Consider the following 55042-nt stretch of genomic DNA (forward strand, 5'->3'; position numbering starts at 1 on the left):
TGACCTGCGACAAATGGTGCCCCCAAGGGAATTCGAATCGGCGCACCTGCTCGCAGGGTGTTTCGGGGCGGTTCATACCGATGCCGAATCACCGCAGGTCAGAGGCTGTTTCCGTGCCGACGCGTACCAGCCGCGAGGTGCCGTTTCGAGCTGTTTCGCGGACGGATGGCGAGTGAATGGCGAGTCTGGCGGGGCCCGATCTTGGCGCCTCAGCCGCCAATTCCCTGGTCCCCGATTGCAGCCAGCAACTCGGCACACAGCGCGGCGCACGACGACGCGATCACGTCGGGCGGCTCTGGTGCCGCTGCCTCGGCCGCGAGCTGACTGCCCGGGGAGCTGACGTTGCCGAAGAGGCCAGACACGCTGCCGAGTGCCTCTGCGGTGACTGGCCCGGCAATCCCGTCCTTCAGCAGTCCCGCGAAGCCCTCGGCCAGCCGCGCGCTCGGGATCGCCTGGAGCAGGCGGAGCACGTCAAGCGCGTCTTTGGGCTTCACCCTGTCGCGACGGCCCCGCTCGAGTGCGCCGGCAGCGACTCTCTCGGACAGTTTGATCGTCTTGGAGATCAGCAGCGCCGTGGGACCGGCCACCTTCATCGTGAAGTTCCGGACATCCGTCGCCTCGAGCGCACCGATGCGCATGACGCTGTTGTCCACCAGTGCCGCCTCCAGCCCGTGGACTTTGAGCATCGAACCCTTCTCGTGCTGCGGCACCCGGGCAGCGCGCCGGCCAGCGCCTCCCAGAGCGTCGGGCACGAGCAGATCGACGGTCACCTTGGCGGGCACGCCGGCGATCTCGCGCATGGATGCCCAGACACCCACGAGCTCCCTGCCGTCGCGCATATCGAGGAAGAACTTGGCCTTGCGCATCGCCGAAGCGATCTCGGGCTCGGCCGAGAGGTGGCGTGGGTCGATCGCGACATCACCATCGGTCGTGAATTCGGCGACGGCGAACTGGGCCGCACCGGTGTGGAGGTAGATCGCCTGCGCGCCGACAAGCACCAGCGCATCGCGGTGACCCTCGAGTGCCTCGAGCGCGTCGAGCAGTGCCCTGCGGGCGACGATGTACTCCTCGCTATGCACGCCACTCCTCCTCGTTGGCGAGCATCCACTCGATGAGCGCTTCCGCCTCTTCCGGCCCGCGGCCGGAAGACGTGAGCAGGTCGGCAGCGGCCTGCGAGGGCGCCACGTACCGCAGGCCGTCATCGAGAACCGTGCGCTCGAATACGACGCCATCGAACGGCTCGACGAGAAGCACGTTCGCCCCCGTCTCGGCGGGAAGCAGGCCGAGCATCTGTGCGGCCTCGTCCAAGCGCTCGACGTAGACGACCGCGAGACGCGCCGGAGCGATCGGAGCCCGCCGCGTAGCGGCGAGCGAACCTGAGATCGCGTAGGTCACACCAGCCTCGCCCTCCTGCCCACGCAAAGCGTCGAGCAAGGCCGGAAGACCGCGAGGCTGCAGGTAGGCTGTGGCGAGGTTGGAGGAACCGAGGGAGTAGTCCTTCGTCCACGCGCGCAGGAGATTGGGCCAATCTGCGCTGGTGACCGGGCCGCGAGGTTCACGTCCGATGAGGTCGTCTCGCTCAAGCATCGCGAGCAGCCGCGATACGTAGCCGGGGTCGATCTCCGCGAGCTTCGCGATCTCTCGTGTTCCGAGCGGCGGAGTGAAGTCAACGAGAGTCCTTACGAGCCGACCGGCCTTGGCCCCTTTGAGGGAGCGTGCAGGACGCTGCGCCGGCTCGGGATCCTTGTCGGCGCCGACCCGCTCGATCGCCACGGCCGGATCGTTCAGCCGCAAGTACATGTTGCCGGTCAGATCGATGTAGCCGGCCTCACGCGCGCGCAGACTCTCGCGGGTCCGCTCGCTGAGGTAGCGAGCCACCACGACCGGGGTCGCCTCACGGTTCTGCCACAGACGCATCGCGAATCGAGACACGAGCGGCTCGACGTCCTTCGGGTCGAGCCGACTCCTCACCTCTATCAACAGGAATGACGCCCTGTCATCCGGCCCCACGACCCGCACCACCGCATCCGGTCCGGGGACATACGCCCGCCGATCGATGACCTCCACCCGCCACGTCCGGGGAAGGCGTGAGCGAAGTTCGTCGAGCGCTCGGGCAAAGATGGTGTTGTTTGATATGTCCGTGTTGCGCATCATGCACAACATAGTACTTCTAGACAACACATGCCGCAAGTGGCCGCTGCTGAGCAGTCTGGACGAAACCCCACTTAACGCTCTGAGCTGCTGTTTCGTTCTCCCAGAACCACCTGGAGTGAGAAGGGGACGCCGAAGATCACGCCCCGACATTCCACCACGCAATCGGGCAACAAATCGGGCAACAACTCGCCCGAACGCGATTCTGGACAAAAGGGACTGCTAATTGGCCGCATCAAGGCATCTACACACCCTCTGACCTGCGCTTTTAGCCTCCAACCGCTTTCGGCCCGAAGACAATTGTGGCCCGATTTCACGCTCGAAATCGGGCCACTCAGGCACTCTGACCTGCGGTTTTATGGTGCCCCCAAGGGAATTCGAATCCCTGTTGCCGCCTTGAAAGGGCGGAGTCCTTGGCCGCTAGACGATGGGGGCCTGTATGCGTTTGGTGGGCCGTGCTGGTCTCGAACCAGCGACCTTGGGATTAAAAGTCCCCTGCTCTGCCAGCTGAGCTAACGGCCCGTGACCTGCATGTTCCGTGCCGGGTCCGCACGACCCGGCCGCAAGCGCAAGGGGTAGTTTAGCACGCACGGGAGGTTGGTCAACGACGCGCCCGGCGGCGAGCCCCCGCGCGCCCCGCCGTCGCCCGCGAGGTAACCGTATAATCAGCCAGAACAGCGTCCGCACGAAAGGCACACCGTGACGATCCTCGGCCTCGAGATATCCCAAGTCGTGCTCACTCGCTGGCTTACCATTGCCGCGATCGTCGTGATTACCCTCGTGGCGACGCGCGTCGTCGGAAAGCTCGTGCGACGCTGGATGGGCGCAACAGCGGCCGTCCCCACCACGAGCATCTTCGTGAACATCGCGCGCGCGGCGGTGTGGGTTCTCGGGACCGGCTTCGTGCTCAACGTTCTCGGCATCTCGATCACGCCGGTGATCACCGCGCTCGGCGTGGGCGGCCTGGCTGTGGCGCTTGCGCTGCAGGACACGCTCGGCAACCTGTTCGCCGGGCTGCAACTCGTGGCATCCAAGCAGATTCGCCCTGGCGATTACCTCCTGCTCGACACCGGGCAGGAGGGCACGGTCACCGACACCGCGTGGCGCACGACCACGCTCCGCACACAGTCGGACAACCTCGTGATCGTGCCGAACAGCGTGCTCGCGCAGGCCATCGTCACCAACTACCGTCTGCCTGCCGAGGCGGTGGCGACCACCGTCGAGTTCGGCGTGGGCTACAACACCGACCTCGACCACGTCCAGCGCATCGTGACCGAGGTGGCCGCGCAGGTGATGGACGAAGCCGGCCATGACGTGGGCGAGCGCGACCCGATCGTGCGGTTCCGCGCGTTCCAGGACTCCCAGATCCTCTGCGCAGCAATCCTCTACGTGCCCGGCTACGGCGACCAGTTCCCCCTGCGCAGCGCGTTCATCAAGGCGCTCCACGCGCGCTTCGCCGAAGAGGGGATCAGCTTCCCCTTCCCGCAGCGCACGGTGCACATGCCACAGGAGTAGCGACTAGAGGTTCTGGATGGTGCTGGCAAGAGCCCGGTCAAGCGTGAAGATCATGTCACCGTCGGCCGCATGGGCGGCCAGCAGAGCATCAACGGCACTCAGCCTCTCGTTTGCGCCCATGATGCCCAGTGCGCGCCGGGAGAGTGCCGCATCCCATGAGACAAGGTGCTCGCTCTGGAGCGCATCCCCGATCATCAGCGCCACGTCGCCGCGCCGTATCGAATACACCGATTCCAGCACCCAGCACACCTCCACGAACACGCACTCACTCACCACGAACGGCCCAAACGTCTCGGCCTGCTCCACGATACGCGACGCCTCGGATCTGCGAGGTGGCATCAGCAGCGAGAGGACGACGTTCGTATCCGCCCGGATCATTCCGATTGCCCCCCGCGGAGCCGCTTGGGCTGAGCGAGAATCGGCTCCTCGGCCAGGTCATCCGGTTCGAGATCCCGGAAGTAGGCGGCTAGGGCCTCATCCTTGGTTGCATACCGCGGCTCCTTGCCTTCGAACAGATAGGCGTACTTCTCCGCTATGTCGGTGATGCTCGGCCGCTTGCGCACCACCGCGTACTCGGCCTGCACCTCAAAGACGAGCATGTCGCCCTGCTTGAGCCCGAGCGCTTCCCGCACCTCGGCGGGTATGGTGACCTGACCTTTGGACGTGATCTTGGCCTGTGGCATGCGCACCTCCGCTGCGGCTCCGCGATTCCTTACCATACGCGGATGCCTTACTTCGGAGCGTACTCCTTACCTCTGACCCCCCGCAAGCGCGCCAGCGCGAAGGGCCGCGCACTGCGCGGCCCTTCGGCACATCGTATGACCGGCGCCCTAGTGGCGGAAGTGGCGGTGCCCGGTGAAGACCATCGACACGCCGAGGCGGTTGGCCGCGGCGATCACGTCATCGTCGCGAATCGAGCCGCCCGGCTGGATGAACGCCGTGACGCCGGCCTCGGCACACACCTCGAGCGTGTCCGGGAACGGCATGAACGCGTCCGACGCGCACACCGCATCGCGCGCCTGATCGCCCGCGGCCTCGACCGCGATGCGCGCCGAGTTCACGCGGTTCATCTGCCCGGCGCCCACGCCGATGGTGGCGAAGTCCTTGGTGAGCACGATGGCGTTGCTCTTCACGCTCTTGGCGACCTTCCAGGCGAAGAGCAGCTGCTCCATCTCGGCGTCGGTCGGCTTGGCGATCGTGGCCACACGGAAGCGCGACGGGTCCTCGTTCACCGCGTCCGAGGTCTGCACGAGCATGCCGCCCTCGACCGCACGCGACTCGTAGTGGCCGCCGGTGAGGCGCACGCCGCCGGTCTTGAGCACGCGCAGGTTCCGCTTCTCGTCGAGAAGCTCGAGCGCCGCGGGCTCGTAGTCGGGCGCGATCATGACCTCCACGAAGTGCTTGTTCTCGTACATGGCCTCGATGACGTCCGCCGTGACGATCTGGTTGAACGCCATCACGCCGCCGTATGCCGAGACGGGATCGGCCTGGTACGCGCGCTGGTAGGCCAGGGCGAGACCGGGCGCGATGGCCAGACCGCACGGGTTGGTGTGCTTCACGATCACGCAGCACGGCTCGGAGAACTCGCGGACCGCCGTCCAGCACGAGTCCGTGTCGAGGATGTTGTTGTACGAGAGCTCCTTGCCCTGCACCTGCACGGCGCGAGCGAGCGTGTGCTCCTTGGCGTCGATGAAGCGGTAGAACGCCGCGTCCTGGTGCGGGTTCTCGCCGTAGCGCAGGTCCTGCACCTTCTCGAGACGGAAGCGGACCTCCTCGGGGAAGCGCTCCTTGCCGTACTCGGAGAGGTACATCCAGATGGCGCTGTCGTAGGCGCTCGTGAGGCGGAAGACGTCGGTGGCGAGTCGCTTGCGGGTCTCGCGGGTGGTAGCGCCACCGGTCGAACGCAGCTCCTCAAGTACGACCTCGTACTCGGCGGGGTCGGTCACGACGGCCACGGACTCGAAGTTCTTGGCCGCCGAGCGCAGCATGCTGGGGCCGCCGATGTCGATGTTCTCGACCGCGTCTTCGAGGGTCACGCCCTCGCGCGCGACGGTGGCCTCGAAGGCGTAGAGGTTCACGATCACCATGTCGATCATGCTGATGCCGTGCGCCTCGGCGGCTGCCATGTGCTCTGCCGAGTCACGCCGCGCGAGCAGGCCGCCGTGGACCTTCGGGTGAAGCGTCTTCACGCGCCCGTCCATCATCTCGGGGAAGCCAGTGAGGTCGTCGATGGGCCGCACCGGCACGCCTGCCTCGGCGAGCGCCGCTGCCGTGCCGCCCGTGGAGACGATCTCCACGCCGAACTCGTCGGAAAGCGCCTTGCAGAACTCGGCCACGCCGGTCTTGTCGGTGACCGAGACGAGCGCGCGCTTGATGGTGACGTTGTCCATGCCTGGTGTCCCTACCCCTCGCTGATGTGTACGATGCGGCCGGAGACGCTCACGCGCCCGTCGGCGATGAGGCCGATGGCCTCGGTAAGCAGCCGGTGCTCGACGGTGTGGATCTTGGCCTCGAGCATCTCGGCCGTGTCGGTGTCCTCGATGCGCACGGGCTCCTGGGCTATGATCGGCCCGCGGTCGAACTCCTCGTCGGCAAAGTGCACGGTCACGCCGGTGATCTTGACGCCCCAGTCGAACGCGTCGTGAATCGCCGAGGCGCCGGGGAATGCCGGCAGCAGCGCCGGATGCAGGTTCACGACCGCGCCGGGATAGGCGCGCAGGACCTCGTTGCCGAGCAGGCGCATGTAACCTGCCATCACCACGAGCTCCACACCGTGCGCCGTAAGCGCCTCGCGGATGGCGTGGTTGTACGCGCGGTAGTCCCCGTGCTTCGCCGGGTCGATGTGCACCGCGGGGATGCCCGCGTGGCGCGCACGCTCCAGACCGTACGCGGCCTCCTTGTTGGAGATCACCACGGTGATCCGCGCGTCGAGCGCACCGCTTGCGATGGCATCGATGAGCGCCTGCAGATTCGTGCCGCTGCCCGAGATGAGCACGCCGAGTGCGAGCGGGAGGTCCTCCTCGAGCTCGAGCGGCACTGCCACTGCGTCCCAGATCTGCGGGGCCTCAAGCTCAGACATACGTGACCACCCCCGTGCCCTCCACGACTTCGCCGATCTCGCTCACGCTCTCGCCGAGTTCGCGGAGCTTCGCGGCGGCAGCCGGTGCGTGCTTGCGGTCCACGATGAGCGCAAAGCCCACGCCCATGTTGAAGGTGCGGAACATGGCCGCGTCGTCGATGCCCGCCGCCGCCTGGACGAGGCCGAAGACCGGCGGCACCTTCCACGAGCCGCGCACCACGCGCGCGTCACACGTTGAGGGCAGCGCGCGGTCGAGGTTCTCGGTGATGCCGCCGCCGGTGATGTGCGCCATGCCCTTCACGGGCACCTCGGCGAGCGTGGCGAGGACGGACTTCACGTAGATGCGCGTAGGTGTGAGCAGCAGCTCGCCGAGCGTGATGCCGCCGAGGTCCACGCGCGGGAGCGGGAGGTCGGCCTCGCGGCCCTCTACGAGCACCTTGCGCACGAGCGAGAAGCCGTTGGAGTGCAGGCCGCTCGAGCCCAGGCCGAGGATCACGTCGCCAGGTGCGATGGTCTCGCCGGTGATCATCTTCGGCCGGTCCACCACGCCCACGCAGAATCCGCAGAGGTCGTAGTCGTCAGGCGCCATCGTGCCCGGGTGCTCGGCCATCTCGCCGCCCACGAGCGCGCAGCCGGCCTGCACGCAGCCTTCGGCCACGCCCGCGACGATGCGCTCCATGCGCGCCGAGTCGAGCTTGCCGACAGCAATGTAGTCGAGGAAGAAGAGCGGCTCGGCGCCCGCGACTAAGATGTCGTTCGCGCACATCGCCACGAGGTCGATGCCCACAGTGTCGTGGCGGTCCAGCAGCTTCGCGAGCTCGATCTTGGTGCCCACGCCGTCGGTGCCGGAGACCATCACCGGATCGGCCATGTCCTTGAACGCCGAGGCCGAGAACAGGCCGCCGAAGCCGCCAATGTCACCGATCACCTCGGGACGATACGTGCTGCGCACATGGCTGCGGATGCCCTCGACGGCGCGCGCGCCTTCAGCGGTGTCCACGCCGGCGGCGCGGTAGTCGACCGGGTGCTTTGGCTCCTCGGTTGCCATGGTCTCCCCTCGAGTGGTGCGCGGACGGTTGCGCACGCGTGCATTGTAGCGCACCTCCCTTGCCTGTTTGGGTATACTGCTCGCAGCACTACCATGTGGCACTACCACGGAGGACTACCATGGCGATGGCCAAGATCAACATCTCGATGCCCGACGGGCTCGTCGAGGACCTCGATGAGATTGCCGCATGGCTCAAGCGATCGCGGAGCGGCATCATCCAGGAGGCGTCTGCGATGTACGTCACGATGCTGCACGAGCAGCGCGCAGCCGAGGAGCGCCAGGCCGATATCGGAACGGCCCGGCGAGAGATGAAGAAGCTCGCGAAGGACCTTGGAGCGTTCGACGGCACCGCAGCGGTCCGCGCCGACCGAGACGGGCATGGCCGGAAGGCGGGTCAGCGGTGAGCACCGCGCCACTCGTCGTGGACACTTCGGTGGCGTTGAAGTGGCTCAAGCCCCAGGGTGAGCTGCGCGTCGAAGCGGCCTCGGAGCTCCTCGACCGGCACCAAGCAGGGGACGTCACGCTCCACGCACCCAGCCACCTGCTGCTCGAGGTGATGAATGCGCTCTGGTCGCACAGGGCGAGTGCAGCGCAGATCGCTCGTGCCCTGCGTCTGCTCCGGCAGCTCCACATCGTCTTCGTTGAGCCGGACGACGCACTTCTCGAGCGCGCCGCACGGCTCGCGGTCGAGCACAGGATCACCGCGTACGATGCCGCATTCGCCGCACTCGCCCGGGAGTTGGAGTGCGAACTTGTGACCGACGACAAGAAGCTGGCCGCCTCGGGCGCGTGCAAGATGCGAGCGCTCGGCTAGCCCCTACCCGAGCGCGCCGACCCCGGCCGAGACCGCGAGCGTGAGCGCGCTCGCGATCGCCGCGGCAGCGAGCCACCCGGTGCCGTGCGTCACGCGCTTGCCCACCATCGCCCCCACGATCGCGGGTACCGCATAGCCGAGCGCGAGCGACCCGAGCGCCCACGCGCCGAGCATCACCCAGCCCTGCCACACCGGAAGCCCCGCTGTCGTGTACGCCGCCGAGCTGTCGAAGTAGTCGCGCGCGCGAGCGAGGATGCGCAGTCCGTCGCCCACGAGCCACGCCGCCAGCAGCACGAGTGCGGCCCACTGCCGCCGGTCGCGCTTCGCCTTCGGAAAGCCCATGAGCGCGGCCGCAAGCCCGGCACCCAGCGCTGCCCACAGCGGGTTGTACTGCAGGGAGAAGAGCAGCCCATCGTGCAGGGCCGTCCAGGCGGATGGGAGCCAACTCACGCGTTGGGCTCCAGGGCGAGCTTGCCGCGCCGGACGCTCTCGGGCACCTCGATCGGGTACTCGCCGTCAAAGCACGCCCGGCAGAACTCCCCGGCTGGCCGCCCCGTGGAGGCCACGAGGTTCTCGAGCGGCAGGTAGGCGAGCGAATCGGCGCCGATGAAGGCACGCGTCTCCTCCACCGAGTGGCTCGAGGCGATGAGCTGCTCCTGCGTGTCGGTGTCGATGCCGTAGAAGCACGGCCACACCACCGGCGGTGAGGTCAGCCGAAGGTGGATCTCGGCCGCACCAGCGTCGCGCAGCAGCTGCACGAGCTGCTTTGAGGTGTTGCCGCGCACGATCGAATCGTCCACTACCACGAGTCGCTTGCCATCGATGATGTGGCGGAGCGGGTTGAGCTTGAGGCGGATGCCCTGCTGCCGAAGCGACTGCGTGGGCGAGATGAACGTGCGCCCCACATAGCGGTTCTTCACGAGTCCCTCGCCGTACGGCAGGCGGCTCGCCCGCGCGTAGCCGACGGCGCCGGGAATGCCCGAGTCGGGCACGCCGATGATGAGGTCGGCGTCTACGGGGAGCACCTTGGCGAGCGCCATCCCCTGGAGACGGCGCGACTCGTAGACCGAGCAGTCGGAGAGCACGCTGTCCGGGCGCGCGAAGTACACGAACTCGAACAGGCACATGCTCGGCGCACCGGGCGGCACCGCCTGCTCGCTCTCGAGCTCGCCATCCTTGATGCGGATGAGCTCGCCGGGCGCCACGTCGCGAAGGTACTCGGCACCTACGATGTCGAGCGCGCACGTCTCGGAAGCGATCACCCAGCCTCGTCGGCCCGCGTTCAGCTGGCCGAGCACGAGCGGCCGCACGCCGTGCGGGTCGCGGAAGGCGTAGAGCGCCTCCTCGGACATCATCACGACCGAGTAGGCACCGCGCATCATCTGCATCGCGTCGCGGATGCCACCACGGATGGAGTTGTGCACCTGCGTGAAGTGGTCCACGAGGCGGACCATCACTTCGGAGTCGGTGGTGGAGCGGAAGCGCACGCCGAGCGCGTGGAGTTCCTCACGGAGCGACGCGGTGTTGACCAGGTTGCCGTTGTGGCCGAGCGCGATGGTGTTGGGGCCGATCGAGCTGATCATCGGCTGCGCGTTCTCCCACTTCTTGCCCGAGCCGGTGGTGGAGTAGCGGGTGTGACCCACCGCGAGATGGCCCTGGAGCGAGTCGAGGTCGCCCTCGGTAAAGACCTGCGGCACGAGCCCGAGGTTCTTCACGACCATGAGCGTGTGACCGTCGGCCACCGCGATGCCGGCCGACTCCTGGCCGCGATGCTGAAGCGCGTGCAGGCCGAAGTACGTGAGCCGTGCGACGTCCTCGTTGCTCGCGTAGACGCCGAAGACGCCACAGGCCTCTTCGGGGTTCTCCGGCCGCTCCGAGAGGATCCAGCCGTCTGCGGGACACACGTCACCGCTGGAGAGCGAGGGGTCGGTCAAGCGCTGGTCACTCATGGAGACTGGGAGTCCTTGCGTGGGGACGGGCTGACGCGGCATAGGATAGCACGAGCGGTGCCGTGCCGGACTGATGGTAGGATTCTGGGGACGCCGACGAAGGGGGCACCATGGGGCACGTCGCCGCTGCGCCGAAGAATACCGTCCGTGGATGGGTGAAGGTCTTCCGCGACCCCCCGTTCTACCTTGTGGGTGTCTTGCCCTTCAGCCTCGGCACGCTGCTCGCCGTCCGTGACGGCAACGCGATGTCGTGGGCCATCTGGGGGCTCGCCAGCATCGCGGTCGCCCTCGTGATGGCGATGACGTTCCTCGTCAACGAGTACTTCGACTACGAGACCGACGTGGCGAACGTCGCCCACAACAAGTTCAGCGGCGGGTCCCGCTCTCTGCCTCTGGGGCTCGTGGAGCGGCGGAAAGTCCTCATCGCCGCCGGCTTGTGCGCAGCGCTCGCGCTCGTGCTCGGGCTGGTGATCCAGCTCGGCTTCGAGACCGGCCCGCTCACGCTCGTGCTCGGCGCCCTCTCGGCCCTCATCGGCTACGCGTACACCGGTGCACCGTTCCGTCTCATCTACCGCGGGCTCGGCGAGCTCATGATCGGCATCTCGGTCGGCTGGATCCCGGTCTTCATCGGCTACTACCTGACGGGCGGCGTGCCGAGCGGCAGTATGGTGCACCTCATGAGCCTGCCCGTCGCGCTCACCATCGTGATGGTCATCGTGGCCAACGAGTACCCGGACTACGAGTCCGACAAGGCGAGCGGCAAGCGCAACCTCGTGGCCCGCATAGGCCGGGAGCGGGCGGCGTGGGTGTACACGCTCCTCGGAGTGGCCACCATCGCCTCGCTCGCCTACCTCGGCTTCACCTACTTCGAGGGCTGGCGGCGCTACATCCTGGCACTCCCGGTACTGCTCAGCCTGGACGTCTCTACGGCGATCCAGGTGGGCGCCTGGAAAGAGGAGAAGCGACTCGAGAAGCTCTGCTTCGCGACGATCCTCTTGAACCTCGGCATCATCGTCCTTCTCCTGGTGGTGAACTGGTAGCGTGGCCGCCCGGAAGATCCAGCTGCGAGCGCCAGCCGGCACACTGCCCTCGCTGAGGGCAGCCGTGGACGCCGGCGCCGACGGCGTCTTCACAGGACTGCGTTCGCTCAGCAACATCCGCAACTTCCCCGGCATCAACTTCTCCGTCCAGGAGCTGCGCGAGGGACTCGAGTACGCGCACGAGCGCGACAAGGAGATCTACGTCGCGATCAACGCGTATCCGCAGGGCGACCTGGTGCAGGCGGTCTACCGCGACATCGAGACGACGGTCTCCCTCGGCGTGGACGCGCTCATCATCGCCGACCTCGCAGCGATGCGTTTCGTGCACGATCACTTCCCCGAGATGCCCGTGCAGGTGTCGGTCCAGGGCGGCGCCGCCACTGCGCGCTTCATCAACATGCTGAGAGACGAGTTCGGCATCAAGGGTGTGGTGCTTCCGCGCATCCTGTCGATGGAGGAGATCGCCGCGGTGCGGCGCGCGACCGATGTGGAGATCGAGACCTTCGCCTTCGGCCTGCTGTGCATCAACTATGAACCGAACTGCACGATGTCGTGCTACGTGACCGGCGTGCCGAACCAGACCTACGGTGCATGCTCGCCCGCCGAGCTCATCGAGTTCGACGAGTCGGCGGACACGTTGGAGATGCGTCTCGACGGGTACCTCATGAACTCGTTCACCGCCGAGGAGGTCCGCACGTACCCGACGCCCTGCAAGGGCCGGTACCGCGAGGAGCGCTCCGGACGTGTGACCTACCCGTTTCAGAGCCCCTCCTCGCTGCAGACCATGACGATGCTGCCTGCCTTTGTGGAGGCGGGCGTCGACGCCCTCAAGATCGAGGGACGCCAGCGCAGCAAGATGTACGTCCGTGAGGCGGTGAGCGTCTTCCGCGAGGCGATCGACGCGTACTACGCCGATCCCGCACGATTCACCGTCCGACCCGAATGGGAGGCCCGGCTCGCGGCGCTCTTCGAAGGCGGCGAGTTCACCACGACCGCGTACGGGGAGAAGACATGAAGCTCTCACTCGCGCCGCTCTCCGGCCGGTACCCGGCCAGCGCGATCGCGGAGTTCTACCGCGAGGCGTCCGCAAGCCCGGACATCGACCGGGTCTACATCGGCGAGCTCTTTTGCGCCAAGCGCCTGATACCGCTGCGCGCCTTCGAGGAGGCTGTGACGCTGCTCGAAGACGCCGGCAAGCAGGTGTTCTTCTCGACACTCGCCCTGCCCGCCGGAGAGGCCGACTACGAGGCGGCCGAACCGTACATCGAGCGCGTGCGGACCGTGGAGGTGAACAATCTCGGCTTCATCCCGTGGCTCAAGGAGCGCTTCGAGGAGATGACGGTCGTGGCCGGGCCGCTCACGAGCCTGTACAACAACGACGATCTCGAGATCGTCCGGGACTGGGGCTGCTCGGGCGTATCACTGCGTATCGACCTCATGCCCCAGACCATGACCGATCTCAGCGCCAACGGCCCGCTGCCGGTCGAGGTCTTCTGTCACGGCCGCCCGCCACTCGCTCACTCCTGGCGCTGCTATGCCACCCGGTTCGCCGGCCGGCCGCAGAACGCGTGCGGACACGTCTGCCGCGAACAGGACGGGCTCGTGCTCAAGAACCTGGAGGGTGCAGACGGGTTCGTGGCTGATGGCCCGGCCGTCCTGCCGGGACAGGTGATCGCTACCGTCGACGAGATCACCGGATACGCCGAGGCTGGCGCCGCGTTCGGCCGCCTGTGGCTCGGCCCCGGCGAGGTGGCTCCGGTCGCTTCGGCGTACGCCGCGCTGCTCCGCGGCGAGGCGTCGGCCGAGAACACCAGGCTCGCGCTCGAGGCAGCGATCGAAGGATCGCTGCGCTTTGGGCCGACGGCAAGGCGGCGGCTGTCATGATCTACGGGTTCCTCGCTCCCTTCGTCCTGCTCACGCTTCGCGTGCTTTCGGGGCGCGCCGAGGCGAGACGGCACCTGCCCGACTACGAAGGGCAGGCGATCGCACTGCGCGTGCGCGGGGTATCCCGACCTTTCGTGATCGCCGTACGCGACGCGCGCTTCGTCATGGCGCCGGAGGTCGAGCCGCTCGCCGAGATCGAAGGCGAGCTCGGGACGTTCATGGCCCTGCTGTTCGGGAAGCTCGACTACGATGCCGCGTTCTTCCGCAAGAGGATCTCGTTTCGAGGCTCGCTGCCCGCAGCGATGCGCTTCAAGGCGCTCTTCGACCACATGACGCCGTAGCGTCGCACGTACGCTACTCCTGCAGCTCCCACACGAACCGGCCGCTGCGGTCGATGTAGCCGACCGAAAGGCCGCTCGTGACCATGGCGAGGCCCCCGGTGAACTCCTCGGCGTACTCCCACGTGGGCTCGATCGCCCACTCGCCGCGCTCGTCGATGTAGCCGGTAAGGCCCTCATCCGCCACAGCGGCGAGGCCCTCGGGTGCGCTTGGGGGGTGCTACGGCCGGAGGGGCCGCGACCGGAAGCGGCGCGGTAAGCGCGGGAGCAGGTGCGGGCTCTGACGGAGCTGCGGGTGCTGGAGTGGGCGGTGCGACTGGCGCCGCCTCGGACACCGGCTTCATCGCAGAGAACTGCTCGCGCGCCTCGACGAGCGTTGCACCACAGCCATCGCAGAACGACGCGTCGTCGGCCACTCGCCGACCGCATGACGGACAGAACATCGTCATCACCCACCCCTCGCAGGAGCGTGTACCCCTTGCGGGCGCCGTACGCGGGATGGCGTGCGCGTGTTCTGCGCGGAGTCACTCCGCAGCCGGGGTAGGCGCCGAGGAGGCATGCCCTCCGAGGCGCCGCGGGCCCCCGGCGAGGACTACGCAGCGCGGGACACGCGCATGCCGTCCCGCGGTTCCGCTACTCCTCGGCCAGCTCCGCAAGCCGATCGATGAGCGCGAGCGCCTTCGCGCGCACCTCGGGGTTCTCGGAGAGCAGCGCCTGCGCCACCACGCTCATGACGGTGGCGTCGATGGCCGCAGACGCGCGCACGACCGCCGCGGCACGCACGTCGGAATCCTCCGAGCGGAGGTCGGCCTGCAGTTGGCGGAGGTCGTCGGCGTCGAGGGGCATGCGCGCCTAGTAATCCGCGACGATGCTGCCGGTCCTCTTCTTGCGCTGCCACAGCCGCCAGAACGTGTAGACGAGCCCTGCCGCGAAGAACGCGACGAGGATCGGCGCCACGATCGCGATGATCGACATCGCCACGGCCGCCATGTCCTCGGCAGCGCTCACGATCGGCGCGCCCATCCCGGCGGTGGTCACGTTCACAGCGGGCCGGGTGGTGGCCTTGGCCGCGTGCACGCCGCCCGCAAGGAGTACGCCCGCAAGCACGAGCAGCCACGGGCTGACGTCGGTGGTGCTACCGGCTGCGGCGACGGCCACGATGCCGCCTGCCGCCGGACGGATGAAGGTCTGGATGACGTCGTTCACGTGGTCGACGGCGGGCACCTTGTCGGCCACGATCTCGATCACGAGCAGGACCGCGATGATCGCGATCATCCACCACTCGCCCATCGCGTTGAACGGCTCCTTGAGTTCGAGCCATCCGAACTGCTGGGCGAGTGAGATCGCCAGCAGCGGTATGTAGGCGTTGAGACCCGCCGGGATCGACAGGCCGAGCGCGGTCAGCAGCTCCACGGCAACCCCCTAGCCTTCGGCAAGCTCCTCGGTCTGCAGCGTTTCGGCGCCGTGGACCAGCCGCTCGAGCGTGGGCTCGTAGGCCGATCGCAGGTCGTCGAGCGTCACATCCACGAGGTCTCCTACGCGTAGACTAGCACCGCCAACGGTGCCGAGCTTCACGCAGGCGGTCCCGTGCGTAGCCGCAAGCGCCTTGATCGCGCTGTAGCCGCCCGCCGGCACCGTGACGATCGCGCGCCCCTGGCTCTCGCTGAACAGTGCCGCCGCGCCCGGAAGCGTGCTCCCGGCGTCGACTGTCGCGCCGATGCCGCCGGCAAGGCAGCACTCGGCGAGCGCCACGGCGAGCCCGCCCTCCGAGCAGTCGTGTGCCGAGCGCACGAGCCCCGTGCCGATGGCCGTGAGGAGCAGCTCGTCGAGCAGCCGTTCCTCCACGAGGTCCACCTTCGGCGGACGGCCGGCCACCCGGCCGTGCACGACCTTGAGGTACTCGCTGCCGCCCAGCTCGGCCTTGGTGCGGCCGAGCAGCACGACCTCGTCGCCGCTGTGCTTGAAGCCCATCGTGCAGTGATCCTCGACGTCCTCGAGCAGGCCGACGAGACCGACGGTGGGCGTCGGGTAGATGGGCTGGCCGAAGCTCTCGTTGTAGAAGCTCACGTTGCCGCTGATGACCGGCACGCCGAAGGCGGTACAGGCGTCAGCGAGGCCGCGGATCGACTCGTAGAACGTCCAGAACACCTCGGGCTTCTCGGGATTGCCGAAGTTGAGGCAGTCGGTGATCGCCACGGCACGACCGCCCGAGCACGCCACGTTGCGCGCGGCCTCGGCGAACGCGATCTGCGCCCCCACGTACGGGTCGAGGTAACAGTAGCGGCCGTTGCAGTCGCTGCTGACGGCGATGCCGCGGTTCGAGACCTCGCCGCGCCCGGTGTCGCCCACGCGGAGCACGGCGGCGTCACTTCCGGGCAGCACGACCGTGTTCACCATCACCTGGTGGTCGTACTGCTCCCAGATCCAGTGCCGCGAGCAGATGTTGGGGCTCGCGAGCAACGCGAGGAGCGTGCCCGAGAGCGCTTCGCGCCCCTCGGGATGGGACAGCCCCATCGGGTCGAAGGCCTGCACCTCGTCGAGGTAGGCCGGGCGCTCCTTGGCCGGGTCGTAGATCGGCGCGTCGTGGGCGAGCGTGGCGGCGGGCATGTCGGCCACAACCGTGTCGCCCTCGCGGACCACGAAGCGACCCGTCCCGGTGACCTCGCCGATCACCGTCGAGCGCAGGCCCCACTTCTCGCACACCGCATGCGCGGCTTCGAGGTTCTCGGGAGTCACGATCGCCAGCATGCGCTCCTGGCTCTCGGAGACCATGAACTCGAACGGCTTCATCGCCTCTTCGCGCGCCGGGATCTTGGTCACGTCGATGTCGAGTCCCACGCCGCCGCGGCTCGCCATCTCGCTCGCGCTCGACGTGAGCCCGGCCGCGCCGAGGTCGCCGAGGCCCACGAGCAGCTTGCCGTCCAAGAGCTCGAGGCACGCCTCGATCAGCAGCTTCTCCTCGAACGGGTCGCCCACCTGCACGCTCGGACGCTTGTCCTCGGCCTTCTCGTCGAACTCTTGGCTCGCGAGCGTTGACGCGCCACCGATGCCGTCACGGCCGGTGGTCGAGCCGATGAGCAGCACGAGGTTGCCGGGGCCGGCTGCCACCGCACGGGTGAGGTTCTCCTCGCGCATGAGGCCGATCGCCATCGCGTTGATGAGGCAGTTGCCCTCGTACGCTTCCTCGAAGTAGACCTCGCCGCCCACGGTGGGCACGCCGAGGCAGTTGCCGTACCCGCCGATGCCCGCCACGGCGCCCTCGAACAGGTATCGCTGCCGCGGCTTGTCGAGCGTGCCGAAGCGCAGTGAGTCGAGGCTGGCTATCGGCCGCGCGCCCATCGTGAAGATGTCGCGGATGATGCCGCCCACGCCGGTGGCCGCGCCCTGGTACGGCTCGATCGCCGAGGGATGGTTGTGCGACTCCATCTTGAAGGCGACCGCCCAGCCGTCGCCCACGCGGATGACGCCCGCGTTCTCACCCGGGCCCTGGAGCACGTGCTCGCCTGCGGTCGGGAACATCCTGAGCGCCTTGCGCGAGTGCTTGTAGCTGCAGTGCTCGGACCACATGAGCGAGTACATGTAGAGCTCGGTCACGCTCGGCACCCTGCCGAGGATCTCGACGACCTTCTCGTACTCATCGAGCTTGAGGCCCAGTTCGATGGCGAGCTGCGGAGCGAGTTCGGGGGAGAGCGTCTCGAGCGTCATGACGCCACCTCCACGACACGCCGGGCTATCGCGGCGAAGAAGTGCTGCCCGTCGGTGCCACCGGACAGCGGATCCACCACCCGCTCGGGATGCGGCATGAGACCGAAGACGTTGCCACGCTCGTTACAGATGCCGGCGATGTCGTCGAGCGCGCCGTTGGGGGCGCTGCCGCCCTCGGCGCGAGAGCCGTCCGCCTCGCAGTAGCGCAGCACGATCTGCCCGCTGCCCTGCAGGCGCGCGAGCGTTTCGTCATCGCAGATGAAGTTGCCCTCGTTGTGGTTGATGGGTATCCGGAGCACCGTGCCGGCCGGCACGTCGAGCCACTGGCAGACGCTCTCCTCGGCGCGGAGGCTCACGGTCTTGCAGATGAACTTGAGACCGCGGTTGCGCAGCAACGCGCCGGGAAGCAGGTGCGCCTCGGCGAGGATCTGGAAGCCGTTGCAGATGCCGATGACCGGGCCGCCGGCCTCGGCGAAGCGCACCACTTCGGCCATCACGGGGCTGAAACGCGCCACCGCGCCGCAGCGGATGTAGTCGCCGTAGCTGAAGCCGCCGGGAAGGACGATCGCGTCGTAGCCGGTCAGGTCGGTGTCGCCATGCCAGATGTAGCCGGCGTCATGCCCCAGATGGCCGACGGCGTGAACGACGTCCTGTTCGCAGTTGGAGCCGGGGAAGATCACCACTCCGAAGCGCATGCCTAGGCCTCCCCGACGGTCTCGATGCGGTAGTCCTCGATAACGGGGTTGGCGAGCAGCTTGTCGCACATCTCGCGCACCTTCTCGACCGGCGTTCCGTCGTCAACCTCGAGCTGGATGTACTTGCCGATCTTGACCGAGGAGACCTCGGAATACCCCAGGTTCTGGAGCGCACGCTCGGCGGTGGCGCCGGGCGGGTCGAAGATCCCCTTCTTGTACGTCACGTAGATCTCGAAGCGTGCCACGGTAGCGGCTCCTCCCCTATGCGTCGCGCCCGTCGGGCGCGCTGTCCTCGTTCTCGTCTGTCCGGAGCTCCACGAACATCGCCTCGCGATTCTCCTTGAGCTTGGCGGTCACTGCGGCATCCACGCGCCTGCGGCTGTACCACATGATGCCGAGGCCAAGAACCCACGCCGCGATGGACGCGTACGCGAAGACCGGGACCTCCTCGTGAACGTCCACGGCCGCGGCCATGGCCGATCCCACTTTCCAGAAGCTCAGGAAGAAGCCGACCACGCCGAGCCCGGCGATGACCATGCCTGCCCAGAACAGGTAGAGGTGTGCCCGCACGTGCGGCGGCAGGATCTTGAGACTCACGACTCGCCCTTCGACGAGCGATCGCCCTTCTTGGCTGCGGCATCCTCCCGCGCCTCGGCCTCGTGCGCCGCCTGCTTGGGCGACGGCTTCTTGGCAGTCTTCGCAATGAGCTCGGTCCGCAGCTTGCGGATGACGAGGAAGTCGATTCCGACCGCGGCCATCGAGCAGACGAGCACGATCAGAGTCACGACTCTCAGCACCTGATCGTTGTAGCGCAGTTCCGGCACCAGATAGGTGATGCCAAGCGCGGCGAGGCCGCCCAGGAGCAGCACCCACCATATGGTCCGCCACTTCTTGATCTCGGGCGAGGTGGGCAGCCCGGACCAGTCCTTGTCGGGGCCGGAGGCGGCCTTCTTCGGCTTGGCCGAAGGCGTGGCGACTTCGCCCTGCTTGCGCACCGGCTTGGCGGCAGCCGCGCTCTTGCGGGTGGAACCGAGCTTGGCGCCCTTGCGGTTGCGATCGTTGCTGTAGCTGCGCTGGGACATGCTACTCGCCTTCCGGCATGAACGGCTCGTCGGTGAGGAGCTCGTATGCCTCGATGTACTTCTCGGCAGTGACCGCCAGGATGTCCTCGGGGAGAGACGGTGCCGGCGGCTTCTTGTCCCATCCGGTGGATTCGAGCCAGTCGCGCACGAACTGCTTGTCAAAGCTCGGCTGGCCGTGGCCCGGTTCGTACTCGTCGGCGGGCCAGAAGCGCGAGCTGTCCGGCGTCAGCGCCTCGTCGACAAGGGTGACTTCGCCGTCCACCAGGCCGAACTCGAACTTGGTGTCGGCGATGATGATGCCTCGCGTGGCGGCGTGATCGCGTGCGGCACAGTAGAGCGCGAGCGAGGCGGCGCGCAGACGCTCCGCATGCTCGGCGCCCACGATCTCCACCATCTGCTCGAAGCTGATGTTCTCGTCGTGCGCGCCGATGGCGGCCTTCGTGGAGGGCGTGAAGAGCGGCTCGGGCAGCTGCGCGCTCTCGGTGAGTCCCTCGGGCAGCTTCTGTCCGCAGACCGTGCCGTGCTCGCGGTACTCATTCCAGCCGCTCCCCGCGAGGTAGCCGCGCACGATGCACTCCACCGGGAAGACCTCGGCCTTCTTCACGATCATGAAGCGGCCACGAAGCGCGTCGGCATGCACCGCGAGCGCCTCCGGCAGGTCGCACTCCTCGGCGGTGAGCAGGTGGTTCGGCACGACATCGGCCAGGTGGTCGAACCAGAAGAGGGAGATCTTGGTGAGCACCTCACCTTTGTATGGCACCGGGTCCGGGAGGATCACGTCAAACGCGCTCAGGCGATCGGTGGCCACGATCAACAACGCACGGCCGAGGTCGTAGATGTCGCGAACCTTGCCCTGGGCGCTCGGCTTGAGGTCGATCGGCTGCACGGGGGCGTCCTTTCGGAGTGCGCTCTCGGGGCGGCCGGACATCCGTATCGCGCGGCGCCCCGGAAGCGCGCGGCGTATGCGTGCATTGTAGGCGATAGCGGGCCGCCGCGGTACGCGGATACGGGCCGTTTCAGGCCCCGGGAGCGGGTTCGGACGCCGCAGGCTCCGCAGCCGGACCGAGGTCGTACGCGATGCGCGCGTACTGCCCCCAGAGGCGGTTGGTCGCAAACGCGATCGGCACGGCCACCAGGCTGCCGAGGACGCCGACCAGCAGCTGGACCGGCGACATCACGAACGTCGCCATCCCGTACAGCTCCTCGGGCAGCACGACGAACGCGAGAAACGCTGCCCCGCCAAAGCCGAGAGCCATGAGCACGAGCATGACGGTCATCGAGAGCAGGCCGAGCGCGATGGCACGACGTGCCACGGTCCAGTACGTGATGCTGTGCGCTTTCGCGCGCCCGTAGATCTCTTTGAACTCGAAACCCGAGGAGATGGTGTCATGCAACTGCACGTGCACGTACACCGGCCACAACAGGATGCCGTACAGGACACTCATGAACATGATCAGCACGAACCAGATCACGCCCGCGAGGATGAACCACGCAAGCTCCTCGGTGGCCGCCACCCCCACCATCGCAGCCGACACGCCGACGACCGCCACGGCGCTCATCACCACGCTGAGCGGTACCGAGTAGACCAGACCCACGATCAACGCGTAGAGGCCCGTCTTGAACTGAGGCTCGAACTGATTCCACTCGGGCAGGCGTTCGCCCTCGCCGAGCGCCACCGCGCGCTGATAGTGCAGCCCGAAGCCGGTGAGCCAGATCATTCCCGCGTACGGGATCAGGTTGATGACCGCGCCGAGCGCGGACTTCTTGAGCCACTTTGGATCGCCGAAGACGCCCTTGAGCGACCGCCCTATCGTTTCGATCCGCTGGTCGGAGGCCATTCGCTACCTCGGCAGGGCGATGCGCTGGAGCGACTCGGCGTCGAAGTCGTTTGCCTCCGAGATGATGCCGAGCAGATCGTCGTACAGACCGGCGAACGGATCGACGTACTCGTAGCTCACGATGTACGGGTCGCCCTCGATTCCTCCGAGCTCAGCCGCGCGGTCGATCGCGTCATCGTAGTTTCCGAGGGAGTCGATGAGCCCCAGCTCGAGCGCCTCGCTCCCGACCCACGCCCAACCGGTGGCGAGTTCGCGCACCTCGTCCTCGTCCATGCCGCGGCCCTCGGCCACATCGGCGATGAACTGGTCACCGATCGTGGCGAGCTCCTCGTTGAGCATCGCGGTCTCGGTCTCCGTGAGGCTGCGGTACATGCTCCCGGCGTCCTTGTACTCGCCGTACGTAAGCGTGGTGAAGGACACGCCCACCTTGCTCAGCAGCTCCTCGATATTGGCGACTTCCATGATCACGCCGATGCTGCCGACCGTAGAACCGGGCGAGGCGATGATCTCGTCGGTCTGCGCGGCCACCATGTACGCGCCCGACGCGCAGATGTCGCCCACGCTCGTGACGATCGGCTTCTCCTCGGCCGCGCGACGCACGGCGAGCGTGATCTCCTGCGAGGCAGCGACCGTGCCGCCCGGCGAGTCGATCCGCAGCACGATCGCCTTCACGCTGTCGTCTTCGAGTGCCTGGTCGATCTGGTCGAGAACATACTCGGGGTCGCCGCTGCCGCCGCTGCTTCCCTGGATGACGTCGCTGATGTGGATGAGCGCGACGCTATCACCCACCCCGAAGGATCCCGTGTCCGAACCGAGCAACGCCACAGTGACCACGCACGAGAAGAGCGTGAGCACCACGAAGCCGATGCCCAGCCCGATCGCCCACTTGGCGCCTGCGGACATGCGCTTCTTCGGAGCCGCCTGCGGCGCGTACTGACTGCTCTGCGGCGGGTCGTAGGCGGGCGCAGCGGGCTGAAGCGGCGCGCTCTCCGGATGCTGGCTCGGCGTTTCCATGGTTCCTCCAGGGTGTCTGATGCGGCCAGGCCGCCCGTTGTCCGTGCTAGTTGATGCCGAGGAAGGCGAACGCCGCGAGCGCGTGGAAGACCGCGAGAGCCACCAGCGCGTACGCACCGTACTTGTGCACCTTCATGTGCAGCTTGCCTTGGAACTTGATCTTGCGTAGGCCCACAAGGACTTGAAACACCAGCAATAGGAAGATGGCCGCGCCCCCTGCGACGAGCATGGAGCCTGTGATCGTGATGCCCAGCAGCATGATGCCTCCCCGCTAACAGTGGTGTACCGAGAGTACGCGTGGCGCGCTAGTGCCGTCCAGGGGCACGCTGCCACTTCCATCACTGCTGCGCGACCCCTACGATGGTGCCAGGCGCGCACGGCGGGGGTGCGTCGGTGCACAAGCACAAGGGGAGCCGATGAGGCGCGCAGGCCTTCGGAGAGCACTGGCAGCGGCAGCGCTGCTGCTCGTTCTCGCGCTCCCCGCCGTCGCCTTCGGCCAGGACACCGCCGCAGCCTTCGCACAGCTCAAGGACGCGGCGGGACAGTTCAACGTGCCTCCGGGAACGTTCGATCCAGGCAGCCCGTCCCCGCAGGCGGTCGCTGACGCCATCGCGGCCGACCGAATCGCCAACGAGGGCTACCCCGAGAACTTCCAGGTGACCGAGGTCTACAGCATCACCAAGCCAGACAACCAGGGAGATTTCGAGGCCCTGTGGCTCGTCCGCTACCGCACCAATATCAACATGAACGGCTTCAAGAACCCGGTGTTCATTGATCTCGTAACATACGACCCCGCGAACAACGTCCCCCTGGGCGTCGGCGGGTTCTTCTCGATAGACCCGTGGTGGAGTCTCCAGGTCACTGCCGCTCAGCTCACCGGTGCCGGCATCACCGCGGACGACCTCGCGAACTGGATTCGCTCGCAGCCGATGCCGGCGGGTGTCACTACCTCGGCCGGTGCGATCGCCGCTGCACTCATCGGCCTGCTCGGAATGGCGAGCGGCATGGTGCCGAAGGTCGGCTCGGGTGTGAGCACGGTGCGGGCCGTACCCACGCAGCTCGGCGAGTACCACGGAGACATGTGGCACTGGGTCTACCGCAACGGTAAGTGGCAGTTGATCCAGGGACACAGCGTCGAAGACGAGGGCTGGTACGACGACGATGACGGCGTACGGCGGTTCTACAAACTGGGGCAGTTCCGGGCTTTCGGCAAGCCCATACCCGGCTCGGTCTTCACGCTCCCCGATCCTTCGCTCCTGGGCAATAAGGGCGCGATCTTCACCACGCCCACTACGGACGTGACGACGAACGCGAAAGCCGCCACAAAGGCGCTTGGCGACTTCCTCGACACCGGTGTGGGCAAGAGCCTCGATCCGGCCGTGTGGAAGACGCTCGACACACGGCAGCGCTCCATCGTGATCAAAGGCCTTGTGAGCCGGGGGGCTCGGGCAACCGGGCTCACCGACACGCGGATGAACATCGTTGTCGGCCACGACGCTGACACGGGTACCGGGGGGTCGTGGACCCCGGGCCAGCGCGAACTGTTCATCAACACGAACAGCAGCAAGTTCGACAACCCTGAGGAGGTCGTGCGCGTCATCTTCCACGAGCTGCGCCATGCGGCTCAGGGCGATCCCAAAGCGCAGATCGGCGACGCATCGTACAACACGCTCATGAAGTGGAACGACGCCTCGCAGAACTACCACAGCTCGGGCGACGACTACACCCGCTATTCCGGCCAACTCCAGGAACGCGATGCGGATGTGGCCGGCAAGGCGATCCGCGATGCGGTATTCGGCCATCTGAAGGCGAAGAAATGAAGATAGTAGCCATCCTCATGGGGTTCGTCATGACCGCGATGTTCATCTTCACCATCGTGCGGTTTCGCAAGCCGCGCCCGGTGGCCTGGTGGATGCTGCTGCTGTCGATCGCAATCGCGTCGTTCGTTCTGCCGCTGCAGGTAGTCATCGGCGGCGTGCCGTTCGGCTGGCCGGTGGCACTCGTGCTCTACGCGGTCGGAATCGTGCTGGGGCTGCTGTGGGGCTTCACCGTGAAGCTCAAGTGGGAGCAGGGGCGCCCGGTCGCCCGCAACTCGGTGTTGTGGCTGCTCTTCTTCTTCCTCTCCACGATGTTCACCTATAGCCTCATGCTCTTCGCGCCCGCGACGCTCGTAGGGCTCGGGGCGCTCACCTCGGCGTTCCCGTCGGGGATGGGCATCGGCACCAACGCGAACGTGCTCGTCCGCGTGGTCGCGAAGGCGGGTGCGTAACTGTGGACGCCGCGCTCCAGGCCAAGCTCGCGCCCATCGCAGCCGCACTCGGCGCGCTGGGCTACAGCGACGACATCGTGTGGGACGCCGCGCTGCGCATGAGCTGGGTCCCGGATCTCGCCAGCGACCTGCAGGCCTACGCCGCGGCGGGCGCTGCGGCTGGCCCAAACCATCCCTCGGCGATGCGACCACTCAACGAGGGTTACACCGTGAGCTACCTGATGACCGGCTACGGATTCTCGCCCACCGAGGCGTTTCTGATGGGCGCGGCGCTCATCACGCATACGAGCGAGGCGCTCACGATGCTGCAGGAGATCTACCATCACGGCCGGAGCATGCGCCGGGCGGACGGTTCGTACCGGATCGTCTACCCGCCCGCAGCCGTACAGGCGGCTCCCGCGCCCACCAGCGACCCGGCATTCCGCGACGAAGAAACGATCGAGCTACTCGACATCCCCGCCGAAGGAGCGCCTGTCTCCCCTGCGACCACCGCCTCCGTCGCATTCTGCACCGCATGCGGCAAGCCGCTCACGGCAGGTGCGGCGTTCTGCGAGAGCTGCGGGGCGAAGGCCGAGTAGCCGGCAACAACGCAGCGCGGTCCGGCGTCTTCACTACCCCGGACCGCGCTCGATGATTCTGGGCGAAGATCAGTCGCGCACTGCGGTGATGCGATACTCGGCTTCTGTGGCTTCAACCGTGACCGTGAAACCTGCATCCGAGAGAAGCGCGACAACGTTCGCCTTCGCGGTCCCACTGTCTGCCAGGACCAGCAACTCACGGCTGCCGTCCTCGAGCGCCTTCTTCGTGTGCATCAGCGGCATCGGGCAGGAGAGCCCGCGCACATCCAGTTCCTTCATCGTGCTCCCCTCTCGTTATGCCGTCTTGCGGGCGCCGAAGAGGGCGACCGCGACGAGGATCACTGCCATCACGCCCATCGCGAGCCATGCGTTGGGCGCAAGCCCCTTGGCCGACGAGGCCAGGCTTGCCCAGTGCATGAAGCCCGCACCCACGAGCATACCTGCGACCGCCATCGTCGAGTCCGAGTCACCCTCGGAACCCATGATCACCTGGCGGAACGGGCACCCGCCGAGCAGCATCGCGGCGAACGTCGCGACCGTCATGGCCGCGAAGCTGCCGAGCGCGTCGTTGTGCGCCACAGGCTGGTTCGCGAAGCCCAGGTTGTACTGCCCGAGCAGCAGGTTCACGATCGTCGATCCCACGAGCAGGCCGATCACACCAAAGAGCAGGTCGTAGCGCTTCACGAGGATCGCGTCGCGGATACCACCGATCGAGCAGAAGCGGCTGCGCTGGGCCACTACGCCGATCGCCAGACCAGCGATGAGCGACACCCACAGTACGGCGCGCTTACCGCCGGGCTGCGGCTTGGCGGCGGTAACCGACTCGGCCGAGGCGGCCACGCTGCCGTCTTCGGCCACGATCGAGCCGTCTTCGGCAAGCGAGCCACCCTCAGGCTTGAGCACCTGTGAGGGCGCACCGTCTGCCTTGAGGAAGACCGCCGGCGGCTTGTCGCCGGTCGCGAACGCGCCCTCCTTCGTCTGCGTGGCGAACTCCGGCTTGGTGCCGAAGGTGCTGACGAGCACGAGTGCGAGCAGCACGACCGCGAGCGCCGGCAGGATCCAGCCAAGCGGCTTGGCGATGGCCTTCGCGCGGCCGAGATTGAAGCCGCGCTTGAGCGCCACGATGCCGAGCAGCACGCCCGCCACGATGCCCAGCACGCCCCAAATGGCCGTGAGGTCGCCGCCGCCGAGGCGGAGCCACGCGCGCACGGTGCAGCCGAGGAAGATGAGCGCCCCGGCCATGAAGATGAATCCAAGTACGAACCGGATGATCGGCTGGCTGCCGCCGCGCGGACGGAACTCGCGCGTGACGAGCGCGGCACCCATCGCGCCCAGGATGATGCCGATGATCTCCGGCCTGAGGTAGGCAACGGCACCCTGATTGGTGACGCCGCCCACGAAGAAGCCCGTGATATCGCGCAGGAAGCACGCGATGCACAGGCCCATGTTGCCCGGGTTGCCCTGGCTCACCAACCACGCGGCAACCGCTCCAATGAACAGTCCGGCCCCTCCCAGGATCCACGCAGTGGGGCCCACCACCCTACGCTTGACCATGCCACTCCCCTCGGACGCACTATAAGTTCGACCGATGATTGTCATTCGATTAGTGGAATGTCAAGTACACACGTGTCGTGGGCTCGCGATAACGGGGGAGCCGCCCGGGTCAGGCCGGGAAGCCGAGTGCGCCGAGGAAGCGCTGCTGGAACTCGGGATGCGCGGCGAGGTCGACGGTGCGCACGACCGAGGCGAGGATGTCTGCCTTCGCCCGCACGCGACTGTTCACGAGCGCCATCCGCGCGCCCGCGAGCGCGGTGTTCCCGCCGAAGGCAACTCGGTCGAGCCACAGCGGCGGGATCAGACCGAGCCGCACCAGCGACTCGGGGCGCACGTGGTACCCGAAACCGCCGGCTACCTCGATACTCACGATGGCGTGTGCGCCGAGCCCCGTCTCCTCGAGCAGCAGATCGATGCCGGTGCGCACCGCGCCGAGGGCAAGCTGCACCTGACGGATGTCCTTCTGCGTCAGGACAACGTCGGCACCCGCGTCCACCACGAACGCGCGCACATCGCTGCGCGACGTGAACCGACTGCGGAACGGACTCCCGACCGCATCGACGAATCGGCCGCTCGGGTCGATCACGTCGGCGTCGAGCAGTGCGGCCACCAGGTCGATGAGGCCGCTCCCGCAGATGCCGACCGGCTCGCGACCGCCGATCGTCGACAGCACGAGTCTGTCCCCTTCAAGATCCACGCGCTCGATGGCGCCCGCTTCGGCACCCATGCCGCACTCGATCGACGCCCCCTCGAGCGCGGGCCCCGCGGCAGTCGACGTTGCGATGAGCTGGCCGGCGGCGGCGAGCACGATCTCGCCGTTGGTGCCCAGGTCGACCATGAGCGTCGGCGCAACGCGCTCGGCGAGGCCGGTGGCGATGATTCCCGCGGTGATGTCGGAGCCGATGAACGCCGAGACGCCCGGCAGCACGATGAGTTCAAGCGAAGGGAAGGCGACCATGCCCGTCTCCCACGCGCCAACGCGAACAGCCGCGACCGGCGCATCCTCGTAGGGCGCCGCGCCGAGCGGTGAGACGTCCGCACCCAGGAGGATGCCCGTCATGGCCGTGTTGCCCACGACGACCACCTCGGCCAGCCGCTCGACCGCGAACCCGGCGTTCCTGAGCACCTCGGAGAGCAGCGCTTCGACCTGCACCGCGATGAGATGCTGCAACTCGGGCGCGCCGCCGGCCATGGCATGCGCCACGCGGGAGAGCACGTCGGCACCGAATACCCGTTGGGTGTTGAGGTCGCCTGCAGTGGCGAGCACCTCGCCGGTGGTCAGGTCGAGAAGCTGGACCGCCACGGTGGTGGTGCCGATATCGATCGCCGCGCCCACGATCGTGCCGATCGCCTCGATGCCGCGCTCGGCGGGAGGCTCGACGTCGAGCGGCCGACGCGCTGCCGAGGTGACCACACGCGCCTCACGGACCGGCTCATCGAGCGTGACGACCGCATCGCCCGTGACCCGCGTCCGACAGGCGAGCCGCTTGCCTGCGGCGACACCCGCTCCGCCGAGCAGCTCGCGCTCGGTGCGGGTGGGAGACTGGAGGCCGCCGGTCGCGCGAACCCGGCACGACCCGCAGGTGCCGGTACCCCCGCATGGCGAATCGATTGTGACACCCGCTGCGCGAGCTGCCTCGAGAAGCGTCGAGCCGACCGGCACCCTCACGGTGCGCCTGGCCGGCTCGAATCGTATGGTGACGCGCTCGCTCATGGGTGGCCTCCTCGGCACGAGGATACCGCGAGCATGCGTCCCGCGTCGCTCCTTAGGACTCGCTTGTGGGTACGTCAGTCGTGTTGGGGCAGATACCGCCGTTGGGGCACACGCCCGTGCCGTCCTGCGGCCCGCTCTGGTTACCGCGGGGACCCATCATGCCTGGCGCACCATTCGGGCCTGCGCTGCCGTCGGGGCACACGCCGCCGTCCCATTGCGGGGCCTGACCGCCACGCGGACCCATCGTGCCGTAGTCACCCTGGGGGACCTGGCCACGCGGGCCCATCATGCCGTAAGCGTCCTCGGCCCTCTGCTGACCCATCATGCCGTACCCATCGGTGACGCCCACCGCATTGCTGCGGAACGCGATGGCGTGGAATGCCGCCGGCAGCGCAATCGCGCTCCCGAGCAGCGTCACGCCGATGACCACGCCCACGATCACCGCGAGAGCGGTCTTCATTTTCGAATCCATCTCGTACGGACCTCCTTTGTCGGCCGCCTGCTGAACGGGCGGGAACGACGTGCATAGAGCACGCCGCGCGCCGAGTGTGTCACGCCCGTGTGGAGATTTCGTGGAGAAGCCTCGAGCGCCTACGGTTCGTCAGCCGAGTAGTACACCACGTCGGGGTGGTCCGTATGCTCCCGCGTGGTCTTGGGCCTGATGCGCTCGAAGAGGAGCACGCACCCGATGAGCCACGCCACGAGCCACAGCGACGACACCCACCTAGGCGGCAGCCCGAGCTGGTAGAGCATCGCGCCTGTGTTGAGGAGCGCGTGCGTGCCCGCGGCCGCGCAAAATCCGAGGACCGGCTTCCTGCGGGCGATCAGCCAACAGAACAGCGATGTCATGAAGCCGTGAGCGAACACCACGAGCAGCCGCTCGCCGAGGTAACCCGTGAACGCGTACCAGGGGTACTGCTCGTAGGCACCCGAGGCCGCGATGCCCCACGCGAGGTACGCCGCCTCCCCTAGTCCGAAGCCTATGCCGAGCGCCATGCCCGTCCAGTACGCGTCATCGGGAACGGTCGTGTGCCTGCGAACAGCCGGAACGAGCGCCGGCAGGACTTTGATGAGCTCTTCGAAGACCGGCGCAAGTGCGAAGAGGAAGAGCAGGAACCACACGGGCGTCTCGAGTCCGAGACCGGGCTCGATGCCGGCCAGCCTGCCCAAACCTTCGCCGAGCGGCCCCTTGACGAGCAGGTTCACGACCGCCGAAAGCGGCAGGCCGAACGGGACGAGTCTGACGAAGCGCCAGGTGCGTCCCGAGTACGCCCACAGCATCGCACCCCACAGCGCTGCGGAGGCCGCCAGCGTGATGACCGCCATCGGCACGATCGAAGGCATGTCAGCCCTGGGTGCTCGGCGCGGAGGTCACCGGCGGCGTGGGAAGCTTCGGCGTGAACGCGCGCATGAACCGCTCTTCATCCGCGGGGGTGATGCCATAGCGCTTGTCACCCGCGCTGACGAGCAGGATGTCGCGCGCCATGCGCTTTGCGCACATGCGGACGTTCCCCACATCGGCGTACACCACCCCGCCGAGTGCAAGGCCAGGCATGCGCATGCTCGACCACAGCGTGGGTGTGAGCGTGGTACGCCGCACGTCGGTGACCTCGGCGTACGGGATCCGATACGTGAAGAGCGGGCCGCAGCGCAACACGAGCGCATCGATGCCCAGCTCGTAGCGCATCGTCGGCAGGGAGAGCAGCACGACGAGCACGTAGAGATCGAGCGGGAGCAGGATCGCGATCGTGATCCACGCGCCCACCGCGTCCTCGCCCTCGAACGCGCCGGGGATGAAGAGCGTGCCGAGCGGCGCGACGACCATCGCGAGCAGTGCGAGCAGCCACACCCACCCGAAGGAGCGGGCGGGCGGAAAGACGTCCGCAGCCGGATCGATTCCCATGGTCACCACCTGTTCGACGTCACGTGCAGAACCGCGGCGACCGTCGAGATCGCCATCGCAACGATCCCGAGCCCCGCGAGGAAGGTGCCGAGCAGCACGCCTGCACCGGCAACCGCGGCGATCGCGCCGTTCCGATGACCTCCCGATGCGCGTCGGGCAACCTCACCGGTGAGCATGCCGAGGAGTATGGCCACCAGCCAGAAGCCGAGGCCGGTGATTGCGACCAGGAACGCGCCGCCGATGCCGACTCCTGCCGAGGCCAGCGCGGCGAGGACCAGCTGAAGGGGCTTCACCGCGCGTCTGGCCGACGGCAGCTGGCGAGCGCACTCCTTGCACTTGTAGCCGACTGGCGTGGAGACGAAGTCCTTCGGGCAGATCGGCCGGTCGCACTCGACACAGCGGACGCTCGTCTCGACGTTCGGATGGAAGGCGCACTGGGGCATATGCGCTACTCCCCGCGCGTCAGGCGCTGGGCTCGGCCGGATCGGCGGGTGCGGCGGGAGGCGCGTTGCCGTCGGCGGGTGCGTCGGCGGCCGCAGCGCGGTCCTCCATCTTCTCGGCGGCACCGCGTAGCTTCTCGCTCAGGGACTTGAACGCGCCCGCAAGCTTGGGGCCGACCTCGGCGGAGACCTTCTCGCCCGCGGCCTTGAACGCCTCGCCCGTCTTGTCGGCAGCCTCCTTGAATGACTGGCCCACATCGCCCTCGGCGGCACCCTTCACGGTCGCGCCCACGCTGTCCACGATGCCGTCGAGGCGCGTGGAGAGCTCGTCGAGCCTGCGCTTGTTCTCGGGGTCGTTCGCCGCCGCATTCACCCAGCGGCCCAGCGCCTCGCCGAACGCGTCGAGGCCCGCAACGACCTCGCGCCACGCGTCGGCGGCTTCGGGGTTCGCGCCCGTATCGTCGGCGACAGGCTGTGTGGTCTCGTTCATCTCGTCACTCATCGCTTACCACTCCCTACTTCTTGAGTATCGTGCCGAGGACACCGCGGACGATCGCGGTACCCGCCCGGCTCCCAATCGACCGCATCACGCTCTTGCCGAATGTCTCGGCGAAGGTATCGCTCCGCCGCGAGCTGCTCTTGGGCTTCTCGGCCTTCGTCGGCTTCGGCACGTTGAGCTCGAAGTCGCGCGCCTCGGCGGCCTGCGCATCCGCAATCGCCTTCTCGGCCTGCGCTCTGAGCACCTCGTGTGCACTCTCGCGATCCACGGCCGCCTCGTAGTGGCCGGCAACGAGCGACGCTGCGATCGCGGCCTGCCGCTCGGCAGGTGCTATCGCGCCGATGCGTCCATGCGGCGGCACCATCATGGTGCGCTCGACCGGCATCGGCGAGCCGTCGGCCTGCAGAAGTGAGACGAGCGCCTCGCCCACCTTGAGCTCGGTCACCACCGTCTCCACGTCGAGCTCGGGGTTCACACGGAACGTCTCGGCCATCGCCTTCACGGCCTTCTGCTCCCTCGGCGTGTAGGCGCGCAGCGCGTGCTGCACCTTGTTGCCGCACTGCCCGAGCACGGTGTCCGGGACGTCGATCGGGTTCTGCGTGACGAAGTAGACGCCCACACCCTTGGAGCGAATGAGCCGCACGACCTGCTCGATCTTGGTGAGTAGCGCATCGGGCGCGTCGTCAAAGAGCAGGTGCGCCTCGTCGAAGAAGAAGACGAGCTTGGGCTTGGGCAGGTCGCCAGCCTCGGGCAGGCGCTCGAAGAGCTCCGAGAGAAGCCACAGCAGCAGCGTGGAGTACAGACGCGGCGAGGTCATCAGCCGATCGGCCGCGAGGATGTTCACGAACCCGCGGCCGTTCGCATCGGTTTGCATGAAGTCGAAAAGATCGAGCGCCGGCTCGCCGAAGAAGCGGTCCCCGCCCTGCTCCTCGAGCGCGAGCAACGCGCGCTGAATGGCACCGATGCTTGCAGGCGCCACGTTGCCGTACGTGAGGCCGATCTCCTTCGCGTTCTCGCCCACGTAGGCGAGCATCGACCGCAGGTCCTTGATGTCGAGCAGCAGCAGGCCGTTGTCGTCGGCCACCCGGAACGCGACGGTGAGCACTGCCTCCTGGATGTCGTTCAGGTTGAGCATGCGACCGAGCAGTAGCGGCCCTACCTCGGACACGGTCGTCCGGATCGGGTGACCCTGCTCGCCGAAGACGTCCCAGAACGTCACCGGCGTGCCATGGAAGCCCCAGTCGCCGAGTCCGAGGGCGGCGATGCGCTCATCCACCTTGCTGTTTCCGCCGCCAGCCTGCGAGATGCCGGAGAGGTCGCCTTTGATGTCCGCTGCGAACACGGGGACGCCGATCGCGCTGAACGCCTCGGCGAGCACCTGGAGCGAGACCGTCTTGCCGGTACCGGTGGCTCCCGCGATGAGTCCGTGGCGGTTCGCCATCGCCGGCAGCAGGTGCACGTCGATTCCGCTCTTGCCGATGAGCAGGCCGGGTAGCGACTCGGACATCAACAACCCCCTTCAGTGACGGCGCGCAGCAAGACGCGCTGAAACGTACGCATAGAAGTATCCCCTACCCGCAAGAAGGGCGCACGTCTGAGCGGCGCGAGACTGCTCGCGCGATCTGGTGCTTCTCGAGAGGCCGTCAGCCCACGAGTGTCTTGATGTTCTCGATGGCCGCATCCAGCAACTCGGGAGACGTGAACGGCCGCATGTCGGTGCGGATCCGCTCGGCCACGGCGGGCAGGTCCGCGCGAGTCAGCGCGTCCGCCTGCTTGCCGAGCGAACTCGCGGCGGCGTGGATACACATCGTCGCGGCCGGTCCTCCCACCAGGGGCGTCAGAACCTCGCGAACCACATCAGCGACCTGGCTCATCGCTGCTCACCACCCTCGCTGGACCGTTCGGCGGCCGACTTCGTCCCGCCGGCCTTCTGCACGTCAAGGAGCACCGATGCCCCGACCGCGATGGCGGTGAACCCGACACACCAGATGATGTCCACGTAGCTGCCGCTCTGGTAGGTGCCGTTCCAGGACTGCACAGCGTAGAGCGAGTCGGCCGCCGAGATCAGAACCAGGCCGACGCACGTTGCATACCATGGCCACGCGATCCGACCGCCGGCCATGCGGCTTGCCACGATGGCAATGGCGATGGCGGGCAGGAGCAGCAGCCACATGTCACCGATGGGGTAGCCGATGCTGAGCACCTTGCCGAGCACGCTCGTCTCGGTGTCGGCGGCAATGGTCTGGAAGAGCGAGAAGTACAGGGTGCCCGTGGCCACGGCGGCGATCGCAGCGCCTACCGCGAGAGGCGTCTTGATGTCGAACATCCGGCGGAAGGACAGGAGCGCGCTCCAGATGCCATAGGCCGCCAGGGGGTACAGAAGCGAGTAGCCGATGTCCGCCAGACTCGGGAAGGGCTCGAGCCCCTGGGCTGCGTAGAGCGTCCAGACGACGTTGCCCAGGCCGAACGCCAACACTCCCAGTCCAATGAACAGCCACTGGCGCCTGATGGGCACGCCGGCGGAGAACTGCAGGGCAGCCCAGATCACGATGCTGGCGGCGTAGATCGTCACCAACGTCAACGGTGCGTTCGAGACCCAGGCCTCGAGTGCCTCACCGCCGACACCGGCGATGTTGAGCCCCTCCAGCACGGCGATCAGGCCCAGACCCGCCGCCGCCACCCCCCACGTGCGCCCTGAAACCGCTCGTGCATCCCCCATGGTGCTCCTCCTTACGGTCACATGCATTCCACCGGGCGAGCCCGGGTACCATGCCTATCGGCACCAGACTAACGTCGCAGTACTCCAAGCTGGCCATTCGCCGGACTCTGTGACAGATGGGTATCTGGACGCGACGAACGGTCGCCTACGGGACCGCTGGCATGCACGCCGGGGGCCCCGCGGCGATCGACGCGGGGCCCCCGGCGACACAGCCGTGTGGCGCTCCCTACCTGGGGATCTCGCTCATCGCAATGCCAAGCGCCGCGGCAACGCCCTCGCCGTACGCTGAATCCGCTTTGGCGCAGTTCGCGATGTGCCGGATCTTGATCTCCTTCGGCGCATCACCCATCGCGCGGCCGGTGTTCTCGAAGAGCACCCTCTGCTGCTCAGGCGTCATGAGACGGAAGAGCTTGCCGGGCTGCGTGTAGTAATCGTCATCATCCTCGCGGAAGTCCCAGATCTCCGCGGCACCGTCGATGGCAAGCGGCGGGTTCTTGTACTCGGGCTGCGCCTGCCACTCGCCGTAGCTGTTCGGCTCGTAGCCGATGGTGGCGCCGTAGTTGTCGTCCACGCGCATCTGCCCGTCGCGGCTGTAGCCGTGGACGGGGCAGCGGGCCGCATTCACCGGGATGAGGTAGTGGTTCACGCCGAGTCGGTACCGCTGCGCGTCGCCATAGCTGAACAGGCGGCCCTGGAGCATCTTGTCCGGCGAGAAGCTGATGCCGGGGACTACGTTGCCGGGGTTGAACGCGGCCTGCTCCACGTCAACGAAGTAGTTCTCCGGGTTCCGGTTGAGCTCCATCACGCCCACCTCGATGAGCGGGTAGTCGCCCTTGTACCAGACCTTGGTGAGGTCGAAGGGGTTGTACTGCATCTTCGCGGCGTCGGCCTCCGGCATGACCTGTATCTTGAGCGTCCACTTCGGGTAGTCGCCCCGATCGATCGCCTCGAGCAAGTCGCGCTGGTGGCTCTCGCGGTCCTTGGCCACGATCGCCTCGGCCTCGGCGTCAGTGAGGGTCTCGATGCCCTGCTGGCACACCCAGTGGAACTTCACCCAGAAGCGCTCGTTCGCCGCGTTGATCATCGAGAACGCGTGGCTTCCGAAGCCGTGCATGTGACGGTAGCTCTTCGGGATGCCGCGCTCGCTCATCGTGATCGTGATCTGGTGCAGCGCTTCGGGCAGCGACGTCCAGAAGTCCCAGTTGTTCTTCGCGCTGCGCATGTTCGTGCGTGGGTCGCGCTTCACGGCGCGGTTGAGGTCGGGGAAGTTGTGCGGGTCGCGCAGGAAGAACACCGGCGTGTTGTTGCCCACCAGGTCCCAGTTGCCCTCCTCGGTGTAGAACTTCACCGCGAATCCGCGGATGTCGCGCTCGGCATCGGCGGCGCCCCGCTCGCCAGCAACGGTGGAGAAGCGGACGAACAGATCGGTCGTCTTGCCGACCTCGGAGAATACCTTCGCTCGCGTGTACTTCGTGATGTCGTTCGTCACGGTGAACGTACCGAACGCGCCCGAGCCCTTCGCGTGCATACGCCGCTCCGGGATGACTTCACGATCGAAGTTGGCAAGCTTCTCCAGGTACCAGACGTCCTGCAGCAGCATCGGTCCGCGCGGACCGGCCGTCATCGCGTTCTGGTTGTCCGGAACCGGTGCTCCGAAGTTGGTGGTGAGCTTCTTCTTGTCACTCATCGCGCGCCCCTTTCATAGTGTCGCCCGCACGCCCTCACGGGCGCGGAACTCGAACCCTTGCCACGCGTCAGGCGCTTGTCTGCGCCTCGCAGCGCCTGCAGATGCCTCTCAGATGGACATCGACCGTCTCGACCGTGCCGAACGTCGAGGTGGCACCTGCAGCTCGGACCGCGTCGAGCGCGGGATCGACGACGTCGCGGACGAGCCCGCATCGCGTGCATACGAAGTGATGGTGCTCGGCCAGGTTGGCGTCGTACCGCGCCGGGCCGGCGGTTGCAGTGACGCGTGCAACGACACCGATGTCGACGAGTGTCCCCAGAGTGCGGTAGACCGTGTCGAGCGAAACGGTCGGCACGCGGCCCCTTACCGCGTTGAAGATGGCCTCGACATCGGGGTGCTCATCGGTCGCCGCCAACTCACGCACGATCTCGAGCCGCTGGTGGGTGAGCCGAAAGCCCTGACGCCTGAGTGCGCCGGTCAGGAGTTCGACTCTGCGGGAGATCTCGTCAGGTGCAACTGACATGCGAATGACTCCTAGTTAGGAAGAGTTCCTATATACTACAGCGGACCTAGCACCGTGACAACCCAGCCATCGGAGCCGGACGCACACAGACCGCCTGCCGATGCCGGTTTCTGGCACACTGGGACAGGAAATCTGGACTGAAGAGCGGCAGCACCGACCTCGTATGCCGCCTGGAGGAGACCGATGCTGCGCTTCATCGTATTCGCGTGCGGAGCCGCCCTGATGGGGCTCGAGATGGTCGCGGCCCGGGTGCTCGCGCCCTACCTCGGCAACTCCATCTACGTGTGGGGCTCGGTGATCTCCGTCGTGATGATCGCGCTCTCGATCGGCTACGCGCTCGGGGGGCAGCTGGCCGACCGGTTCGGCGCGGCCCGTTCGTTGCCGCCGGTGATCGCCGGGGCCGGACTCTTCACCGCGGTGGCACCGCTCGTCGCGATCGCCGTGCTTCCGGGAGCCGCCGAACTTGGCCCGCGGGCGGGCTCGCTCGTGGCTGCGCTCGCCATCTACTTCGTCCCATCGCTCCTTCTCGCGATGGTCTCCCCGCTGGGCGTACGCCTCGCCGCCCGTCAGGGCATGGGGCACCTCGGCCGCTCCACCGGCAACCTCTACGCGGTCTCGACCGCGGGCAGCATCGTCGGCACGATCGTGACGTCCTTCTGGCTCATCCCCGTGCTGTCGCTCGAGCCGCTCGTGGTCTGGACGGGCCTAGCGCTGATTGCGGTGGCCCTCCTCGCGCTCGGCCTGAAGCCCGAGGAAGGGCTGGCCGAGGGCGACCCCGGTCCCGGCGGACGCTTCGCACGAGCGGTCCTCCCGACCACCCTCGCACTCGCGGTCATGGGCGCGGTCCTCGGCGGCGTCGTGCTCTGGCGCGTCGCGCCGGTGCCGGACACCAACGCCGAGGGCGAGGCCATCCTCTTCCGCGCCGACACGCAGTACCACCGCGTCACGGTGACCGAGGGCGACGGCGCCCGGCACCTGCGCTTCGACCAGAGCCACCAGAGCGCGATCTCGATCGCGGACCCGTACGAGAGCCGCATCCGGTATCCCGACTACATGCACCTCGCCATGGCGATCAAGCCGGACGCCAAGCGGGTGCTGGTCCTCGGCCTCGGCGGCGGCGCCATCACCAAGCGCTTCTGGCGCGACTATCCCGGCGTGACGGTCGACTCGGTGGAGATCGACCCGGTCGTGGTGGACGTCGCCCGCAAGTACTTCTGGCTCCCTGAAGACGAGCGCAGCCAAGTCTACGTCGAGGACGCCCGCCGCTACGTGCAGTCCACCGGCGAGACCTACGACATCGTCATCGTGGACGCGTACTATTCCCACGCGCTGCCCGTACACCTCACCACCGAGGAGTTCCTCACCGAGGTGAAGGGCGTGATGGCGCCCGACGGCGTGCTCGCCTACAACGTCATCTCCCCCACCGAGGGCGACAACAGCGACCTGTTCCGCAGCATGTACCGAACCGCCGAGAGCGTCTGGGGCCGCATCTGGGTCTTCCCGATCGGCATCGGCAGCGACGGCACCCCGGAGACGCGGCGGAACATCATCGTGCTCGCCACGGACACGCCCATGAGCGAGGACGAGCTGCGCGACGCGATAGCCTCACGCGTGGATGGCACGGTCACGATCGACGGGTTTGCCGAGATGGCCGACGACCTCTACACCGAACCGGTGCCGGTCGCCGACGTCCCGCTCCTGACCGATTCGCACGCGCCGACAGACTCGCTCATCCAGGTGCAGTAGGCGACCGAGGCGGCGATGCGATTTCGCTACTCCGCGGCGGTGACCCCGATCTGCACGAAGTAGCTGTAGACGATGTACGGCGCGTCCGCGCCGCGCGACGGACCGACCGGGTCGACCTCGAGGATGCCCGGCATCCCGAGATCGGCCAGCAGCAGGGCCGTGACCTCCTGCGGTTCGACGGTCTCCGAGAGCTCGATCCGCACGTTGGCCGCGCGCCCGCCCGGCACGAACACCGAGCCGATCACCTCACCCGGCTCATCCGGCGTAGCGCCCCGGATCGCCACGACCCAGGAGTCCGCTGGTGCAAGCACGCGCTGAACGTCGATCGCGGTGCCGGAGTCGACGAGGAAGGCCGCACCAAGATCGGCCTCGGTGAGCCTGTAGACGAGGTCGACCATCGTGATATTCACGTGCTCGGTCACGACCACGCCGTCCGCCACGAGCGGCTTGTCGACAGGACCCGTCATCGCGGGACCACCGCCAGAGCCGCCCATGCCGCCCGAACCCATCGCCCCCCCGCCGAGCGACACCGTGTCGTCGGGATCGCCGGTGGTGTACTCGAAGGTACCGATCACGCCCTTGTCGGCAACGAGCGACACGAAGGCGCCCGCAGAGTAGTCGCGCGTGCGATCCACTGCTACAGAGACGCTGCGGTTCTCTCCTGCCTTCACCGGTGCGGCGCCGATGAGCGCGCCAGGCGTCCCGTCGCCACGATCGGCCCGCAGGATGACCCACCCGTCCACCGGGGTCAGCACCCGATCGATCGCAACGGCACCGTAGATCTGCTGGTCCTCCACCCGGATGACCACGTCCTCGGCCCCGACCATCACCCCGTCGGCGGGGAGTTCCCCCGATCCGTATGCGATGGCCGCCATCACGGCCACCTCCGCGATGAAGATCGCGGCCACGCCGATTCGTTTGACCGTACTCGAGACTTGCATGTGTTTGCTCTCTTCGTAGGGGTGGACCTAAGGAGCCCTCACGACGATCTCACCGGACATCATGCCCATGCCGCACGTCATCGGGTATGTGCCCGGCTCGCTTGCAGGCAGAACCACCTCGGTGGTGGCGTTGGGGGCAAGCGCCACGTCAACGTCCATGCCCGGGATCACCAGGCGATCGGAGCACCCCACCGCCTCACGGCGGTCCACGATGAGCCGGACCTGTCGGTCCGCAGGCACCACCACGGTGGACGGAAAGTACTGCACGCTCTGGATCACGAGCGGCACCTCGGCAACGCCGTCGGAGGCGGTCGTGAACTCGAGCGCGGGCTCATCCGAGGTGCCGTTGAAGATGCCGAGCACCGCCCGGGAGTTGACCGGGAAGCCGGTGAGCAGCGCAGCCCGGTTCAGGAACACAAGCCCCGAGATGATCACCACGACCGCGAGCACGATGTGGAGCCGCTGCTTCCACGTCTTGGGGATCATGCTCGACGCGGTCCCAAAGGCGAGCATGAGCGGCGCGGTCCCGAGGCCGAAGGCGAGCATCGTCAGACCGCCCGTGAGCGCACTCCCACTCGAGGCGGCCACAAGCTGAGCCGCCTGCAGCGGGGCGCAGGGCATGAGGCCCGTGAGAAGACCGAACGCAGCGGGCACGGCGAGCGTGCTCTCTCCCTGCTCGGCATCGGCTGTTGCCTTGCGCCGCAGGCGGAGAAGCGCGTTCACGAGCGCCTTTGGCGGGCGTGGCGTGAGACGCAGCGCCCAGGGGAACCGGCCGGTCATGCCGAGTCCGAGAATGATCATGAACACACCGGCGAGCGCCATCACCCAGGGCCGGATCGCGTCCACGTCAAACGCCGAACCGATGGCGCCGAGCAGGGTACCGACCGCGGCGTAGCTGAAGATCTTCGCGCCCTGGTAGACGAGGTTGGGGGCAAGTTTGCCTCGCCAGCCTGTGTCGTCGCTGCACTGCACCACGTAGGTGACCACCATCGGACCACACATGGAGAGACAGTGCACACTCGTAGCCAGCCCGAGCGCAAACGATGACACGAAGAGCGTGATCATGACTCGGTCCGCACGAGCGAGGGCTTGAACCGCCGGAGCAGAAGCGAGCTCGTCACCACGCTCACGCTCGAGAGCGCCATCGCACCGCCGGCGATCTCGGGCCGCAGCAAGCCGAGCGCCGCCACCGGGATGCCGAGCGCGTTGTAGCCGAGCGCCCAGAAGAAGTTCTGGCGGATCTTGCGCATAGTCGCGCGGGAGAGCTCGATGGCCGTGACCACGTCGCGCAGGTCGTTGCGAATCAGCACGATGCCGCCGGTCTCCATCGCAACGTCCGTGCCCGCACCCATGGCGATGCCCACGTCGGCCTGCGCGAGCGCCGGCGTGTCGTTGATGCCATCGCCCACCATGGCGACCGTGAGTCCGCGCTCCTGAAGCTTCGCGACCTCCTCGGCCTTGTGCTCGGGAAGCACCTCGGCGAGCACGTGGTCGGCGGGAATGCCGACCTGGGCGGCGATGGCCTCGGCGGTGCGACGGTTGTCGCCCGTGATCATGAAGACTTCCACGCCCATCTTCGCGAGCTGTTCGACCGCTCTGGCCGAGTTGTCCTTGAGCGTGTCGGCGACCGCGATCATCCCCGCGAGCTTGGCGCCGCTCACGCCCACGAGCATCACGGTCTTGCCCTCACTCTCGAGCTCGCTGATGCGCTCCTCGAAGGCCGCGATGCCGATGCCTTCACGTGCCATGAGCTTGCGGTTGCCAAAGGCCACGCGGGTTCCCTCAACGCTGCCTTCAACGCCGTGGCCGGGCACCGCAGCGAAGTCCTCCACGGCCGGCAGATGCATGCTCTTCTCCTTGGCGTGCGCCACGATCGCCTCCGCCAGGGGGTGCTCGCTCTTGCGCTCGAGCGCCGCGGCGAGCATGAAGACGCGCTCGGTGTCGTGCCCCTCGGCCAGCTCGATGTCGGTCACCACGGGCTTGCCGTGAGTAAGCGTGCCGGTCTTGTCGAAGACGATAGCCTTGATCTTGTAGGCGGTCTCGAGGGCCTCGCCGCTCTTGATGAGGATGCCGTTCTCGGCACCCTTGCCCGTGCCCACCATGATGGCGGTCGGGGTTGCGAGCCCGAGCGCGCAGGGACACGCGATGACCACCACGGAGGTACCCGCGAGCAGCGCCTTGATGAACGGCGTGAGCTCGGCGTAGAAGGCGGGATCCACGAAGCGCGGCACCACGAGCAGCCACACCAGGAACGTGAGCACCGCGGCGCCGATCACCGCGGGCACGAACACCGCGCTGATGCGATCGGCGAACCGCTGCACCGGGGCCTTGGAGCCCTGCGCGTCCTCCACGAGCTTCACTATCTGTGCGAGTGCCGTGTCTGAGCCCACCTTGGTGGCGCGGAAGTGGAAGCTCCCGAGCTTGTTCAGGGTGGCGCCGATCACCGCATCGCCCACCTGCTTCTCCACGGGGATCGACTCGCCGGTGAGCATAGATTCGTCCACCGCCGAGGCGCCCTCGAGCACCACGCCGTCCACCGGCACCTTGTCGCCAGGGCGGACAACCACGACATCGCCCACCAGGACGTCCTCAACGGGCACGTCGATCTCGGCGCCGTCTCGCACCACGCGCGCGGTCTTGGCCGCAAGGCCCATCAGCGTCTTTATGGCGTCGCTCGTGCGACCCTTCGCCCTCGCCTCGAGAAGCTTGCCGAGGATCACGAACGTGATGAGGAGCGCGCTGGTCTCGTAGAACACCGGCTCCTCGGCAAATGCCGGAATGAACGTGGCCGCGACGCTGTACAGGTACGCTGCGCCCGTGCCGATGGCGATGAGCGTGTCCATGTTGCCGGTGCGCCGCTTGAGCGCATGCCAGAAGCCTCTGTAGAACTGCCACCCCGCGATGAACTGCACGGGAGTGGCGAGAACAAAGCCGAGGTACTTGCCGGTCGCCATGGGATCCCAGGCGCCCCCCACATTGTTGGCGAGCCACATGGCGAGCCTCGTGGGGATGCCGTCCATGAACGGCTGGAACATCATCACGAGCAGCGGGATGGAGAGTGCCACCGAGAGCACGAGCAGACGCACCTCGTGGTCGATATGGGTCTGCTGCGCCTCGCGCTGGGCGTCGCGCGCGCTCTCGCCGCCGCGCTCCTCCTCAACCCGAACGATCGCGTCGTAGCCGGCGTTGCGCACCGCCGCAACAAGATCGTCCACGCTCACCCGCGCAGGGTCGTACTCGATCGCGGCCGTCTCGGCGGCGAGATTCACGGTTGCGGAGACCACGCCGCCCACCCGGATGAGCGTCTTCTCGATCACGGCCTGGCACGACGCACACGTCATGCCGATGATGCCGAGCGTGGCTCTGACCGCCGGACCCGTGAGCACGGGCGCAGCAAGGTCTTCGTCCACGTCGTCGGGCATCACAGGACAGACGCCGGTCGGGCAGGCATCGGCGGTGCCGGTCTCCTGCTCGCCAGTATCCTCGGAGGTTGCCGCGCCGGGCGCCGGCTCCGCGAATTCGGCCGGCATCTCCACCGGCTCGAGCGTCACGGCCCCGCCGCGGGGCGTGAAGCCCGCGGCCACGATCCCCGCCTCGAGCGCGGCGAGGTCCACTGCCGGATCCGCCGCAATCACTATCACGCCGGTGGCCGCGTCTGCCTTCACGTGCTCCACGCCGTCGACACGGGAGAGCTGCATGCCCACGAGCTTCTCGCACGCGCCGCAGTGCATGCCGTCGACCTCGATGCGAAACGCCTGTGATTCGGCGTGTTCCACGGGTACGTCCCTACTCGCTCGCTCGGACAGGACTCGCTGCGTGCTCCTCGGCGACGAGATGTCCCGAGGCCATCTCGATCGCACGAGTTCCGTGCGACAACAGCGCAAGCGCATGCGTGACCATCACGATCGTCACATCCGTGGAGCCGTGAACGCTACTGAACAGCGCCATCATCTCGGCCTCGGTACGCTCGTCCAGGTTGCTCGTGGGCTCATCGGCCATGATGATACGCGGACGGTTGATGAGCGCGCGCGCAAGCACCACGCGCTGCTGCTGTCCGGCGGAGAGCTGTCGCGGAAACGCCGCAGCCTTCTCGGCGATTCCAACGAGGCGAAGCAGCTCGAGTGCCCGCTCGTCGAGGTCGAGCGCGCGCCGCTCGGCGCCGAACACGCTTGGCAGCACCACGTTCTCGAGTGCCGTGAGCGTGGGCATCAGACTCGGGAACTGGAAGACGAAGCCGATCGCGCCGTGCCGAAGCCGGCAGCGCTCCTTGTCCGGGATGCCCCACAGGTCGGTGCCGTCGAGCCGCACCGCCCCGGCCGACGGCCTGGCGAGACCGGCCATGAGGTTCAGCAGTGTCGTCTTGCCTGAGCCCGAGCGGCCGCTGATGACCACGAACTCGCCGTCGGCGATGGCGAGACTCACGTTGTCGACCGCGGTCACGGGCGCTAGAACCTTGTCGTCGTACGTCTTCGTGACGCCCTCAAGGGTGATCATGCGCTCACTCCCTCATCGCGCTCGCCGGGTCTTGCCGGCTTGCGCGGATCGCGGGAACGAGCGAGGCAAGCGTTGCCGTCACCACGGAGGCGGCGAGGCCGGCGAGCAAGAGCATCGCGAGTGCGGGCAGCGACGGGAAGAGGAACGGCACGCCGATGCGCCCCACGATGTAGTCGTGGAAGAGGTAGGCCGCGAGCGCGGAGAACGCCGCTCCAACGAGACCGCCGGCTGCGGCCAGAAGCACCGCCTGGATCACGAGTGAGAGGACCACGTGCTCCCGGGTGGCGCCAAGCGCACGCCACACGCCGATCTCCCGGCGTCGCTCGTGCGATGCCATCGAGAACACGACCGCGATCAGCATGATGGAGAGCGCCACCGTGAGTCCGAGCACGAAGCCCAGGCCGCTGCGCAGCGTGGCGATGTGCAGCCTGAAGTCGTCGAACATCGAAGGTGCCATCACCACCCCCACATCCTGTACGCGAGTCAGGATGGCGCCGGCAACCGCGTTCGGGTCCTCACCTTCGGCCACCCGCACGAGTATCGATGACACGCTGCTGTCCGGGATCTCGAGCGGACGTTCGGCTTCGGTCACCGACAGGCGCGCCATGTCACGCGCCGTCTCGAAGGTGAGAAACAGGCTCTGGTCGAGGTTCCCGCCCGTGGGCTCCAGATTCGCTGCGAGCTTGAGCGGGTAGCCGTAGATCTTCAGGCCGCCCTCATCCTCCGACGCCGAAACGAACGCGCCGCCCACCGCATCGCCGAGAGCGAGATCCTCGCCGAGCTCGCGTTCGAGCCACGGCTGCACCGTGAAGTCGGTGGCCGGGTCGAACGCCACGATGAACATGTCGCTCACCGAGCAACACGACGCGCCCGACAGCGACGCGAGGTACATCTGCGGGCTCGCGGCCTCTACACCCGGGACCTCGCGAATCTCTTCAACCGCCGAAGCAGACATCCAGACCGTGCCCGGCGTGCCCATGAGAAGCGCACTCTCGACCCTGGCCTCGGTCCCCCGCGGCACCACGAGGAGGTCGGCCCCCAACCGCCCCTGGGTGAGCCGAAGGCTGTCGTTCGTCCCCTGCAGCACGAGGGCGGCGGCGAGCACGAGCGCCGCAACCAGCATGGCCGAGAGGAACACAATCCAGCTGCGGAACTCGTTGCGCGCGATGTCTCTGAGCGCGAGTCGCGTGAACGTCACTCGGGGTCCCTCCGGTGCGATCGGACATCGTCTGCGGGCGTGGCTCGCGTCACGCGTGGGAGACTCAGGCTGGAGTCTCCTCTCCGGTATCGCCGCTTCCGGCCAGAGCGATAGCAGCTACGCTGAGCGCCGCAGCGATCGCGCCCAGCAGGATCAGCGACGGCTTCATGACGTTGAGGCATGTCTTGTCCATCGCACACACGCCGATGAGTTCCGTGGGAAGCGCGACGAGCGCGGCGCCGAGCAGCACGCCGATCACGCCGAGTACGCGCCGCGTCTCCTTGCGATGGCTGACGGCGAGCAGGATGCCTACAACGCCCAGGACCACTGCCACCGCCACAGAGGCGCGCGACGTCCAGTAGCACTTCATGTCGATCTGCCGGCCATCCTTGGTCGTGATGAAGAGGCCCTCAGCAGTGCAGTTGTTCGTTACGGGGATGACCACCGCGAGCACAGCTACCACCAGAAGCGCGATGCCGAGCACCTTCATGACCATGGAATACTCCCTTTCGATCGACAGCCATGCGGAAGTCCGCGCTCAAGAGTTGCGTGCGGGGTTCGTTGGTGCGCTCACGGACATGCGTGGTTACTCGATACCCGTCGGCGGTAGGGCCGTAAACGCTACTCCGGCTTGCGCGCGGTGAGCGTGAACATCATCGGGACCTCGGGGTGGCCGTCGGGCATGCCGAAGAGGTCGGGCTCTCGCTCCACCATGCCGAGTGTGTACTTCCACGCCAGCAGCGGGAACTCCCGGAGTTCGTCGATCACGAGACCTGCACGCACGAGCGCGCCGATGATCTCCTCGAAGGTGTGCTGCCAGGAGTGCGAGGTGCCCGCGAACTCACCGCCCGGCGCGGCGTAGCTGCCGTACTCCTGCCACTCGAGGGCGTCTCTCATGAAGTACGGGTAGCGCACGCGCAGCTCGGGGGCCTCGGCCTCATCGTCGAAGATCCAGAGCGTTGGGTGCGCGTCGGCGATCTTGAACACGCCACCCGGTACGAGGCTACGTGCGATCGTGCGCGCCCATGGCTCGAGATCCGGCAGCCAGGAGATCACACCATAGGAAGTGAAGACGAGGTCGAACGCGCCTTCTGAGAGCTCCGCCGGAGGAGCGGTGACATCGCCCTCGATGAACGTAGCCTGGACGCCCATGCGCGACGAGAGATCGCGAGCCGCCACGATGGCTGCGGGCGAGAAATCGAGCCCCGTCGCCTCCGCTCCGAGAAGTGCCAGACGCACGGTGTCCATGCCGAAGTGACACTGCAGGTGAAGCGCGCGCAGGCCGGCCACGTCACCCACCAACTCCGCGATGATGCGATCGAACGGCCGCGACGCCGGGTCGGCGATGAAGCCCTCGACATCGTAGAAGTCAGAAGGTACGTGCAGCGCCGTCCAGCGCTGCCAGAGTTCGCGGTTTGCTGCCATCCGTTCGCGGTCGTCCATGCGAGCCCCTCCCCTGCGCCAGATCGGTCCCTGCAGCGGCGAACCGCCAGGAGAAGACGATACGCTACACTCGACGCGGGTTGCAGAGGGCGCGCGAACGAGAAGAGGCTCTGGTCGCATGACCTGCTACATCAGGCATCTCGGCCGACTGTTCGAGCTGCTCGGTCTCGAGGCCGACACGGTAACCCGCAAGCGGGTTGACGGCGCGATCCGCGAGGCCTTTGGCCTGGGTGCCGAGGCGCACTGCCCGGAGGTCTGGGCTGCGATCAAACCGCTTTCGGCCCAGGTGCTTGCGGGCAGACTCCGCGGACCGCTTGGCATGCCGGACCCGGACGCCTGAAACCACATGAGGACGAGGTAGATGGTGCGTCCGGCGGTGTTACTGGGATACCCATAGGGGTATATGAGCACCAAAGCAACCCGCCCAGGGAGGAGAACGGCAATGGACGAGGAACGCCGCTTCAAGAGATTGAGGCTCTACAACGTCGTGATGGGCTTCATCCATCTGGCGCAGGGAGCGGCCATCGTTGCGCTCTCGCAGCCGTACGCAGTACCCGTGACCGCCTCGTGGATGAACACCCGCCCGGGTCCGGGAGTGTTCAGCATGCCGCAGTTGTACTTTGAGTTCGAGCTCGGCTACGCGGTCGCGCTCTTCTTGTTCTTCTCGGCGCTCGCGCACTTCGTGATCGCCGGACCGGCGTACAAGCGCTACGTCGAGGGCTTGAAGCAGAGCCGCAACTACTACCGGTGGATCGAGTACTCCCTCAGCTCCTCGCTGATGGTGGTGCTCATCTCCGCGCTCGTCGGCATCACCGACATAGCAGCCCTCACGGCGATCTTCGGCGTGAACGCGATGATGATCCTGTTCGGCCTGCTGATGGAGAAGTACGAGCAGCCGGGCAAGCCCGATTGGACCGCGTTCATCTTCGGCAGCATCGCGGGGATCGTGCCCTGGATCGCTATCGCCGACTACCTCTGGGGACCCGGCGCGAGCGACCTTACGCCTACCTTCGTGTACTGGATCTTCGCCTCGATGTTCGTGTTCTTCAACAGCTTCGCGGTGAACATGATCCTGCAGTACAAGCAGGTCGGTAAGTGGAAGGACTACCTGTTCGGCGAGTCCTCCTACGTGCTCCTGAGCCTGGTGTCCAAGTCACTGCTAGCGTGGCTCGTGTTCGCGAACGTGCTGATCCCGCAGTAGGGCATCACTTGGCGAATCTGGCGGGCGGGGCGCAGGCTGCTCCGCCCGCTCTTCGTTCCGTCGGCGTGAGCTCGCGCGGGGTACGATTGGCGGAGGCACGACCGTCCGCCCGGCGACTTTGCCGAAGGAGAGGGCATCCCCTGAACCGCATGCGCGAACTCCTCCCGCCCGGCAGCGTGGTGCTCGGACCGATGGCGGGCGTGACCGAGGCGCCGTTCCGCGGCATCTGCAAGCGGATGGGCGCAGCGCTCACCTACACGGAGATGATCAGCGCGAAAGGGCTGCACTACAACCCTGACGCGCGCGTCTCTCGCGCCATGCTCACATTCGATCCGGCCGAGACGCCGTGTGCAGTGCAGCTCTTCGGCTCGGAGCCGGCGCTCATGGCCGAGCAGGCGGCGCGCATCGTGGCCGAGTACGGCCAGCACGTCGCGTGTATCGACATCAACATGGGCTGCCCGGTCACGAAGATCGTGAGCAACGGCGAGGGCTCCGCACTCATGCGCACGCCGGAGCTGGCGGCCGAGATCGTGGGCAGGCTGGCCGAAGCGGTCCGGGTACCGGTGACCGTGAAGTTCCGCAAGGGCTGGGACGAGGCGAGCGCGAACGCCGTGGACTTCGCGCGCGCCATGGAGGCGGCTGGCGCCTCGGCGCTCTGCGTGCACGGCCGCACGCGCCAGCAGTTCTACCGCGGCACCGCCGACTGGGACGTGATCGCCGAGGTGAAGGCCGCGGTGAGCGTGCCGGTCATCGGCAGCGGGGACGTGTTTTCGGCAGGCGACGCCAAGGCGATGCTCGACCGCACGGGCGCAGACGCCGTGATGGTCGCGCGCGGCGCACAGGGCAATCCGTGGATCTTTCGCGAGGCGCGCGCGCTCATCGACCATGGTGAGGTGCTCGCTCCCCCGTCGGCGTTCGAGCGAGTGGAGATGGCGCGCGAGCATGCGCGGGCGCTCGTGGCCTTCGGCGGCGAGCACGCGGTCGCGCGCATGCGCAAGCATGTGGCGTGGTACATCACGGGCATGCCGGGCGCGAGCCACGTGCGCGAGCGCGTGAACCACATCGGTTCCTCGGCGGAACTCGACGCACTGTTGGTCGAGTACCGCGAGTTTCTGGCCGAACGGGGCGAATAGGCGCGGGTTACTCCCGCGGGGCGAGCACGCGAGCGACGTTCAATGTGCGTACATGCAGGCGCCTGCGGGCAGAAACGCCCTAGGGGCTAGCCGAGGCATGGACGCTCGCGGAGGTCACCCGATGAACGAGCACACCGGACACGGAGAACAGGCGCGCGCGGACCACAGCGGCCACGACACGCACGGTGGTGGCGGGGCGATGCCTGCGGCCCACGACCGCCATGAGGGCCACAGCGCTGCGATGTTCCGCAGCCGTTTCTGGCTCTCGCTCGCGCTCACCGTACCCACGGTCATCTGGTCGGAGGCCGTCCAGCACCTGCTCGGCTATTCGGCGCCCGCCTTCCCCGGCTCGGCGTACGTGCCGGCGGTCTTCGGGACGATCGTCTTTGTCTACGGCGGGCTGCCGTTCCTCAAGGGCGCTCGCAACGAGCTCCGCGACCGGCTGCCGGGGATGATGACGCTCATCTCGCTCGCAATCGGCGTGGCGTTCGGCTTCAGCCTCGCGGTCACGCTCGGCGTGCCGGGCATGGACCTGTGGTGGGAGCTCGCGACGCTCGTGACGATCATGCTCCTCGGCCACTGGATCGAGATGCGCTCGATCGCGCAGGCCCAAGGCGCTCTCGCGGAGCTGGCGAAACTGCTGCCCGACACCGCCGAGCGGATCGGCGCCGACGGCTCGGCCGAGCAGGTGCCAGTCTCGGCGCTCACGGCGGGCGACCTCCTGCTCGTTCGGCCGGGCGCACGTGTGCCGGCCGACGGCGAGGTGGCCGAGGGCGAGAGCACGCTCGACGAGTCGATGATCACGGGAGAATCCCGGCCGGCGAGCAAGGCCGCGGGTGATGCGGTGATCGCCGGCACCGTGAACGGCGCCGGGTCGTTGCGTGTGCGCGTGACGCGCACCGGCGAGGACACCGCGCTCGCCGGCATCATGCGACTCGTGGCGGGCGCACAGGCGTCGCGCTCGCGCGCGCAAGACCTCGCGGATCGCGCGGCCAGGCTCCTTACGTTCGTGGCGATCGGGTCCGCGGTGATCACCGCCGTGGCCTGGTGGCTCGTCGGCGCCGAGTGGACGTACACCGTCGAGCGCGTGGTGACCGTGCTCGTGATCGCATGCCCGCACGCGCTCGGCCTGGCCATCCCGCTCGTGGTCGCGATCTCCACGACCCTCGGCGCGCGCAGCGGGCTGCTCGTCCGCGACCGGCGCGGGCTTGAGGAGGCGCGGCTGATCGACACGGTTGTCTTCGACAAGACCGGCACCCTCACGCTCGCCGAGCACCGCGTGGTTGACGAGGCCTACGCTGAGGGCGTCGACCCGGCAGAAGCGCTCGCGCTGGCAGCCGCCGTGGAGGGCGACTCCGAGCACCCTGTGGCGCGCGCGATCATCGCGCGAGCCGCCGAGAAGAGCGCCCGGCCTCTGCACGCGAGCGGGTTCGAGGCGCTCCCGGGCCAGGGCGTGCGTGCGAGCGTGGAGGGCCGCAAGATCGCCGTCGGCGGTCCGGCGCTGCTCGACGCGCTCGACCTCGAGGTCCCGCCCGCACTCGAGGAGGCACTTGCCCGCTCGGCCGCAGCAGGACGCTCGGCGGTCTATCTGGTGGATGGCGACACGGTGCTGGCTCTGTTCTCCGTCGCCGATGCGGTGCGTCCCGAGTCGCGCGAGGCGATCGACCGCCTGCACGCCATGGGTATCGATACGGCCATGCTCACCGGAGACGCGGAGCCCGTGGCGCAAGCGGTGGCTGCCGAGCTCGGCATCGACCGCGTGCTCGCCGAGGTGCTTCCGGCCGACAAGGCGCACGAGATCGAGAAGCTGCAGGCGGGCGGCATGCGCGTCGCGATGGTGGGCGACGGTGTGAACGATGCGCCGGCGCTTGCGACCGCCGATGTGGGAATCGCGATCGGCGCCGGCACCGAGGTGGCGGTCGAAGCCGGCGACATCGTGCTCGTGCGCTCGGACCCGCGCGATGTGGCCTCCATCGTCTCGCTCAGCCGCGCCACCTACCGGAAGATGGTGCAGAACCTGTGGTGGGCGGCCGGGTACAACATCGTGGCGATACCACTAGCCGCCGGGCTGCTCGCTCGCTGGGGAATCGTGCTCTCCCCCGCCGTCGGCGCGGTGCTCATGTCGGCAAGCACGGTGATCGTGGCCGCCAACGCACAGCTGCTACGGCGGTGGCGCCCCGAAAGCTGACCGACCCCACCATATCACTTGTGTTATTTCATCACACATGCGTTATACTCGCAGCATGACCCCCCTGTCTGACATCGGACGACAGATGATCGCGGCACGGCAGACCGCCGGAATCACCCAGGCGGAGCTCGGCCGCCGCCTTGGCGTGGCCCAGCCGCAGGTGGCACGGTGGGAGGCCGCTGCCTACCGAAACGTGGCCCTTGAACGCGTGAGCGCGGTGGCCGAGGCGCTCGGCTTCGACATCGCCGCGCCAGATCTGCCGCTCGCGGCCGAAGCCCCCGGCACGTACGAGACCACCCTACCGGGCGCCGATGCCGAGGCCCTGCGCGCCCTCGCGCGCACCCGCACCTCACCCGCGGCGCTGGCCGCATTCGCACGCACGCACGGCATCGAGCGGCTCGAGCTGTTCGGCTCTGTGCTGAGGCCCGACTTCACGCCGGAGAGCGACGTGGATGTTCTCGTGACCTACGCGCCCGATCGAGTGCCGTCGCTCTTCAGGCTTGTCGACCACGAAACCGAACTCGCCGGCCTGTTGCGCCGTCGGGTGGACCTCGTCTCGCGCCGTGGCATCGAGCGAAGTGAGAACACGATACGGCGTGAGGCAATCCTCACAACCGCTCGGACGATCTATGCGCGACCCTGAAGCCAGTCTGGCCGATATCGCGGTGTACGCTCGCCGCGCCGTGGCCTACTTGGATGGCATGTCCCTTGCCGAGTTCGCGTGCAACACGGGTGTCCAGGACCAGGTGGTACGCTGCCTCACCGTGATCGGGGAGGCCGCCCGCCGAACGCCCGAGGGACTCCGCACCCGGCACCCCGATGTCCCGTGGTCTGTGATGATCGCGACGCGCAACCGCCTCGCCCATGAGTACGACGGCATCGACATCGAAACGGTCTGGTTGACGGTGACCGACGATCTGCCCAGCGTGCTGCAGCAGCTCGAAGCGTATCTGCCCGAGGCCTAGGTGCCGCAGCCCCTCCACGATGCAGCCGGTGCGGACTTCTTCTTCCGCCGGCGAGGCTTGTGCTTCACCTTCGGCGCCGCAGCATGGGCCGCTTCGACGACTGCCGGCTCACGGTACTTGTCGAAGCCCTCGAGGATCTCGCCGAAGACGGCCGCTGCGTACTCCTGCTGCCAGTCCTCAAGCGACATATAGAACATCGGGTAGAACGGGAGGCCCATCGCGATCGTCAGGTCCACGACACTCCCGAGGATGTCCGGTCGCTCGACCATCAGGTCGATGACCTCGGGATTCACGAAGTCCTGAGCGCGGTCCGGCGGCATCAGCATGAACGTCCGCTCGTCCGTTCGGATGACGATGTCGTAGAGGTAGTTGCCGTCGCCGAGAAGCGCGATGCCGTAGCCACCGACACTATCGCCGAAGCGCCGCGCCCAGGCGTGCTCCTCGCGCTCCAACCCCCAGATCCGCGCCAGACTCTCGAAGTCCAAACTCATCGGCATGGGGCAGCGCGGAAGCTCCTTGATGACTTCCCGCACGTTCGCGCAGGTGACAAGCGTGCGCGGCGGGACCGCTTCGGCAAGGACGCCGAGTGCGAGACTCGCTTCGAGCCAGGACGTGGCGTTCAGGAGGATCCGGGTGAGGTCCGGGTCTGCCTCGAAGTGAGGGCTGAGTGCGTTGAGCATCGGCTGAACAGCGCGCATGCGTGACCTCGAGGAATCGTGGGACCTGGCACCCATGCTATCGGCCCGCGGTTCACCGGCGTTGAGAGCCGTCTGCCAGACGAGTGTGCGCCGTCCGACACGATGGGCGACGGGCGGTGCGAAAGCCTAGAACTCCAGCCCCGCCACCCGCTCGAAGACCACGCCCGCCCTCGCGAGGAACGCCCGCGGGTCAAAGATCGCGTCGAGCTGCTCGGCCGAGAGCACGCACTCGGCGTCCGCCTCGAGCCGCTCGCGGTAGCTCGCACCCTCTCGCGCATGCTGGATGTCGTCCCAGACGGCCATGGCGTTGCGCTGCACCACGAGGTATGCGTCCTCGCGCTTCATCCCGGCGTCAACAAGTTCGAGCAGCACGCGGCTCGAGTAGATGAGCCCACGCGTCTTCTCGAGGTTGGCGATCATGACCTCGGGATACACCACGAGCCCGTCGAGGATCCACTCGAGCTTGGCGAGGAGATAGTCGGTTGCGATGAAGCTGTCGGCGAGCACCACGCGCTCGGCGCTCGAATGCGAGATGTCGCGCTCGTGCCACAGCGCCACGTTGTCGAAGCCCACCTGCGCGTTCGCCTTCACCACACGCGCCAGCCCGCACACGCGCTCGGCCGTGATCGGATTGCGCTTGTGCGGCATCGCCGAGCTGCCCTTCTGCCCGGCGGTGAACGGCTCCTCGGCTTCGATGGTGTCGCTCTTCTGCAGCGCGCGAATCTCGGTGGCGATCCACTCGGCGGTGGCGGCTACGGTGGCGAGCACCGCGAGCACGTGCGCGTGCCGGTCGCGCGCGATCACCTGCTGCGACGCCGGATCCGGCGTGAGGCCGAGCTTCTCGCAGACGTAGCTCTCCACGAACGGGTCGATGTTCGAGTACGACCCCACGGCGCCGGAGATGGCGCCCCACGCGCACGAGAAGCGGCGGGTCGCCACGAGCCGTCCTTCGGCACGCTTGAGCGCTTGGGCCCACGCCGCCCACTTCATGCCGAAGGTCATCGGCTCGGCGTGGATGCCGTGTGTGCGGCCCACGCACAGGGTGTCCTGGAATTCGGCCGCGCGCCGCTGGCAGATGCGGCCGAGCTTGCGCACGTCTTCGATGATGATGTCCTGCGCCTGCGTCATCTGGTAGCACAGCGCGGTGTCGCCGAGGTCGCTCGACGTCATGCCGTAGTGCACCCAGCGGGACGGCTTCGGGTCGTCTTCGGCATATCCCGCGTCGATGTGCTCGGCCATGTTCGTGAGGAACGCGATCACGTCGTGGTTGAGCGTGGCCTCGAGTTCGTTGATGCGCTCCACCTCGAAAGCCGCGCGCTCACGGATGATCGCCACGTCTTCGGCGGGCATCACGCCGAGTTCCACCTGCGCCTCGCACGCGAGGATCTCGATCCGCTTCCAAATCTCGAACTTGTTCTCGAGGTCCCAGATGGCGCCCATCTCGGGGCGGGTGTAGCGATCGATCATCGTCGGCTCCTTTGGTGAGTCGGCGGGCAGGTCCGGTGCGGCCGTGCGGGGACCCATTATCGCACGGCACGCGGGCGCGCGAATCCCTCTTGACCGCCATTCATGCATGGGTGTATTTTGTGGCTACCTCAGGAGGGGACGAGAGGACATGTGGAGCTCTCCCCTTACAGCAGTCGGGAGTCACCGGACAAGATCTGGTTCATGCGTCGCGAGCGAGGCGACTCGCCGGTCAGGCGATCCATCGAGCAGCTCGACGGGCAAACGCGAATGGCGACATGGCGTCTACTCGACCAAACGGAGGTATCAGGCCCTCCGAGGAGGATCAACCGCTTCCGGCACCTCAAGGGCGATGTCTTCGAGTTCAAAGTGCACCAGGCCGTGGCGGTACGCTACTTGAGCTTCAGGTCTGACGTTGGGTGGGTAATCACCTTCGCGGTTTACAAGCCCGGAAGCGCCACACTGCAACGGCTGATACGAGAGACGCAACAACTGCATGATGAGTACGAGAGGACGCGATCATGAATCTGCTCCCGCACGAGGAGGACGAATTCCAGGCGATGGTGGCCGCCGACCGCCTGACTCCCGAGTATCGGCTCGCAGGCGCAACCTACGCCATCTCCGAAGCACTCTACGTCCGCATGGAGGAGCTCGGGCTCACGCGCAAGGAGTTCGCCCAGCGCATGGGCGTTTCACCTGCCCGAATCACCAACATCTTCAAGGAGAAGGGCAACTTCACACTCAAGACACTCGTCGAAGCCGCGCACGCGCTCGACTGCGAACTCACCATCGGGCTCAAGCCCCGCGAGATCGATAACTCCGGCGAGTATCGCCTCCCGAGCGCCGAGGGTGCGAGTGTCGCGGCCGAGGCTCGCGCTTCCTACGCCCGCACGGGTTCTGTCACCCGCGCGGATCGCTCACGCGATGAGGAGATCCGCCAGCACCTCGCATCGGGCAAGCTGCGCATGGAGGATGACCAGGTACTCATGCGCCATCAGGCCGACGGCTCCTATCATCCGGCGAAGTTTCGGCAGGCCTCCGCCCATTCGGCCATGGAGAAGACCAACATCGGCCGCCGGGCGTACTACCGCAGCCGCATCCTGGCAATCGCCCGCGAGACCGGGGTCTCGGACTCCCGCATAGCCGCCGGATGACGGTATCAGCCAGGGTCGCTATCCTCGCACCATGGCCGAGTACTCGCATACCTCCGCACACCACCGCCTGCACGTGACAGACCGCGACGGCGTCCGCACGCTGCGCTTCGAGCGCCACCAGCAGTCATCCATGCGGCTCGATGACCCCTTCGCAACCGACATCGAGTACGTGGGTTACCTCCACCTGACGCTTGCGATCTCACCCGAGCCGAGGCGGGCGCTCGTGATCGGGCTCGGTGGCGGAACGTTCGTGAAGCAGCTGTGGCGCGACCACCCGACGCTTCACATCGACGCGATCGAGATAGACGCCGAAGTGGCAGCGATCGCGCGTGAACTCTTCGAGCTGCCGGACGACCAGCGCATCTCGGTGCACGTCACC

Annotated in this window: 62 protein-coding genes and 2 tRNA genes (1 of these 64 cut by a window edge); 19 read left to right on the plus strand and 45 right to left on the minus strand. The window is 67.3% G+C overall.

The window, feature by feature from the left end; translation table 11 throughout:
* Positions 1-209: 209 nt before the first annotated feature.
* The 4 genes from Q7W51_00005 to Q7W51_00020 all read right to left on the minus strand — a co-directional run bounded on the left by Q7W51_00005 (position 210) and on the right by Q7W51_00020 (position 2673).
* On the minus strand, positions 210-1079 hold the full coding sequence (locus Q7W51_00005) for a hypothetical protein (GenBank protein MDO8846759.1): 870 nt from the start codon (positions 1077-1079) through the stop codon (positions 210-212).
* Positions 1072-2154: a hypothetical protein gene (locus Q7W51_00010; protein MDO8846760.1), complete on the minus strand. Its 1083-nt coding sequence runs from the start codon at positions 2152-2154 to the stop codon at positions 1072-1074. The genes Q7W51_00005 and Q7W51_00010 overlap by 8 nt, the downstream gene beginning before the upstream one ends.
* 356 nt (positions 2155-2510) lie before the next feature.
* Positions 2511-2586, minus strand: a tRNA-Glu gene (locus tag Q7W51_00015).
* Between the two features lie 11 nt (positions 2587-2597).
* A tRNA-Lys gene (locus tag Q7W51_00020) sits at positions 2598-2673 on the minus strand.
* A gap of 177 nt (positions 2674-2850) precedes the next feature.
* Here Q7W51_00020 and Q7W51_00025 point away from each other — a divergent pair.
* Positions 2851-3666, plus strand: a complete 816-nt coding sequence (locus Q7W51_00025; protein ID MDO8846761.1) for a mechanosensitive ion channel family protein — start codon at positions 2851-2853, stop codon at positions 3664-3666.
* Between the two features lie 3 nt (positions 3667-3669).
* Here the strand turns inward: Q7W51_00025 and Q7W51_00030 are convergent, their stop codons facing one another.
* The 5 genes from Q7W51_00030 to purM form a co-directional block, all read right to left on the minus strand.
* The gene (locus Q7W51_00030; GenBank protein MDO8846762.1) at positions 3670-4044 is read right to left on the minus strand and encodes a PIN domain-containing protein; all 375 of its coding nucleotides are present in this window, start codon (positions 4042-4044) and stop codon (positions 3670-3672) included.
* Positions 4041-4349, minus strand: coding sequence for an AbrB/MazE/SpoVT family DNA-binding domain-containing protein (locus Q7W51_00035; protein ID MDO8846763.1), 309 nt, complete (start codon positions 4347-4349; stop codon positions 4041-4043). The genes Q7W51_00030 and Q7W51_00035 overlap by 4 nt, the downstream gene beginning before the upstream one ends.
* Before the next feature lie 147 nt (positions 4350-4496).
* Positions 4497-6056: a bifunctional phosphoribosylaminoimidazolecarboxamide formyltransferase/IMP cyclohydrolase gene (gene purH / locus Q7W51_00040; GenBank protein ID MDO8846764.1), complete on the minus strand. Its 1560-nt coding sequence runs from the start codon at positions 6054-6056 to the stop codon at positions 4497-4499.
* A gap of 11 nt (positions 6057-6067) precedes the next feature.
* Entirely contained in the window at positions 6068-6745 is a 678-nt protein-coding gene (gene purN, locus Q7W51_00045) for a phosphoribosylglycinamide formyltransferase (GenBank protein ID MDO8846765.1), read from the minus strand.
* Positions 6738-7793: a phosphoribosylformylglycinamidine cyclo-ligase gene (purM, locus tag Q7W51_00050; GenBank protein ID MDO8846766.1), complete on the minus strand. Its 1056-nt coding sequence runs from the start codon at positions 7791-7793 to the stop codon at positions 6738-6740. The genes purN and purM overlap by 8 nt, the downstream gene beginning before the upstream one ends.
* A gap of 119 nt (positions 7794-7912) precedes the next feature.
* On the opposite strand from purM, the gene Q7W51_00055 reads away from it, so the two are divergent.
* On the plus strand, positions 7913-8197 hold the full coding sequence (locus tag Q7W51_00055) for a ribbon-helix-helix protein, CopG family (protein ID MDO8846767.1): 285 nt from the start codon (positions 7913-7915) through the stop codon (positions 8195-8197).
* Positions 8194-8607: a type II toxin-antitoxin system VapC family toxin gene (locus Q7W51_00060; GenBank protein MDO8846768.1), complete on the plus strand. Its 414-nt coding sequence runs from the start codon at positions 8194-8196 to the stop codon at positions 8605-8607. The genes Q7W51_00055 and Q7W51_00060 overlap by 4 nt, the downstream gene beginning before the upstream one ends.
* Before the next feature lie 3 nt (positions 8608-8610).
* Here the strand turns inward: Q7W51_00060 and Q7W51_00065 are convergent, their stop codons facing one another.
* Both Q7W51_00065 and purF read right to left on the minus strand, forming a co-directional pair.
* Positions 8611-9057: a hypothetical protein gene (locus Q7W51_00065; protein MDO8846769.1), complete on the minus strand. Its 447-nt coding sequence runs from the start codon at positions 9055-9057 to the stop codon at positions 8611-8613.
* Entirely contained in the window at positions 9054-10556 is a 1503-nt protein-coding gene (gene purF / locus Q7W51_00070) for an amidophosphoribosyltransferase (protein MDO8846770.1), read from the minus strand. The genes Q7W51_00065 and purF overlap by 4 nt, the downstream gene beginning before the upstream one ends.
* Positions 10557-10666: 110 nt before the next feature.
* Here purF and Q7W51_00075 point away from each other — a divergent pair, with 110 nt between their 5' ends.
* From Q7W51_00075 to Q7W51_00090, 4 genes are read left to right on the plus strand one after another with little or no spacing between them, the layout of a single operon-like run.
* Entirely contained in the window at positions 10667-11596 is a 930-nt protein-coding gene (locus tag Q7W51_00075; GenBank protein MDO8846771.1) for a prenyltransferase, read from the plus strand.
* A gap of 1 nt (position 11597) precedes the next feature.
* Entirely contained in the window at positions 11598-12611 is a 1014-nt protein-coding gene (locus Q7W51_00080) for a peptidase U32 family protein (GenBank protein ID MDO8846772.1), read from the plus strand.
* A complete protein-coding gene (locus Q7W51_00085; protein ID MDO8846773.1) occupies positions 12608-13480 on the plus strand; it encodes a U32 family peptidase in 873 nt (290 codons plus the stop codon). Before Q7W51_00080 ends, Q7W51_00085 begins: the two co-directional genes overlap by 4 nt.
* Positions 13477-13821 (plus strand): SCP2 sterol-binding domain-containing protein, encoded by a 345-nt coding sequence (locus Q7W51_00090; protein MDO8846774.1) that lies wholly within the window; start codon positions 13477-13479, stop codon positions 13819-13821. The genes Q7W51_00085 and Q7W51_00090 overlap by 4 nt, the downstream gene beginning before the upstream one ends.
* Before the next feature lie 13 nt (positions 13822-13834).
* On the opposite strand, the gene Q7W51_00095 is transcribed toward Q7W51_00090, so the two are convergent.
* The 12 genes from Q7W51_00095 to Q7W51_00150 all read right to left on the minus strand — a co-directional run bounded on the left by Q7W51_00095 (position 13835) and on the right by Q7W51_00150 (position 22411).
* Positions 13835-14005: a WG repeat-containing protein gene (locus tag Q7W51_00095; GenBank protein ID MDO8846775.1), complete on the minus strand. Its 171-nt coding sequence runs from the start codon at positions 14003-14005 to the stop codon at positions 13835-13837.
* Between the two features lie 446 nt (positions 14006-14451).
* Positions 14452-14664 (minus strand): hypothetical protein, encoded by a 213-nt coding sequence (locus tag Q7W51_00100; GenBank protein MDO8846776.1) that lies wholly within the window; start codon positions 14662-14664, stop codon positions 14452-14454.
* A 6-nt stretch (positions 14665-14670) separates the two neighbouring features.
* Positions 14671-15231 (minus strand): DUF4126 domain-containing protein, encoded by a 561-nt coding sequence (locus Q7W51_00105; protein ID MDO8846777.1) that lies wholly within the window; start codon positions 15229-15231, stop codon positions 14671-14673.
* Positions 15232-15240: 9 nt separating this feature from the next.
* On the minus strand, positions 15241-17523 hold the full coding sequence (purL, locus tag Q7W51_00110; GenBank protein MDO8846778.1) for a phosphoribosylformylglycinamidine synthase subunit PurL: 2283 nt from the start codon (positions 17521-17523) through the stop codon (positions 15241-15243).
* The gene (gene purQ / locus Q7W51_00115) at positions 17520-18218 is read right to left on the minus strand and encodes a phosphoribosylformylglycinamidine synthase subunit PurQ (protein MDO8846779.1); all 699 of its coding nucleotides are present in this window, start codon (positions 18216-18218) and stop codon (positions 17520-17522) included. Before purQ ends, purL begins: the two co-directional genes overlap by 4 nt.
* Positions 18219-18220: 2 nt before the next feature.
* Positions 18221-18463 (minus strand): phosphoribosylformylglycinamidine synthase subunit PurS, encoded by a 243-nt coding sequence (purS, locus tag Q7W51_00120; protein ID MDO8846780.1) that lies wholly within the window; start codon positions 18461-18463, stop codon positions 18221-18223.
* A gap of 16 nt (positions 18464-18479) precedes the next feature.
* Positions 18480-18815: a hypothetical protein gene (locus tag Q7W51_00125; protein ID MDO8846781.1), complete on the minus strand. Its 336-nt coding sequence runs from the start codon at positions 18813-18815 to the stop codon at positions 18480-18482.
* Complete coding sequence (locus Q7W51_00130) at positions 18812-19300, minus strand: hypothetical protein (GenBank protein MDO8846782.1); 489 nt, start codon at positions 19298-19300, stop codon at positions 18812-18814. The genes Q7W51_00125 and Q7W51_00130 overlap by 4 nt, the downstream gene beginning before the upstream one ends.
* Position 19301: 1 nt before the next feature.
* A complete protein-coding gene (locus Q7W51_00135) occupies positions 19302-20186 on the minus strand; it encodes a phosphoribosylaminoimidazolesuccinocarboxamide synthase (GenBank protein ID MDO8846783.1) in 885 nt (294 codons plus the stop codon).
* 130 nt (positions 20187-20316) lie between these two features.
* Complete coding sequence (locus tag Q7W51_00140; GenBank protein ID MDO8846784.1) at positions 20317-21138, minus strand: DUF4013 domain-containing protein; 822 nt, start codon at positions 21136-21138, stop codon at positions 20317-20319.
* A gap of 3 nt (positions 21139-21141) precedes the next feature.
* Positions 21142-22152, minus strand: a complete 1011-nt coding sequence (sppA, locus tag Q7W51_00145) for a signal peptide peptidase SppA (GenBank protein ID MDO8846785.1) — start codon at positions 22150-22152, stop codon at positions 21142-21144.
* 46 nt (positions 22153-22198) lie between these two features.
* The gene (locus Q7W51_00150; GenBank protein ID MDO8846786.1) at positions 22199-22411 is read right to left on the minus strand and encodes a hypothetical protein; all 213 of its coding nucleotides are present in this window, start codon (positions 22409-22411) and stop codon (positions 22199-22201) included.
* A 157-nt stretch (positions 22412-22568) separates the two neighbouring features.
* Here Q7W51_00150 and Q7W51_00155 point away from each other — a divergent pair, with 157 nt between their 5' ends.
* The 3 genes from Q7W51_00155 to Q7W51_00165 are packed head-to-tail and all read left to right on the plus strand — an operon-like array spanning position 22569 to position 24999.
* Positions 22569-23972: a hypothetical protein gene (locus tag Q7W51_00155; GenBank protein ID MDO8846787.1), complete on the plus strand. Its 1404-nt coding sequence runs from the start codon at positions 22569-22571 to the stop codon at positions 23970-23972.
* Positions 23969-24421: a hypothetical protein gene (locus Q7W51_00160; GenBank protein MDO8846788.1), complete on the plus strand. Its 453-nt coding sequence runs from the start codon at positions 23969-23971 to the stop codon at positions 24419-24421. The genes Q7W51_00155 and Q7W51_00160 overlap by 4 nt, the downstream gene beginning before the upstream one ends.
* Before the next feature lie 2 nt (positions 24422-24423).
* Positions 24424-24999 carry a zinc ribbon domain-containing protein gene (locus Q7W51_00165; GenBank protein MDO8846789.1) on the plus strand — a complete coding sequence of 192 codons (576 nt, stop codon included), beginning with the start codon at positions 24424-24426 and terminating at the stop codon, positions 24997-24999.
* 69 nt (positions 25000-25068) lie between these two features.
* On the opposite strand, the gene Q7W51_00170 is transcribed toward Q7W51_00165, so the two are convergent.
* From Q7W51_00170 to Q7W51_00230, 13 genes are all read right to left on the minus strand, one after another.
* Positions 25069-25278 carry a sulfurtransferase TusA family protein gene (locus Q7W51_00170; GenBank protein ID MDO8846790.1) on the minus strand — a complete coding sequence of 70 codons (210 nt, stop codon included), beginning with the start codon at positions 25276-25278 and terminating at the stop codon, positions 25069-25071.
* A 15-nt stretch (positions 25279-25293) separates the two neighbouring features.
* Entirely contained in the window at positions 25294-26553 is a 1260-nt protein-coding gene (gene yedE / locus Q7W51_00175) for a YedE family putative selenium transporter (GenBank protein MDO8846791.1), read from the minus strand.
* Between the two features lie 109 nt (positions 26554-26662).
* The gene (locus Q7W51_00180) at positions 26663-28267 is read right to left on the minus strand and encodes an ASKHA domain-containing protein (protein ID MDO8846792.1); all 1605 of its coding nucleotides are present in this window, start codon (positions 28265-28267) and stop codon (positions 26663-26665) included.
* A gap of 52 nt (positions 28268-28319) precedes the next feature.
* On the minus strand, positions 28320-28739 hold the full coding sequence (locus Q7W51_00185; protein ID MDO8846793.1) for a hypothetical protein: 420 nt from the start codon (positions 28737-28739) through the stop codon (positions 28320-28322).
* A 119-nt stretch (positions 28740-28858) separates the two neighbouring features.
* The gene (locus tag Q7W51_00190) at positions 28859-29611 is read right to left on the minus strand and encodes a PrsW family glutamic-type intramembrane protease (protein ID MDO8846794.1); all 753 of its coding nucleotides are present in this window, start codon (positions 29609-29611) and stop codon (positions 28859-28861) included.
* A gap of 1 nt (position 29612) precedes the next feature.
* A complete protein-coding gene (locus Q7W51_00195; GenBank protein ID MDO8846795.1) occupies positions 29613-30170 on the minus strand; it encodes a PH domain-containing protein in 558 nt (185 codons plus the stop codon).
* Positions 30171-30172: 2 nt separating this feature from the next.
* Complete coding sequence (locus Q7W51_00200) at positions 30173-30613, minus strand: hypothetical protein (protein MDO8846796.1); 441 nt, start codon at positions 30611-30613, stop codon at positions 30173-30175.
* Positions 30614-30632: 19 nt separating this feature from the next.
* Positions 30633-31112: a hypothetical protein gene (locus Q7W51_00205; GenBank protein MDO8846797.1), complete on the minus strand. Its 480-nt coding sequence runs from the start codon at positions 31110-31112 to the stop codon at positions 30633-30635.
* Between the two features lie 13 nt (positions 31113-31125).
* Complete coding sequence (locus Q7W51_00210; GenBank protein ID MDO8846798.1) at positions 31126-32616, minus strand: DUF853 family protein; 1491 nt, start codon at positions 32614-32616, stop codon at positions 31126-31128.
* Positions 32617-32752: 136 nt separating this feature from the next.
* Positions 32753-32983: a hypothetical protein gene (locus tag Q7W51_00215; GenBank protein ID MDO8846799.1), complete on the minus strand. Its 231-nt coding sequence runs from the start codon at positions 32981-32983 to the stop codon at positions 32753-32755.
* Positions 32980-33828 (minus strand): hypothetical protein, encoded by an 849-nt coding sequence (locus tag Q7W51_00220; GenBank protein ID MDO8846800.1) that lies wholly within the window; start codon positions 33826-33828, stop codon positions 32980-32982. The genes Q7W51_00215 and Q7W51_00220 overlap by 4 nt, the downstream gene beginning before the upstream one ends.
* 226 nt (positions 33829-34054) lie before the next feature.
* Positions 34055-35515, minus strand: coding sequence for a catalase (locus Q7W51_00225; protein MDO8846801.1), 1461 nt, complete (start codon positions 35513-35515; stop codon positions 34055-34057).
* A gap of 67 nt (positions 35516-35582) precedes the next feature.
* A complete protein-coding gene (locus Q7W51_00230; protein ID MDO8846802.1) occupies positions 35583-36038 on the minus strand; it encodes a transcriptional repressor in 456 nt (151 codons plus the stop codon).
* A 183-nt stretch (positions 36039-36221) separates the two neighbouring features.
* Here Q7W51_00230 and Q7W51_00235 point away from each other — a divergent pair, with 183 nt between their 5' ends.
* The gene (locus tag Q7W51_00235) at positions 36222-37784 is read left to right on the plus strand and encodes a fused MFS/spermidine synthase (protein MDO8846803.1); all 1563 of its coding nucleotides are present in this window, start codon (positions 36222-36224) and stop codon (positions 37782-37784) included.
* A 26-nt stretch (positions 37785-37810) separates the two neighbouring features.
* Here Q7W51_00235 and Q7W51_00240 read toward each other — a convergent pair whose 3' ends face one another.
* The 7 genes from Q7W51_00240 to Q7W51_00270 all read right to left on the minus strand — a co-directional run bounded on the left by Q7W51_00240 (position 37811) and on the right by Q7W51_00270 (position 45860).
* The gene (locus tag Q7W51_00240) at positions 37811-38725 is read right to left on the minus strand and encodes a hypothetical protein (protein ID MDO8846804.1); all 915 of its coding nucleotides are present in this window, start codon (positions 38723-38725) and stop codon (positions 37811-37813) included.
* A 27-nt stretch (positions 38726-38752) separates the two neighbouring features.
* Entirely contained in the window at positions 38753-39790 is a 1038-nt protein-coding gene (locus Q7W51_00245; GenBank protein ID MDO8846805.1) for a sulfite exporter TauE/SafE family protein, read from the minus strand.
* Entirely contained in the window at positions 39787-42501 is a 2715-nt protein-coding gene (locus tag Q7W51_00250) for a heavy metal translocating P-type ATPase (GenBank protein ID MDO8846806.1), read from the minus strand. The genes Q7W51_00245 and Q7W51_00250 overlap by 4 nt, the downstream gene beginning before the upstream one ends.
* A 10-nt stretch (positions 42502-42511) precedes the next feature.
* Positions 42512-43219 (minus strand): ABC transporter ATP-binding protein, encoded by a 708-nt coding sequence (locus tag Q7W51_00255; protein MDO8846807.1) that lies wholly within the window; start codon positions 43217-43219, stop codon positions 42512-42514.
* A gap of 4 nt (positions 43220-43223) precedes the next feature.
* Complete coding sequence (locus Q7W51_00260; protein MDO8846808.1) at positions 43224-44417, minus strand: FtsX-like permease family protein; 1194 nt, start codon at positions 44415-44417, stop codon at positions 43224-43226.
* Positions 44418-44481: 64 nt separating this feature from the next.
* Positions 44482-44913, minus strand: coding sequence for a DUF4418 family protein (locus Q7W51_00265; protein MDO8846809.1), 432 nt, complete (start codon positions 44911-44913; stop codon positions 44482-44484).
* A 125-nt stretch (positions 44914-45038) separates the two neighbouring features.
* Positions 45039-45860: a class I SAM-dependent methyltransferase gene (locus Q7W51_00270; GenBank protein ID MDO8846810.1), complete on the minus strand. Its 822-nt coding sequence runs from the start codon at positions 45858-45860 to the stop codon at positions 45039-45041.
* A gap of 118 nt (positions 45861-45978) precedes the next feature.
* Between Q7W51_00270 and Q7W51_00275 the strand changes: the two genes are divergently transcribed.
* From Q7W51_00275 to Q7W51_00300, 6 genes are all read left to right on the plus strand, one after another.
* Positions 45979-46200 carry a hypothetical protein gene (locus tag Q7W51_00275; protein MDO8846811.1) on the plus strand — a complete coding sequence of 74 codons (222 nt, stop codon included), beginning with the start codon at positions 45979-45981 and terminating at the stop codon, positions 46198-46200.
* A gap of 102 nt (positions 46201-46302) precedes the next feature.
* Positions 46303-47061 carry a heliorhodopsin HeR gene (gene heR / locus Q7W51_00280; protein MDO8846812.1) on the plus strand — a complete coding sequence of 253 codons (759 nt, stop codon included), beginning with the start codon at positions 46303-46305 and terminating at the stop codon, positions 47059-47061.
* Between the two features lie 149 nt (positions 47062-47210).
* Entirely contained in the window at positions 47211-48194 is a 984-nt protein-coding gene (gene dusB, locus Q7W51_00285; GenBank protein ID MDO8846813.1) for a tRNA dihydrouridine synthase DusB, read from the plus strand.
* Between the two features lie 199 nt (positions 48195-48393).
* Positions 48394-50382 (plus strand): heavy metal translocating P-type ATPase, encoded by a 1989-nt coding sequence (locus Q7W51_00290; protein ID MDO8846814.1) that lies wholly within the window; start codon positions 48394-48396, stop codon positions 50380-50382.
* Between the two features lie 85 nt (positions 50383-50467).
* A complete protein-coding gene (locus Q7W51_00295) occupies positions 50468-51025 on the plus strand; it encodes a helix-turn-helix domain-containing protein (protein MDO8846815.1) in 558 nt (185 codons plus the stop codon).
* Entirely contained in the window at positions 51012-51347 is a 336-nt protein-coding gene (locus Q7W51_00300) for a DUF86 domain-containing protein (protein ID MDO8846816.1), read from the plus strand. The genes Q7W51_00295 and Q7W51_00300 overlap by 14 nt, the downstream gene beginning before the upstream one ends.
* On the opposite strand, the gene Q7W51_00305 is transcribed toward Q7W51_00300, so the two are convergent.
* Together Q7W51_00305 and purB are read right to left on the minus strand one after the other, a co-directional pair.
* Positions 51344-52045, minus strand: a complete 702-nt coding sequence (locus tag Q7W51_00305) for a hypothetical protein (GenBank protein MDO8846817.1) — start codon at positions 52043-52045, stop codon at positions 51344-51346. The genes Q7W51_00300 and Q7W51_00305 overlap by 4 nt on opposite strands.
* A 126-nt stretch (positions 52046-52171) precedes the next feature.
* Positions 52172-53512 (minus strand): adenylosuccinate lyase, encoded by a 1341-nt coding sequence (purB, locus tag Q7W51_00310; GenBank protein ID MDO8846818.1) that lies wholly within the window; start codon positions 53510-53512, stop codon positions 52172-52174.
* Between the two features lie 518 nt (positions 53513-54030).
* On the opposite strand from purB, the gene Q7W51_00315 reads away from it, so the two are divergent.
* Both Q7W51_00315 and Q7W51_00320 read left to right on the plus strand, forming a co-directional pair.
* On the plus strand, positions 54031-54663 hold the full coding sequence (locus tag Q7W51_00315) for a helix-turn-helix transcriptional regulator (GenBank protein ID MDO8846819.1): 633 nt from the start codon (positions 54031-54033) through the stop codon (positions 54661-54663).
* Positions 54664-54694: 31 nt separating this feature from the next.
* A protein-coding gene (locus Q7W51_00320) for a fused MFS/spermidine synthase (protein ID MDO8846820.1) crosses the window boundary here: on the plus strand, positions 54695-55042 show its start. The gene runs 474 nt beyond the window's last position; only the first 348 of its 822 coding nucleotides appear in the window; it begins with the start codon at positions 54695-54697; the stop codon falls past the right edge of the window.

Source organism: Coriobacteriia bacterium (assembly GCA_030652115.1).
In the GTDB taxonomy this organism is placed as follows: domain Bacteria; phylum Actinomycetota; class Coriobacteriia; order Anaerosomatales; family Anaerosomataceae; genus UBA6100.

Bases quoted from the DNA above. Each gene is read 5' to 3' on its own strand.
- Q7W51_00010 (MDO8846760.1), bottom strand. From the start codon at position 2,154: ATGATGCGCAACACGGACATATCAAACAACACCATCTTTGCCCGAGCG.
- Q7W51_00030 (MDO8846762.1), bottom strand. From the start codon at position 4,044: ATGATCCGGGCGGATACGAACGTCGTCCTCTCGCTGCTGATGCCACCT.
- Q7W51_00035 (MDO8846763.1), bottom strand. From the start codon at position 4,349: ATGCCACAGGCCAAGATCACGTCCAAAGGTCAGGTCACCATACCCGCC.
- purH (MDO8846764.1), bottom strand. From the start codon at position 6,056: ATGGACAACGTCACCATCAAGCGCGCGCTCGTCTCGGTCACCGACAAG.
- purN (MDO8846765.1), bottom strand. From the start codon at position 6,745: ATGTCTGAGCTTGAGGCCCCGCAGATCTGGGACGCAGTGGCAGTGCCG.
- purM (MDO8846766.1), bottom strand. From the start codon at position 7,793: ATGGCAACCGAGGAGCCAAAGCACCCGGTCGACTACCGCGCCGCCGGC.
- Q7W51_00055 (MDO8846767.1), top strand. From the start codon at position 7,913: ATGGCGATGGCCAAGATCAACATCTCGATGCCCGACGGGCTCGTCGAG.
- purF (MDO8846770.1), bottom strand. From the start codon at position 10,556: ATGAGTGACCAGCGCTTGACCGACCCCTCGCTCTCCAGCGGTGACGTG.
- Q7W51_00075 (MDO8846771.1), top strand. From the start codon at position 10,667: ATGGGGCACGTCGCCGCTGCGCCGAAGAATACCGTCCGTGGATGGGTG.
- Q7W51_00085 (MDO8846773.1), top strand. From the start codon at position 12,608: ATGAAGCTCTCACTCGCGCCGCTCTCCGGCCGGTACCCGGCCAGCGCG.
- Q7W51_00090 (MDO8846774.1), top strand. From the start codon at position 13,477: ATGATCTACGGGTTCCTCGCTCCCTTCGTCCTGCTCACGCTTCGCGTG.
- Q7W51_00100 (MDO8846776.1), bottom strand. From the start codon at position 14,664: ATGCCCCTCGACGCCGACGACCTCCGCCAACTGCAGGCCGACCTCCGC.
- purL (MDO8846778.1), bottom strand. From the start codon at position 17,523: ATGACGCTCGAGACGCTCTCCCCCGAACTCGCTCCGCAGCTCGCCATC.
- purQ (MDO8846779.1), bottom strand. From the start codon at position 18,218: ATGCGCTTCGGAGTGGTGATCTTCCCCGGCTCCAACTGCGAACAGGAC.
- Q7W51_00130 (MDO8846782.1), bottom strand. From the start codon at position 19,300: ATGTCCCAGCGCAGCTACAGCAACGATCGCAACCGCAAGGGCGCCAAG.
- Q7W51_00140 (MDO8846784.1), bottom strand. From the start codon at position 21,138: ATGGCCTCCGACCAGCGGATCGAAACGATAGGGCGGTCGCTCAAGGGC.
- sppA (MDO8846785.1), bottom strand. From the start codon at position 22,152: ATGGAAACGCCGAGCCAGCATCCGGAGAGCGCGCCGCTTCAGCCCGCT.
- Q7W51_00150 (MDO8846786.1), bottom strand. From the start codon at position 22,411: ATGCTGCTGGGCATCACGATCACAGGCTCCATGCTCGTCGCAGGGGGC.
- Q7W51_00155 (MDO8846787.1), top strand. From the start codon at position 22,569: ATGAGGCGCGCAGGCCTTCGGAGAGCACTGGCAGCGGCAGCGCTGCTG.
- Q7W51_00160 (MDO8846788.1), top strand. From the start codon at position 23,969: ATGAAGATAGTAGCCATCCTCATGGGGTTCGTCATGACCGCGATGTTC.
- Q7W51_00170 (MDO8846790.1), bottom strand. From the start codon at position 25,278: ATGAAGGAACTGGATGTGCGCGGGCTCTCCTGCCCGATGCCGCTGATG.
- yedE (MDO8846791.1), bottom strand. From the start codon at position 26,553: ATGGTCAAGCGTAGGGTGGTGGGCCCCACTGCGTGGATCCTGGGAGGG.
- Q7W51_00180 (MDO8846792.1), bottom strand. From the start codon at position 28,267: ATGAGCGAGCGCGTCACCATACGATTCGAGCCGGCCAGGCGCACCGTG.
- Q7W51_00185 (MDO8846793.1), bottom strand. From the start codon at position 28,739: ATGGATTCGAAAATGAAGACCGCTCTCGCGGTGATCGTGGGCGTGGTC.
- Q7W51_00190 (MDO8846794.1), bottom strand. From the start codon at position 29,611: ATGCCTTCGATCGTGCCGATGGCGGTCATCACGCTGGCGGCCTCCGCA.
- Q7W51_00195 (MDO8846795.1), bottom strand. From the start codon at position 30,170: ATGGGAATCGATCCGGCTGCGGACGTCTTTCCGCCCGCCCGCTCCTTC.
- Q7W51_00200 (MDO8846796.1), bottom strand. From the start codon at position 30,613: ATGCCCCAGTGCGCCTTCCATCCGAACGTCGAGACGAGCGTCCGCTGT.
- Q7W51_00205 (MDO8846797.1), bottom strand. From the start codon at position 31,112: ATGAGTGACGAGATGAACGAGACCACACAGCCTGTCGCCGACGATACG.
- Q7W51_00210 (MDO8846798.1), bottom strand. From the start codon at position 32,616: ATGTCCGAGTCGCTACCCGGCCTGCTCATCGGCAAGAGCGGAATCGAC.
- Q7W51_00215 (MDO8846799.1), bottom strand. From the start codon at position 32,983: ATGAGCCAGGTCGCTGATGTGGTTCGCGAGGTTCTGACGCCCCTGGTG.
- Q7W51_00220 (MDO8846800.1), bottom strand. From the start codon at position 33,828: ATGGGGGATGCACGAGCGGTTTCAGGGCGCACGTGGGGGGTGGCGGCG.
- Q7W51_00225 (MDO8846801.1), bottom strand. From the start codon at position 35,515: ATGAGTGACAAGAAGAAGCTCACCACCAACTTCGGAGCACCGGTTCCG.
- Q7W51_00230 (MDO8846802.1), bottom strand. From the start codon at position 36,038: ATGTCAGTTGCACCTGACGAGATCTCCCGCAGAGTCGAACTCCTGACC.
- Q7W51_00235 (MDO8846803.1), top strand. From the start codon at position 36,222: ATGCTGCGCTTCATCGTATTCGCGTGCGGAGCCGCCCTGATGGGGCTC.
- Q7W51_00240 (MDO8846804.1), bottom strand. From the start codon at position 38,725: ATGCAAGTCTCGAGTACGGTCAAACGAATCGGCGTGGCCGCGATCTTC.
- Q7W51_00245 (MDO8846805.1), bottom strand. From the start codon at position 39,790: ATGATCACGCTCTTCGTGTCATCGTTTGCGCTCGGGCTGGCTACGAGT.
- Q7W51_00255 (MDO8846807.1), bottom strand. From the start codon at position 43,219: ATGATCACCCTTGAGGGCGTCACGAAGACGTACGACGACAAGGTTCTA.
- Q7W51_00265 (MDO8846809.1), bottom strand. From the start codon at position 44,913: ATGGTCATGAAGGTGCTCGGCATCGCGCTTCTGGTGGTAGCTGTGCTC.
- Q7W51_00270 (MDO8846810.1), bottom strand. From the start codon at position 45,860: ATGGACGACCGCGAACGGATGGCAGCAAACCGCGAACTCTGGCAGCGC.
- Q7W51_00275 (MDO8846811.1), top strand. From the start codon at position 45,979: ATGACCTGCTACATCAGGCATCTCGGCCGACTGTTCGAGCTGCTCGGT.
- heR (MDO8846812.1), top strand. From the start codon at position 46,303: ATGGACGAGGAACGCCGCTTCAAGAGATTGAGGCTCTACAACGTCGTG.
- dusB (MDO8846813.1), top strand. From the start codon at position 47,211: ATGCGCGAACTCCTCCCGCCCGGCAGCGTGGTGCTCGGACCGATGGCG.
- Q7W51_00290 (MDO8846814.1), top strand. From the start codon at position 48,394: ATGCCTGCGGCCCACGACCGCCATGAGGGCCACAGCGCTGCGATGTTC.
- Q7W51_00295 (MDO8846815.1), top strand. From the start codon at position 50,468: ATGATCGCGGCACGGCAGACCGCCGGAATCACCCAGGCGGAGCTCGGC.
- Q7W51_00300 (MDO8846816.1), top strand. From the start codon at position 51,012: ATGCGCGACCCTGAAGCCAGTCTGGCCGATATCGCGGTGTACGCTCGC.
- Q7W51_00305 (MDO8846817.1), bottom strand. From the start codon at position 52,045: ATGCGCGCTGTTCAGCCGATGCTCAACGCACTCAGCCCTCACTTCGAG.
- purB (MDO8846818.1), bottom strand. From the start codon at position 53,512: ATGATCGATCGCTACACCCGCCCCGAGATGGGCGCCATCTGGGACCTC.
- Q7W51_00315 (MDO8846819.1), top strand. From the start codon at position 54,031: ATGAATCTGCTCCCGCACGAGGAGGACGAATTCCAGGCGATGGTGGCC.